46 protein-coding genes (1 of these 46 running past the window's edge) are annotated in these 57671 nt (G+C 70.8%); 25 read left to right on the forward strand and 21 right to left on the reverse strand.

The genetic code is table 11. The features are described from left to right. Positions 1 to 102: 102 nt before the first annotated feature. Both ACFWW9_RS17615 and ACFWW9_RS17620 read right to left on the reverse strand, forming a co-directional pair. Complete coding sequence (locus ACFWW9_RS17615; protein ID WP_390378236.1) at positions 103 to 1950, reverse strand: DNA/RNA non-specific endonuclease; 1848 nt, start codon at positions 1948 to 1950, stop codon at positions 103 to 105. Positions 1951 to 2020: 70 nt separating this feature from the next. Then, positions 2021 to 2695, reverse strand: coding sequence for a hypothetical protein (locus tag ACFWW9_RS17620; RefSeq protein ID WP_390378239.1), 675 nt, complete (start codon positions 2693 to 2695; stop codon positions 2021 to 2023). A gap of 350 nt (positions 2696 to 3045) precedes the next feature. On the opposite strand from ACFWW9_RS17620, the gene ACFWW9_RS17625 reads away from it, so the two are divergent. From ACFWW9_RS17625 to ACFWW9_RS17695, 15 genes are all read left to right on the forward strand, one after another. Continuing rightward, entirely contained in the window at positions 3046 to 4068 is a 1023-nt protein-coding gene (locus ACFWW9_RS17625; RefSeq protein WP_390378241.1) for an XRE family transcriptional regulator, read from the forward strand. After that, positions 4065 to 5162 (forward strand): hypothetical protein, encoded by a 1098-nt coding sequence (locus ACFWW9_RS17630; RefSeq protein WP_390378244.1) that lies wholly within the window; start codon positions 4065 to 4067, stop codon positions 5160 to 5162. Before ACFWW9_RS17625 ends, ACFWW9_RS17630 begins: the two co-directional genes overlap by 4 nt. Before the next feature lie 101 nt (positions 5163 to 5263). Continuing rightward, a complete protein-coding gene (locus ACFWW9_RS17635) occupies positions 5264 to 6391 on the forward strand; it encodes an acyl-CoA dehydrogenase family protein (protein ID WP_390378247.1) in 1128 nt (375 codons plus the stop codon). Next, complete coding sequence (locus ACFWW9_RS17640; protein WP_390378249.1) at positions 6391 to 7410, forward strand: s-methyl-5-thioribose-1-phosphate isomerase; 1020 nt, start codon at positions 6391 to 6393, stop codon at positions 7408 to 7410. The genes ACFWW9_RS17635 and ACFWW9_RS17640 overlap by 1 nt, the downstream gene beginning before the upstream one ends. Next, positions 7407 to 8090 (forward strand): acireductone synthase, encoded by a 684-nt coding sequence (gene mtnC / locus ACFWW9_RS17645; protein WP_390378252.1) that lies wholly within the window; start codon positions 7407 to 7409, stop codon positions 8088 to 8090. Before ACFWW9_RS17640 ends, mtnC begins: the two co-directional genes overlap by 4 nt. Continuing rightward, positions 8090 to 8692, forward strand: a complete 603-nt coding sequence (mtnB, locus tag ACFWW9_RS17650; protein WP_390378255.1) for a methylthioribulose 1-phosphate dehydratase — start codon at positions 8090 to 8092, stop codon at positions 8690 to 8692. The genes mtnC and mtnB overlap by 1 nt, the downstream gene beginning before the upstream one ends. Beyond that, the gene (locus ACFWW9_RS17655) at positions 8689 to 9270 is read left to right on the forward strand and encodes an acireductone dioxygenase (RefSeq protein ID WP_390378258.1); all 582 of its coding nucleotides are present in this window, start codon (positions 8689 to 8691) and stop codon (positions 9268 to 9270) included. Before mtnB ends, ACFWW9_RS17655 begins: the two co-directional genes overlap by 4 nt. Before the next feature lie 297 nt (positions 9271 to 9567). Then, positions 9568 to 11388 carry an amino acid adenylation domain-containing protein gene (locus ACFWW9_RS17660; protein ID WP_390378261.1) on the forward strand — a complete coding sequence of 607 codons (1821 nt, stop codon included), beginning with the start codon at positions 9568 to 9570 and terminating at the stop codon, positions 11386 to 11388. Between the two features lie 241 nt (positions 11389 to 11629). Continuing rightward, complete coding sequence (locus ACFWW9_RS17665) at positions 11630 to 13213, forward strand: asparagine synthetase B family protein (RefSeq protein ID WP_390378264.1); 1584 nt, start codon at positions 11630 to 11632, stop codon at positions 13211 to 13213. Between the two features lie 25 nt (positions 13214 to 13238). Further along, positions 13239 to 14747: an amino acid adenylation domain-containing protein gene (locus ACFWW9_RS17670; protein ID WP_390378267.1), complete on the forward strand. Its 1509-nt coding sequence runs from the start codon at positions 13239 to 13241 to the stop codon at positions 14745 to 14747. Next, positions 14744 to 16549, forward strand: coding sequence for an acyl-CoA dehydrogenase family protein (locus ACFWW9_RS17675; protein ID WP_390378270.1), 1806 nt, complete (start codon positions 14744 to 14746; stop codon positions 16547 to 16549). The genes ACFWW9_RS17670 and ACFWW9_RS17675 overlap by 4 nt, the downstream gene beginning before the upstream one ends. Further along, positions 16546 to 23097 (forward strand): amino acid adenylation domain-containing protein, encoded by a 6552-nt coding sequence (locus ACFWW9_RS17680; RefSeq protein ID WP_390378273.1) that lies wholly within the window; start codon positions 16546 to 16548, stop codon positions 23095 to 23097. The genes ACFWW9_RS17675 and ACFWW9_RS17680 overlap by 4 nt, the downstream gene beginning before the upstream one ends. After that, the gene (locus tag ACFWW9_RS17685; RefSeq protein ID WP_390378278.1) at positions 23094 to 24323 is read left to right on the forward strand and encodes an MFS transporter; all 1230 of its coding nucleotides are present in this window, start codon (positions 23094 to 23096) and stop codon (positions 24321 to 24323) included. The genes ACFWW9_RS17680 and ACFWW9_RS17685 overlap by 4 nt, the downstream gene beginning before the upstream one ends. Before the next feature lie 4 nt (positions 24324 to 24327). Continuing rightward, a complete protein-coding gene (locus tag ACFWW9_RS17690) occupies positions 24328 to 27306 on the forward strand; it encodes a type I polyketide synthase (RefSeq protein WP_390378280.1) in 2979 nt (992 codons plus the stop codon). Next, positions 27303 to 28046: a thioesterase II family protein gene (locus ACFWW9_RS17695; RefSeq protein WP_390378283.1), complete on the forward strand. Its 744-nt coding sequence runs from the start codon at positions 27303 to 27305 to the stop codon at positions 28044 to 28046. The genes ACFWW9_RS17690 and ACFWW9_RS17695 overlap by 4 nt, the downstream gene beginning before the upstream one ends. A 108-nt stretch (positions 28047 to 28154) precedes the next feature. Here ACFWW9_RS17695 and ACFWW9_RS17700 read toward each other — a convergent pair whose 3' ends face one another. The 7 genes from ACFWW9_RS17700 to ACFWW9_RS17730 form a co-directional block, all read right to left on the reverse strand. Continuing rightward, positions 28155 to 28652 (reverse strand): hypothetical protein, encoded by a 498-nt coding sequence (locus ACFWW9_RS17700; RefSeq protein WP_390378286.1) that lies wholly within the window; start codon positions 28650 to 28652, stop codon positions 28155 to 28157. A gap of 112 nt (positions 28653 to 28764) precedes the next feature. Next, a complete protein-coding gene (locus ACFWW9_RS17705) occupies positions 28765 to 30045 on the reverse strand; it encodes a sensor histidine kinase (RefSeq protein ID WP_390378290.1) in 1281 nt (426 codons plus the stop codon). 358 nt (positions 30046 to 30403) lie between these two features. Continuing rightward, positions 30404 to 31090: a response regulator gene (locus ACFWW9_RS17710; protein ID WP_390378293.1), complete on the reverse strand. Its 687-nt coding sequence runs from the start codon at positions 31088 to 31090 to the stop codon at positions 30404 to 30406. A gap of 14 nt (positions 31091 to 31104) precedes the next feature. Then, a complete protein-coding gene (locus ACFWW9_RS17715) occupies positions 31105 to 31260 on the reverse strand; it encodes a hypothetical protein (RefSeq protein WP_390378296.1) in 156 nt (51 codons plus the stop codon). Then, positions 31257 to 31661: a hypothetical protein gene (locus ACFWW9_RS17720; protein ID WP_390378298.1), complete on the reverse strand. Its 405-nt coding sequence runs from the start codon at positions 31659 to 31661 to the stop codon at positions 31257 to 31259. The genes ACFWW9_RS17715 and ACFWW9_RS17720 overlap by 4 nt, the downstream gene beginning before the upstream one ends. Before the next feature lie 67 nt (positions 31662 to 31728). Beyond that, positions 31729 to 32526, reverse strand: coding sequence for a phosphotransferase family protein (locus ACFWW9_RS17725; protein ID WP_390378301.1), 798 nt, complete (start codon positions 32524 to 32526; stop codon positions 31729 to 31731). Next, positions 32519 to 32968 (reverse strand): MarR family winged helix-turn-helix transcriptional regulator, encoded by a 450-nt coding sequence (locus ACFWW9_RS17730; protein WP_390378304.1) that lies wholly within the window; start codon positions 32966 to 32968, stop codon positions 32519 to 32521. Before ACFWW9_RS17730 ends, ACFWW9_RS17725 begins: the two co-directional genes overlap by 8 nt. Positions 32969 to 33094: 126 nt before the next feature. Here ACFWW9_RS17730 and ACFWW9_RS17735 point away from each other — a divergent pair, with 126 nt between their 5' ends. Beyond that, the gene (locus tag ACFWW9_RS17735; protein ID WP_390378307.1) at positions 33095 to 33814 is read left to right on the forward strand and encodes an alpha/beta fold hydrolase; all 720 of its coding nucleotides are present in this window, start codon (positions 33095 to 33097) and stop codon (positions 33812 to 33814) included. A 43-nt stretch (positions 33815 to 33857) separates the two neighbouring features. Here ACFWW9_RS17735 and ACFWW9_RS17740 read toward each other — a convergent pair whose 3' ends face one another. Both ACFWW9_RS17740 and ACFWW9_RS17745 read right to left on the reverse strand, forming a co-directional pair. Continuing rightward, a complete protein-coding gene (locus tag ACFWW9_RS17740) occupies positions 33858 to 34364 on the reverse strand; it encodes a DUF305 domain-containing protein (RefSeq protein ID WP_390378310.1) in 507 nt (168 codons plus the stop codon). A gap of 50 nt (positions 34365 to 34414) precedes the next feature. After that, on the reverse strand, positions 34415 to 34741 hold the full coding sequence (locus ACFWW9_RS17745; RefSeq protein WP_390378313.1) for a DUF6153 family protein: 327 nt from the start codon (positions 34739 to 34741) through the stop codon (positions 34415 to 34417). Between the two features lie 192 nt (positions 34742 to 34933). Between ACFWW9_RS17745 and ctaD the strand changes: the two genes are divergently transcribed. The 4 genes from ctaD to ACFWW9_RS17765 all read left to right on the forward strand — a co-directional run bounded on the left by ctaD (position 34934) and on the right by ACFWW9_RS17765 (position 40159). After that, complete coding sequence (ctaD, locus tag ACFWW9_RS17750) at positions 34934 to 36721, forward strand: cytochrome c oxidase subunit I (RefSeq protein WP_390378316.1); 1788 nt, start codon at positions 34934 to 34936, stop codon at positions 36719 to 36721. Between the two features lie 81 nt (positions 36722 to 36802). Then, positions 36803 to 38023: a phosphoserine phosphatase SerB gene (gene serB, locus ACFWW9_RS17755; RefSeq protein WP_390378319.1), complete on the forward strand. Its 1221-nt coding sequence runs from the start codon at positions 36803 to 36805 to the stop codon at positions 38021 to 38023. Further along, positions 38020 to 38724: a peptidyl-tRNA hydrolase gene (locus ACFWW9_RS17760; RefSeq protein WP_390378322.1), complete on the forward strand. Its 705-nt coding sequence runs from the start codon at positions 38020 to 38022 to the stop codon at positions 38722 to 38724. The genes serB and ACFWW9_RS17760 overlap by 4 nt, the downstream gene beginning before the upstream one ends. Before the next feature lie 28 nt (positions 38725 to 38752). Continuing rightward, on the forward strand, positions 38753 to 40159 hold the full coding sequence (locus tag ACFWW9_RS17765) for a phosphatidylserine/phosphatidylglycerophosphate/cardiolipin synthase family protein (protein WP_390378324.1): 1407 nt from the start codon (positions 38753 to 38755) through the stop codon (positions 40157 to 40159). On the opposite strand, the gene ACFWW9_RS17770 is transcribed toward ACFWW9_RS17765, so the two are convergent. The 4 genes from ACFWW9_RS17770 to ACFWW9_RS17785 all read right to left on the reverse strand — a co-directional run bounded on the left by ACFWW9_RS17770 (position 40156) and on the right by ACFWW9_RS17785 (position 44917). Next, on the reverse strand, positions 40156 to 42186 hold the full coding sequence (locus tag ACFWW9_RS17770; protein ID WP_390378327.1) for an ATP-dependent DNA helicase: 2031 nt from the start codon (positions 42184 to 42186) through the stop codon (positions 40156 to 40158). The genes ACFWW9_RS17765 and ACFWW9_RS17770 overlap by 4 nt on opposite strands. A gap of 461 nt (positions 42187 to 42647) precedes the next feature. Further along, positions 42648 to 43556 carry an NmrA/HSCARG family protein gene (locus ACFWW9_RS17775; RefSeq protein ID WP_390378330.1) on the reverse strand — a complete coding sequence of 303 codons (909 nt, stop codon included), beginning with the start codon at positions 43554 to 43556 and terminating at the stop codon, positions 42648 to 42650. 70 nt (positions 43557 to 43626) lie between these two features. Next, complete coding sequence (locus tag ACFWW9_RS17780) at positions 43627 to 44331, reverse strand: hypothetical protein (RefSeq protein ID WP_390378333.1); 705 nt, start codon at positions 44329 to 44331, stop codon at positions 43627 to 43629. 10 nt (positions 44332 to 44341) lie between these two features. After that, positions 44342 to 44917, reverse strand: a complete 576-nt coding sequence (locus ACFWW9_RS17785; protein WP_390378336.1) for a biotin transporter BioY — start codon at positions 44915 to 44917, stop codon at positions 44342 to 44344. A gap of 237 nt (positions 44918 to 45154) precedes the next feature. Between ACFWW9_RS17785 and ACFWW9_RS17790 the strand changes: the two genes are divergently transcribed. Continuing rightward, positions 45155 to 47014, forward strand: a complete 1860-nt coding sequence (locus ACFWW9_RS17790) for a GTP-binding protein (protein WP_390378339.1) — start codon at positions 45155 to 45157, stop codon at positions 47012 to 47014. Here ACFWW9_RS17790 and ACFWW9_RS17795 read toward each other — a convergent pair. From ACFWW9_RS17795 to xrtP, 3 genes are read right to left on the reverse strand one after another with little or no spacing between them, the layout of a single operon-like run. Beyond that, positions 47011 to 50130 (reverse strand): NACHT domain-containing protein, encoded by a 3120-nt coding sequence (locus tag ACFWW9_RS17795; RefSeq protein ID WP_390378342.1) that lies wholly within the window; start codon positions 50128 to 50130, stop codon positions 47011 to 47013. The genes ACFWW9_RS17790 and ACFWW9_RS17795 overlap by 4 nt on opposite strands. Positions 50131 to 50161: 31 nt before the next feature. Further along, positions 50162 to 51508 (reverse strand): glycosyltransferase family 2 protein, encoded by a 1347-nt coding sequence (locus tag ACFWW9_RS17800; protein ID WP_390378345.1) that lies wholly within the window; start codon positions 51506 to 51508, stop codon positions 50162 to 50164. Then, entirely contained in the window at positions 51505 to 52035 is a 531-nt protein-coding gene (gene xrtP, locus ACFWW9_RS17805; protein ID WP_390378348.1) for an exosortase P, read from the reverse strand. The genes ACFWW9_RS17800 and xrtP overlap by 4 nt, the downstream gene beginning before the upstream one ends. 316 nt (positions 52036 to 52351) lie before the next feature. Between xrtP and ACFWW9_RS17810 the strand changes: the two genes are divergently transcribed. The 4 genes from ACFWW9_RS17810 to ACFWW9_RS17825 all read left to right on the forward strand — a co-directional run bounded on the left by ACFWW9_RS17810 (position 52352) and on the right by ACFWW9_RS17825 (position 55472). Next, positions 52352 to 53149, forward strand: a complete 798-nt coding sequence (locus ACFWW9_RS17810; protein WP_390378351.1) for a choice-of-anchor P family protein — start codon at positions 52352 to 52354, stop codon at positions 53147 to 53149. Between the two features lie 19 nt (positions 53150 to 53168). After that, entirely contained in the window at positions 53169 to 53333 is a 165-nt protein-coding gene (locus ACFWW9_RS17815; protein ID WP_390378354.1) for a peptidase, read from the forward strand. 59 nt (positions 53334 to 53392) lie between these two features. Further along, positions 53393 to 54565 carry a non-hydrolyzing UDP-N-acetylglucosamine 2-epimerase gene (gene wecB, locus ACFWW9_RS17820; RefSeq protein WP_390378357.1) on the forward strand — a complete coding sequence of 391 codons (1173 nt, stop codon included), beginning with the start codon at positions 53393 to 53395 and terminating at the stop codon, positions 54563 to 54565. Between the two features lie 247 nt (positions 54566 to 54812). Next, complete coding sequence (locus ACFWW9_RS17825) at positions 54813 to 55472, forward strand: hypothetical protein (RefSeq protein WP_390378360.1); 660 nt, start codon at positions 54813 to 54815, stop codon at positions 55470 to 55472. A gap of 1 nt (position 55473) precedes the next feature. On the opposite strand, the gene ACFWW9_RS17830 is transcribed toward ACFWW9_RS17825, so the two are convergent. The 3 genes in view from ACFWW9_RS17830 to ACFWW9_RS17840 are tightly spaced (at most 13 nt apart) and all read right to left on the reverse strand, a layout consistent with a single transcriptional unit that may run on beyond the window. Continuing rightward, the gene (locus ACFWW9_RS17830; RefSeq protein ID WP_390378363.1) at positions 55474 to 56043 is read right to left on the reverse strand and encodes an isochorismatase family protein; all 570 of its coding nucleotides are present in this window, start codon (positions 56041 to 56043) and stop codon (positions 55474 to 55476) included. Positions 56044 to 56056: 13 nt separating this feature from the next. Then, positions 56057 to 57331 carry a nicotinate phosphoribosyltransferase gene (locus tag ACFWW9_RS17835; protein WP_390378366.1) on the reverse strand — a complete coding sequence of 425 codons (1275 nt, stop codon included), beginning with the start codon at positions 57329 to 57331 and terminating at the stop codon, positions 56057 to 56059. 2 nt (positions 57332 to 57333) lie between these two features. Then, a protein-coding gene (locus ACFWW9_RS17840; RefSeq protein ID WP_390378369.1) for a hypothetical protein crosses the window boundary here: on the reverse strand, positions 57334 to 57671 show its end. The gene runs 346 nt beyond the window's last position; the window shows 338 of its 684 coding nt (coding positions 347-684); its start codon lies beyond the right edge, outside the window; it ends in the stop codon at positions 57334 to 57336.

Here is a 57671-nt window from a genome sequence, read left to right on the forward strand (position 1 = left end):
CCGCCGCCGGCGCCAACCGCCGCGCGGGGGGGGTGGGTCCCGCTGCCACCGCTCGCCGGCCCGTTCGGGCGGGGGCGGCCCCGAAGACCTCCTCCCGGCCGCTCACGACCAGCGGATCTCCTCGGTGCTCGACAGCGGTTCGCGCTCGGCCGCTTCGAGCACCTCGGGAGCCGTGGTGTCGGCGTCGCGCACCGCCGCGGGGAACTCGAGCCCGGTGCGCTGCTCCAGTTCGGCGATCGTCACCTGGTAGACCCGGAACTCGTCCAGGTCCAGCGCTTCGAGCTGGTCCAGGTTCTGCGTGAGCAGGAACGCCTTGGTCTTGAGCACGCCGCCCTCGGCGAACGTGATCACCTTCCAGAACTCCCGCGGCAACGGCACCTCGCGGAACACCCGGTCGTCGGCGGCGAACACCGGCCCGCCGCTCACGGACACCCGGAGCCGGTCGACCTCGACGTCGGCGAACAGCGCGTTCTCCAGCTCGCCCCAGAGCCCGGCCTTCGCGCTCTGGTTGAAGTCGTCCATCTGCGGCGTGATGTTGGTGAAGTAGAAGGAATCCGTGTTCGCCCGGTCCGCCACGGCGTCGCTGCCCCAGACCAGGTCGGCCCGCCGGGCGATGTGCCCGCGGTCGAGCCGGTTGTTCTTGTACAGCTCGTCGCCGACCTGGAACTCGGCGGGCACGCGCGGGTCCTTGACGAACGGGATGCCCGCGCGGTCGAGCTTCTTGAGCGCGCCGCCGTCGATGTTCCACGCCACCCACAGCGCGAACCTGCGCGACTTGCTCATGGCCAGCGAGAAGTGCGTGTAGTCGATCCGCTCGGTGCCGCCCACGAGCACGGCGTCGTCCTTCGTGGACGCGGTCAACGCGGGCGTCCTCACCCGCGTGCCCAGGAAGTCCACGTCGAAGCCGGTCGGCGCGGCCTGCACGGCGACGGTCGGCGGGTCGAGGGTGATCTCCAGCTTCTCGAACACCGACTTCGGCAGGCAGGCCAGCGAGTGCTCGTCCGGGTCGCCACCGCCCTCGCCCGCGAAGTGCAGGCCAGCCAACACCTTGCTCGGCCTGCCGTTGCCCATCTTGAAGATCCAGGCCGCTCCCGAGTCGCCGCCGGAGCTGATCTCGCCGTCGGCGGGCGCGTTCCGCTCGTCCACGCCGATCTCGAACCCGCCGATCTCGCACACCCCGGCCGTGCCGCCGTAGTCGATCTTCACCAGCGTGTCCACGCGCCGCACGACCCCGTGCGTGACCCCGGTCGTCCGACCGCTCTTGACGACCTTGTCGCCGAGTTCCGGCTCGCCGATCTGGGTCACGGCGACGCCGAGTTCCATCGCGGTGACGTCGAACGCCCGGTCCTCGATGGACGCGATGGCGCAGTCGCCCGCCTTGCCCAGGTAGGAGCGCACCAGCCTGCCGAGGCGGTTGCGGTCGACCCGGTTGTCGTCGTGCGCGCCGGGCTGGACGACGTCCTCGCCGAGCGCGCCCTTCGCGCCGTGCAGCACGTGCCAGTTGCTGAGCACGTAAGGGGTTCCGTCGGCCTTGTCGTAGACGATGCAGCCGATCGTGCCCGCGCTGACCTTGACGTGACCGACGCTCGCGCCCGGTGCGATCGGGTCGATCCGGATCTTGCGCTCGACGGCCGCGGCCTCGGCCACCACCTTGAAGTCCGGCTTGTAGTCCCGTTGCAGCACGTCCGTCGGCACCTCGACGCCGTCCACCAGGATCGACTTCGGCAGCGCCACGGTGTCCAACGCCTCCAGTTCCTCCGGCTGCGCCTTCTGCCGCACGGTGAACTGGACCGAGATCTCCTTGGTGGGCTTGCCGTCGCGCTGCTTGTAGCCCACGCCGATGGAGGACACGTTGTCGTCGCGCAGGAAGTCCGAGCCCTTGGCGCGGATGAACCGCCGCAGCGAGACCAGCAGCTCGTCACGGCCCTTGGCGGGCTTCTTCGCGGCCATCGGGCACTTCCTCTCGGATCACCTTGCTGTCGCCAGGTGTCCGAGGGGTGTTAGCCGAGGTGGGAGCCGCTCACCCGAACAGCCCAAGCCGCACGGCGACCAGCGGCCGGTCCTCGACCGGGGACGACTCGGCGCTGTTGACGCTCCACCGGTACCGGCTGAACCCGCCCGTGGCGTCCGAGGCGTAGAACATCATGTGCCCGTAGCCCGCGCCGGTGTGCTGCGTGGTCTCGTCGACGATCCGGCTGTCCGGGAACGAGGCGTACTCGCCGACACCGAACATCCCGTGCGGCTCCGACGTGCAGTCGACGATCTCCACCGCGTACTGCGTCTCGCCGTCCACGGCCCCACGCCCGTGCAGGACCTCCTTGACCTCGCGCACCATCACGATGTGCCCCGTGTGGGTGCCCTGGTCCTTGCGGAAGTCGATCGCGATCAGATCACCGGGCCGCAGGTCGGCGACCTGATCGACCAGGGTCATCCGCGGCACGGTCCCGCTCGCGAACGCCTTCAGGTAGTCCCGCGCATAGGGGCTCTGGGACCCGAAGTGCTTGGCGAAGAACCACCGCGTGGCCCACTTCGGATAGGCCCGCCGCAACACCGCCGTGATGAACGAGGCGCACTGGCTCTGGTTCGTCCAGGTCTCCGGCTGCCCAGGCCGACCCCACCGCACCACGTTCCGCTGCGCCGGATCCTTGTAGACGTTCCGCGTGACCGGGCAGTTGTCGACCAAGCGCTCAGCCACGACCAGGTGAGCAGGCCGCCCACCAGCGGACCGGCCCACGGCACTGTGGAGAGTCGCCCGAGTGCTTCCCATGGTGGACAACGATAGGTAAGGCCCATCGGGGACCCGGCGTCCGGGGGTTGTTCACGCTGCCCGGAGGGCATGAAGGGCGTTGATCCAACTGCTGGGGTTCAGTGAATGCTCAGCAACGGGATTGTATGTCCCGTGTCGATCGTTGACAACGCAAAATATGTGACAAAAGGTGGTTCTGTTCCGCTTAGTCACAGGTGAACGAGGTTCATCGGTCGAGTTTCGTCATGTACTCTGGTGGCTCTTCAGGGGTTCAGTAAACTTCACTGAAGGGTCGCGGCATGACCGTTGATCGCTCGTCCTCCGCTCTCGCGCGTCGCCTGAAGGCGTTGCGTCCAGGGGGCCGGAACGGTGTGCCCATCACTCAGGGGCAGTTGGCGGCGGTCTTTGGCGCGAGCACTGCTCTGCTCTCGTCGTGGGAGAGCGGCAAGGCGATCCCACCTCCGGCGAGGCTTGACGCCTATGCCACCTTCTTCGCCTCGAAACGCTCGATCGAGGGCGGGCCGTACCGGCTCCTCAGTGAGGCAGGTCTTACCGACGACGAGGTCAGGTCTCGCGACCAGTTGCTCGCCGAGATGGAGCGGCTGGTCGAGTCCGGTAGCGCTGACCACGGCTTCTGGTATTTTCGCGACGCATTCGACATCACCGTCGTCGTGGCGAAGTTGCCCGACGACCAGATTTCCCCGACGCCGTTCACCGATCCGGCAAGCCCGGACTACGTCGAGCTGTACACCTACGCCGACCTGGACTCGCTGATCGAGTTGCACGGCCACATCCGCTCGGTGAACCCCCGCAGCGTGGTCCACTTCCGCACGGCCGACTCGCTCACGCCGGACGACTACACGACTCACCTGGTGCTGCTCGGCGGCGTGGACTGGAACATCGTCACGAAGGACGTCGTCGACCGGGTCGACCTCCCGGTGAACCAGGCGGAGCGCGAGACCGTATCCGATGTAGGTGGGTTCGCCGTTCGGGAAGGCGACGAGGACCGGGTGTTCGCCCCGATCCTCGCCAATGGTGAACTGGTCGAGGACGTGGCGCAGTTCTACCGGGGCCTCAACCCGTACAACAAGAAGCGCACCGTCACCATCTGCAATGGAATGTTCGGTCGAGGCACCCTCGGGGCGGTCAGGGCCTTGACCGACGCGAAGTTCCGGGACCGGAACGAGGACTACCTCAGGGGCAGATTCGACGGGCAGGTTTCCTACAGCATGATCACCCGTGTGACCATCGCCAACAGGCAAGTGGTGACTCCCGATTGGACCGAGTCCGACAACCGGCTGTTCGAGTGGCCGCAGGGATGAGGCACCACGGTGACCACAACTCGCTACTGGCCAAGGTGGACGGATCGCCCGCTGAGGTGGACGCGCTGATCGTGCCGACCAACCGCACGTGGCCCTACCTGCGGTCCGTCATGGAGTTGGCCCGCGATCTCGAATGCCACCTGCTGGTCTTGTGCAGCGGGCGAGCGGACACCGGCAAGACCGTCGAACTCGCCGAGCAGCACGGGGTGGATGTCGTCGCGATCGATGTCGGCCAGGTGAGCGCCGGCCTCCTACCGCAGTTCCGAACCACCCAACTGCTGGCCAAGACGCGCTTCGACCGCAAAACCGACACGAGCTTCAAGCGCAACCTGGGCCTGCTGTTCGCCACCTCGGCGGGGTGGAGCCGTGTGGTTTTCCTCGACGACGACATCAAGGTCCCCGACCCGCGTGACCTGGCCAAAGCCGCCGGGTTGGTGGGTTCCTACGCGGGCGTGGGCTTGCGGATCGGTGGCTACCCGGACAACTCTGTGGTGTGCCACGCCTACCGCGAGGTCGGAGGCTTCCAGACGACCTTCATCGGTGGCGGAGCCCTCGCCGTGGGCACGCGGTCGATGGCGTCGTTCTTCCCGGACGTCTACAACGAGGACTGGTTCTTCCTGCTCGACGACCGAGGTCTGCGGCTCACGGCGGTGACCGGGTACGCGGAGCAGAAGCCGTACGACCCGTTCGCGAACGACAACCGAGCACGTGTCGAGGAGTTCGGCGACTGCCTCGCCGAAGGCGTGTTCGCGTTGTTGGACGACGGCAAGTCGATCGACGCGGCGGACGAGGCCTACTGGAAGGCGTTTCTCGCCGGCCGTGAAGAGATGATCACCGGCATCATCAAGGCTGCGGAGCAGAGCCCTGCCGGCACCCCGCTCATGGTCTCCGCGTTGAAGGCCGCACGCGGACGCTGCCAGACCATCCCCCCGGCACTGTGCGTCGAGTACCTGGCGGCGTTGCGGCACGACCGGAAGGTGTGGCGGAAGTTCGTCGAGCGGCACCCCGCGCGGAACGCGGGCAGTCCCGAGAAGGCCTTGGCGAGCCTCGGCCTGACTCACGCCGCCAGGGTGAGGCAGCCCCTCCCCGTCTGAGTGTTCATGTGGCGAGACGCTCATCCACGTGTCGTGACCGGCCATTAGGCTCGAACTGCGCTCGGCTGACCGGGCGCGTCGCGGAGTCTGGAGGCAGTTGCATGACGTTCACCGAGGGTCGGCAGAAGTGGCTGACCGTCGCCGAGGAGTTGGCCACGGCGTTGCGGGTTGATGCCGCTGAGCGGGATCGGCTTGGCGGGTCGCCTGTGCGGGAGCTTGAGTTGCTCAAGCAGTCCGGGTTGCTGACGATCTCGGAGTGGGGGACGCAGCAGGCGGTCACCAGGGTCGTCGGGGCGGCGGACGCGAACATCGGGCACCTGCTCGGCTACCACTACCTCCAGATCTGGCGCAGTGGGCTGTTCGACGTGCCGTACGAGGTCGGCGACAACCTGTTCTGGGCCGGGGTCAGCAATCCGTTGGACGCGGCGTTGAAGCTCACGCCGGTGGACGGTGGGTTCGTCGTGGACGGGCGCAAGACGTTTGCCACGGGGGCCGCGTTGGCGGATCGGCTGGTGGTCAGCGCCACGCGGACGGACAACGGCGAGAAGCTGACGTTCCTGCTCGACGGCGGGACCGAGGGGCTCTCGTTCGCGGGTGACTGGGACAACATGGGGCAGCGCCTCACGGCCAGTGGTGGCGTGGTGTTCGCCGGGGTGTTCGTGCCCGCGGCGAACGTGCTCGGCGTGCAGCCCGACGAGGACGCGTCGCCGCGGCTGTCGTTGGCGGCTCTGGGGTTTCAGCTCGTGCTCGCGCAGCTCTACGTCGCCATCGCGGAGGGCGCGCTCGCCGAAGCCGCCCGCTACACGCGCTCGACGACCCGGCCGTGGTTCCTCAGCGGGGTCGACACGGCCACCGCCGACCCGTACGTCCTGGCCACCTACGGTGAGCTGGTCGCCCAGGTCGAGGCCGCCGGGCTGCTGGCCGACCACGCGTCCGAGGCGCTGCTGGCCGCGTCCGACGCTGGCGCGGCGCTGACCGCCGAGCAGCGCGCCGCGACGGCCGCCACGATCTCGTCGGCCAAGGTGTTCTCGACGCGGGTCGTCAACGACACGACGTCCAAGGTGTTCGAGCTGTGCGGGGCCCGCGCGACGGCCTCCGGCTACGGCTTCGACCGCTTCTGGCGCAACTCCCGCACGCTGACCCTGCACGACCCGGTGAGCTACAAGGCCCGCGAGGTGGGGGAGTACTTCCTGACCGGCGGACGGGCGCCGTTCACCGGGTACAGCTGATGGAGCCGGTGCTCGCGAACAGCGTCCGGCTGGCCGACGACGGCGTGCACGTCCTCGACCGCCGGAACTTCCCGTTCGAGCGCACCTGGGTGCGGTGCACGACGGTCGAGGACGTCGCCAAGGCCATCGAGGACATGGTCACCCAGTCGTCCGGCCCGTACTTCGCGGTGCTGTGGGGCCTGGTCCTCGCGGCCCGCGAGGCGGCGGGGCTGGACGCCGCCGACGCCCGCGCGCACCTCGGCCGCGCCGCCGAACGCCTGGAGAGCACCCGCCGCACCAACAACCACCTGCGCAAGGCCGTGGCCGCCGTGTTGACGGCCGTGGACGCGGCGGGTCCGACGACCGGCGCGGCGCTCGAAGCCGCCGCGCTGGCCGGGGCGAAGGCGGGCGACGAGCGCTACCGGTCCCGCAGCCGCGCGCTCGGCACGTCCACCGCGGCGCTGCTGGCCGACGACGCCTGCGTGATGACCCACTGCTGGGCCGACCTGTACCTGACGGAGACCGTGCACGCCGCCCACCGGGCGGGCAAGCGCTTGCGGTTCATCTGCACGGAGACCCGCCCGTACCTGCAAGGCGCGCGCCTCACCGCCGAGACGCTCGCCGAGATGGGCGTCGACACCACCCTCATCACCGACGGCATGGGCGCGGCCGTGCTCAGCTCCGGCGAGGTGGACGCCCTGATCACCGCGGGCGACCGCGTCACCATGGACGGCCACGTCGTGAACAAGATCGGCACCCTCGGCCTGGCCGTCGCGGCGACGGCGTTCGACGTCCCGTTCCACGCCCTGGTGCAGGCCCCGGACCGGCTCGCCCCGACCGCCGCCGACGTCCCCATCGAATACCGCCCCGGCGACGAGGTGCTGTCCACCCTGGGCAGGCGCACGGCCAGCGACCGCGTCCGCGGTCTCTACCCGGCGTTCGACATCACCCCGCCGAGGTTCGTCACGTCGGTCGTCACCGATCGCGGCGTCTTCGCCCCGACCGCGCTGGCCGACTACTACCGAGGAGAACAGCAGTGAGCACCCCGACGTGGGTCGTCCTGGACATCGAGGGCACCCTCAGCTCGACCGACCAGGTCCTCGTGGTCCTCTACGACTACGCCCGCCCCCGCTTGGGCCCGTGGATCGACGAGCACCCGGAGGACCCGGCCGTGGTCGAGGCCGTGGCGCAGGTCAAGGCGCTCGCCGACCTCCCGTCGGACGCCACGACGGCCGACCTGGTGACCGTGCTGCACGACTGGATGGACCGCGACCAGAAGATCGCGCCGCTGAAGGCGTTGCAGGGCCTCATCTGGCAGCAGGGGTACACGAACGGCGACTTGGTCGCGGAACTGTTTCCCGACGTGGTCCCCGCGCTGAAGGCGTGGCACGACGGCGGTTCCCGCCTGGCCGTGTTCTCCTCCGGCTCGGTGCCCGGCCAGATCGCGTTCTTCGCCCACACCACGACCGGCGACCTGACCCCGCTGTTCGAGCACCACTTCGACACCGTCAACGCGGGCCCCAAGCGCGAGGAGCAGTCGTACAAGACGATCGCCGCCGCCCTGGGAGCCCAGCCGGAGGAGATCGTCTTCTACTCCGACGTCCCCGCCGAACTCCACGCCGCGGCCGCGGCGGGATGGGGAACCGTTGGCGTGGCCCGAATCGGCGAGCCGTACGGCGACGCCGACTTCGGTCCACACCGGACCGTGCGGGCCCTGTGATGGACCTGCTGGAGGCAGGCGAGGCCCTCGCCGCCGAGTGCGCCCGGTACACCGCGATGGGGTGGATGCGCGGCACGTCCGGCAACCTGTCGGTGGTCCTCGACCGCGACCCGCTGCGCCTGGCGGTCACGGTCAGCGGCAAGGACAAGGGCGAGTTGACCGCGGACGACGTCGTGATCATCGACGCGGAGGGCGCGACCACCGACCCGGTGAAGATCCCGTCCGCAGAGGCGGGCCTGCACGGCCGCATCGCGCAGGTGTCCGGGGCGGGCGCGGTCATCCACGTCCACGCCATGGCTCCCGTCGTGGCGGGGGAGTACTGGCCGCGGGGCGTGCCGCTGCGCGACCTGGAGATGCTCAAGGGCTTCGGTCGCTCGGCGCACGACGACGACGTGCTGATCCCGGTCGTCCCCAACTCGCAGGACATGCGGGTGCTGGGCGACGCTTTCGAGGTCGGCTACCGCAAGGACACCCCGGCCTTGATCGTGGCCCGGCACGGGGTGTACGTGTGGGGAGACGACCTGCACCAGGCACGACACCGCGCGGAGTGCCTCGACTGGCTGCTCCGCTTCACCGTCGAGACGAGGAGGGACAACCGATGACCCTGCTGACCGTGTGGCCCGATTCGGATCCGGGAACCGTGCTGACCAGGACGGACGTGCCGAGCGAGATCGCCGTGGAGTTGAAGCGGCTGGGCGTTCGGTACGAGAACTGGCCCGTCGTGGAGGGCTTGTCCGCCACGCCTACGTCGGAGGAGGTGTTGGCGGCGTACCGGGCGCAGGTGGACCGGGTCGTGGAGACCGAGGGGTACATCCTCGTGGACGCGATGCACATGACGCCGTCGGACGACCCCGAGTGGGTGGAGGGGGCTGCTGCTGCCCGCAAGAAGTTCCTTGCGGAGCACACGCACGATGATGACGAGGACCGGTTCTTCGCGCGCGGGGCGGGGGTGTTCTACCTGCACGTGGAGGGGAAGGTTTTCGGGATCCTGTGCGAGGCGGGCGACCTGCTCAGCGTGCCCGCGAACACCACGCACTGGTTCGACATGGGCACGACGCCGGATTACGTCTCCATCCGGTTCTTCCACGATGACGACGGGTGGGTCGGGAACTTCACCGGCAGCGCGATCGCTTTGTCGTTTCCGACCTTCGACACCTTGATGGCCGGGCGGCACTCCTAGGGGTTCCAGGTGGTCACCCCGTCACCGGAGCGGCGGGGGCGGGGTGCCGCGAGCGGCGGCGGGCCGGCCGCCCGCCCCGCCCGCGCTTCCCCACGCCTCTCCGGTTCCGTGTTACGACAAAATGCAAAACTTCTTAACCGTCTCTTATGCAATTCGATTTGAGACGTGTTTTCCGGTGTACTTTCGTGCACTGCACTTGCTCGAAAATCGCATTCGCTTGTGTTCGTTTTCCCGCCTGCCTACGGTTTCCGGACGAACGACGTGATCGGCCGTCCCGAATCCGTGAGTGGTGTTTTGATGTCGATCGACCACTGTGTGCCACGCGCTGTCGCCCACCGCGCCGCCGAAGCGGCGGGAGCGGTCGCGGTCGAACTCGACGGCGTGGGGATCACCTATGCGGAGCTCGAACTGAGGTCCGCGGCGGCGGCCGAGCAACTGCTCTCCGCCGGGGTGCGGCCCGGCGACGTCGTGGGCGTCCTGACGGGGGGTGGCCTCGACATGGTGCCCGCGCTGCTCGGAGTGCTGCGAACGGGCGCCGCCTACCTCCCCCTGGACGCCCGCCACTCCCGAGCCCAGATCGCCGAACTGCTGCGACTGGCTCGCAGCGAGTTCGTGATCGCCACCTCGGACGTGGACGACGACCTCGCCCCGGCGAACGCGACGACGGTTCGACCGGTCTGGGACGGGCCGACCTCGCAGGGGAGCCCGGTCGCCGTGGTCGCGCCGGAGGACCTCGCGTACGCGATCTTCACCTCGGGATCGACCGGTGAGCCCAAGTGCGTGGCGGTGCCGCACCGCGCATTGGCCAACCACGCGTCCGCCATGTCCAAGAGGTACTCCCTCGGCCCCGCCGACCGGGTTCTCCAGTTCGCGAACATCGGATTCGACGTCGCGGCGGAGGAGATCTTCCCCACGCTGGTGTCCGGTGGCTGCGTCGTGCTCTGCCCGACCCCGCCGCCGCCGGAGAAGCTGGCGGAGGCGCTCGACCGCGCCGGGGTGACCGTCGTGAACCTGCCTTCCGGCTACTGGCAGCGGTGGGTCGCGACACTCGCGACCGCGGATCGCGTGGAGGTGCCCGCCCTGCGCTTGGTCGTGATCGGCAGCGAAGGCGTCGACCCGGCGGCGGTGACCGCTTGGCGGAGGACCGTCGGCCTTCCGCTCGTGAACGCGTACGGGCTGACCGAGACGACGATCACCTCGATGGCCTACGCCGTCGAAGACGCGGACCTCGACGGCGGGGTCGTGCCCGTCGGCCTGCCGATCGACGGCGTCACAGCGCATGTCCTGGACCCGGAGGGCCGTCCGGTGCCGGTGGGCGTGGAGGGCGAACTCCACATCGGTGGCGCCTGTGTCGCACTCGGCTACCTGCACCGGCCCGACCTGACCGCCGAGCGCTTCCTCCCCGACCCCTTCTCCGACGTGGTCGGCGCGGTCGTCCACCGCACCGGCGATCGAGCACGCGTGCGCGCCGACGGCAACGTCGAGGTGCTGGGCCGTTTGGACGACCAGTTCAAGGTCAACGGGTACCGCGTGGAACCGGCCCACGTCCAGTCCGCCCTGTCGACCCATCCACTGGTCGTCGAGTCGGTCGTTCGGCCGCGAACGGGGCCGGGTGGAACGGTGCGGCTGGTCGGCTACGTGGTGCTGCGCGGTGGCGTGCTCGACGTTCCGTCCGGGTTGAGGTCCCACCTGGTCGACCGGCTGCCCGTCCACCTGGTGCCGGACGTCTTCGTCGCACTGCCGCGCATGCCGGTGACCGCGAACGGGAAACTGGACCACGCGGCCCTGCCCGAGCCCCCCGCCGTTCAGCGACGCGCAACCGTGGGGGCGGCTCGCACCGCCGTGGAGTCGAGGCTGCTGGAGATCTGGCGCGAGGTGCTGGGCTCCGACGAGTTCGGTGTGCACGACAACTTCTTCGACGTCGGCGGCGACTCGGCGAAGTTGTTGGTGGTCATGTCCCGGCTCGGTGAGGTGAACGCGCACGGTGTCGGTCTCGTGGCCCTGTTCGAGCACCCGACGATCGCGTCCCTGGCCACGCGCTTGACGCGATCGTCGAGTGCCCCGTCGTCGGACCGTCGACCGGGTGCGACCCCCCGCAGGCGCCGGGTCACACGCTGAACTACCCCTCCGCCGCACGCCGTGAGCACGTGCGGGTCGGCAGGTTCCCGAGCGGCTGAGTGGATGGAGGAAGCGGTTGTCGACGGTGTTCGGATGGTGGAGCGGAGAGCGCGGTCTGCCGCTGACGGCGCCGAGCGTCGTCGAGACGATGGCGGGGCGGAGCAGCCGCGGACCCGGACCGCACAGCACGTGGACGGGGAGTCACGCCGTTCTCTCCCAAGGCGGGGGCCGTGGTCCCGCGGTGCTCCGGCAGGACTCCGCGCACGTCGTGGTCGCGTTCGACGGCTACCTCCACGGCGTGGCGAGCGGTTCGGAGGCGGACGTGGTCCTCCGGGACCACCTCCGGTGGGGCGAGGCCGCCGCGGAGCGGTGGGAAGGGGCCTTCGCCTTCGCGATCTGGGACGGCCGGACCGGAGAACTCGTCCTGGGCCGGGACCGCATGGGCGTCAAGCCGCTCAGTTTCGCCGTGCTCGACGAAGGGGTCGTCTTCGCGTCGGAGTTGGCCGTCCTCGCCGTCCACCCCTCGGTCGTCCCGGAACTCGACGGCAGGGGCCTGAACGCGTTGATCACCCAGGTGCGCGGTCCGGGGCTGGGCGTGCTGCGGGGAGTGCGCGAGGTGAGGCCGGGAACGACGGTCCGCTTCTCGCGCACCGGCGAGCGTCATCGCCGCTACTGGTCGTTGGAGGCGCACCCGCACGACAAGTCCACCGCGGACACGGTCGCCTGCGTTCGCGAACTGCTCGTCCGGATCGTCGCGGACAACCTCGACGACGCCGATCCGGCGGTGCTGCTCTCGGGTGGCACCGATTCCAGCGTGCTGACCGGGCTCGTCGCGGGCGCCCTCGGCAGGTCCCCGCACACGTTCACCGTCACCTTCGGCAAGGGCGCGGCGGCGGTGGTGGACCTCCCGCACGCCGAGGAGGTGGCGCGGTTCTGGGGAACGGCTCACCGAACCGTCGTCGTCGAACCCGTGGAACTGTCCGATCCCGGCACCCTGAACAGCGCGCTGCTGGCGAAGGACCACCCGACTCCGTTCGGGGACAAGAACATCACCCCCTACCTCTTCAGCCGCGTGGTGGCGGCGCGGACGTCGGACGCGCTCAGCGGAGAAGGCGCGGACGCGCTGTTCGGAGGGCTGGGTCCCTCTCCCGCACCCGATCGGGTGCTGACGACGTTCCCCTGGATCGAGAGAGCACGGTCGTTCGACGCGCGGTACGGCCTCGGCGGTGGCCTTTTCCGCCAGGACCTCTTGCGGGACACGGACATCGCCGGATACCTGGCGGACCGGTTCGACGACGCGATGGCCGAGGTGCCCCGCCTCGCGGGCGAGTCGCCGGTCGACCGCCTGGGCCGGGAAGTGGACTACCTGACCGTCACCCGGCTGCTGGAGCAGACCGTGCACCACTCCGAGCGGCTGAGCACCGCGGCGGGCCTGCGGCTGCGGTTCCCGTTCGCGGACCACCGGTTGTTCTCGTTCCTCTACGACGTCCCCCCGCGGGTCAAGGCCTTCGACGGCCGGGAGAAGAGCCTGCTGCGGGCCGCGGGGCGGGACCTGGTGCCCCCGTCGGTGCTGCGGAGGCCCAAGGTGCCGTACCCGATCACCTACGACAAGGGCTACAAGGCAGGGCTGGTCGTCCGGTTGCGCGCCCTGCTCGACGACTCGTCCGCCGCGGTCCACGACCTGCTCGACCTGTCGTCGGTCGTCCGGTACGTGGAGAACCCCCGGCTGCTCGACCGGGGCGGGTGGCTGGGCCGCGCCGACGTCGAGATGGCGTTGCAGCTCAACGACTGGATCCAGTGCCTGGGTGTTCGTGTTCGTCTCTGACGCACGACGACGATCGGATGTTTCGATGTACGAGTTGTTCACCGCTCGGGTGGAGCGGTCGCCGGAACGCGTCGCGGTTCGCGACCAGAGCGGCTCGCTGTCCTACTCGCAACTCTCGCGGCGGGTCGCGGCCCTGGCGGACTTGATCACGGCCAGGGTGCGCGCGCCGGGCGCGCGCGTCGGCCTGCACCTCGACCGCACCGCGGACGTGGTGACCGCGGTGCTGGCCGTTGTGTCCGCCGGGCACGCCTACGTCCCGCTGGATCCGCACTACCCGGCCGATCGGCTCGAGTTCATGGCCGAGGACAGCCGACTGGCGTTGATCGTGTCCGACCGCGACCTGCCGGACAACCTCGCGGACGTGCCGGTGGTGCGGTGGAGCCGGGACACAGCGGACGTGGGGAACGCCTCCGTGCCCGCCACCACCGGCGAACCGGACCCCGAATCGGTCGCGTACGTCATCTACACCTCCGGGTCGACCGGCAGGCCCAAGGGCGTGCAGGTGAGTCGGCGGAGCGTCAAGGCCATGGTGACGGCGGTCCGCGCCAGGTACGACTTCACGGCCGACGACGTGTGGACGTTGTTCCACTCGTACTCGTTCGACTTCTCGGTGTGGGAGATGTGGGGGGCCCTGGCGACCGGCGCGTGCTTGGTGGTGGTCCCCGCCTCGACGGCGGCGTCACCACGCGCGACGGCAGAACTGCTGGTCCGCGAACGCGTGACGGTGCTGAGCGTCGTGCCGTCCGTCTTCCGGTACCTGACCGCGCTGGTGTCCACGACGGACGTCCGCCCGGCGGAGGTGCGGCGCGTGATCTTCGGCGGTGAGTCGATCGACGTCGCGGACGTCCGGTCCTGGCGCGAGTCGGTCAACGCCGACTGCCAGTTCGTGAACACCTACGGCATCACCGAGACGACGGTTTTCGTCAGCACGCGGACGTTGCTGCCCGCCGAGATCGACCAGTCCGCCGATCGCGGGTTCGCGACGGACCTCGGGCAGCCGCTGGACGGCTGGGAGATCGCGGTGCTGGGCGCCGACGACCGTCCGGTCGACCGCGGTGAGACGGGCGAGATCTGCGTCGCGGGCGCGGGCGTCGCGCTGGGCTACCTGCACCGGCGGGACCTGACCGAGGAGCGGTTCACCGTGCTGGACCTGCCGGGCGGCGGTCCCAGGCGGTTCTACCGGAGCGGCGACCTCGCCACCCGCACCCGCACCGACGTCCTCCGCTACGCGGGCCGGACCGACGAGCAGGTGAAGGTCAACGGCTTCCGCATCGAACTCGGCGAGGTGGAGGCCGTCTTGCGCGGAGTGCCCGGTGTCGGCGACGTCGCCGTCCTCTGTGGACGGAGCAGGATCGGTGAGCCGATGCTGACCGCCTACTACGCCGCCGGAACCGACCTGCGCACCGCGCTCGTCGACCGCGTGACGTCCGTGCTGCCGAAGCACATGGCGCCCAGCCGCTTCGTCCGGCTCGACGAGTTCCCCCTGAACCCGTCCGGGAAGACCGATCGGCGCGCACTCGGGAGGCTGTCGTGAAGGGCGGGTCCGAGGAGCCGAAGCGCGTGCGCAACGCCACCAGCGACCCCGATCGGGTCAGCTTCCTGGAAGAGCTGTACCAGGGGCGGTTCCGCTGGGACGTCATCCGCGACTTCCCCGTCCAGTCCCCGGAGGATCGCCGTGCGGGCGACGTCTTCGTCAGCGAGGTGACCGCGCTGGTGCGCGACCGCGTCGACCCCGACGAGGTCGACGCGAAGAGCCTGGTGCCCGCCGACGTCCTGACCGAACTCGCCGACCGCGGCTACTTCAGGTTGCAGGCGGACGACGGCGTGGGCGGCCACGGGCTCTCCCACTTCAACGTGTTCCGGATCGTGCGGGCGGCGGCCGGCTGGTGCGTCCCGGTCGCGATGTCCATCGCGCTGGAGAACACCCTGGGCGCCGGGGCGTTCGCGACCATGCTGCCGCACGGGCCGCTCCGCGACCTCATCCGCGACCACGTGGCGCACGGGCGTTTCAGCGCCAGCGCCGACACCGAGCCGGAGGGCGCGGGGAACCTCGGGCGCGCCACGACGGCCACCGTCGTCGAGGACGGGCGCGCCTACCTGCTCCACGGCACCAAGGTGTTCGTGGGCCACGCCCCGATCGCCGGCTTGGTGGGGGTGTCCGCGACCGTCCGGGAGAACGGCTCGGCACGCGTCCGCGAGTTCTTCGTGCGCGTCGACGCCCCCGGCGTCGTCGTGGGGGGCCGGCACGAATACCTGGGGATCAAGGGGTTCGCCAACGGATGGCTGCGGTTCGACGGCGTCCGCGTACCCGCCGAGCACGTGCTCGTGGAACCCGACGCCGAGCACCAGGTCCGCATGACCCAGACCACCGGCAGACTGGTCACCCGCGGTCGGATCCACCACATGGGCGCGCCCTCGCTCGCGGCCGCGAAGCTGTGCGTGGGGTGGATCAGGGACTTCGCCAAGCGCAGGACCATCGACGGCAGGCCGCTCGCGGACTACCAGGAGGTCCGCCACCAGCTCGCGGAGAGCCTGGCGGACACCTTCGTCATCGAGACGGTCAGCCAGTGGTCGTTGTTGCCCGAGGACCAGGATCGACCGCTGAACGTCCGCTTCGAGCAGAACGCCGCCAAGAACGTCACGTCCCTGCTCTGCTGGCGGGTCCTGGACCGCACCATGTCCCTCCTGGGTGGCGAGGGGTATGAGACCGCGACGAGCAAGGCCGGTCGCGGTGCGCCTGCCGAGCCGGTCGAACGGTTGCTGCGCGACCTGCGCCACGTGCGCGTCGCCGGGGGAGTCGACTTCCAGGTCGACAACTGGATCGCCCGGATGTCCATCCTGTCCTACTACTACCCGGAGCCCGCTCACGCCGCGGAGCTCACCAGCGGCGGGGTTCCGCTCGACCCGGACCCCCGGCTCGACGACCGGAACGCCGACCACCGGCGCTGGGTCGCCGTCGAGGTGCGCGAGTTCGGCGCCCGCTGCCTGGCCCTGGCACGCGCGCACCCGGACAAGGACTCGCTCCTGGTCCGCGAGCGCCTGCTCATCGACCTCGCTCGACTGGCCCGTGAGCTGATGACCGCTTCGCTGGTGCTGGCGCGCGCGGCCACGATGGCCGAGGCGGGGGACCACTCCGGCCTGGCGTTGGCCGACATCCACTGCGTCGGCGTCCGCCACGGCGTCGCCGACCTGCGGCGGCGCCTCGACCAGGAAGTGCCCGCGGCCGTCGCGGCCGTCAGCGCCGCGTGGCTGGCGGACAGCGGACCGGACCACCTGATCGCGGACACCGTTCCCGGCACCCCGCCCACCGCACGTCCCGATGAGGGGAAACCGTGATCGCGCACCCGCAGACCGTTCCGCTGTCCGTCGGCCAGGAAGCGATGTGGCTGGACTGGCGGCTCGATCCCGAGCAGTGGATCCACATCATCCCCACCCCGTACGCGGTGGCGGGCGAGGTCGACGTGACGCGCCTGCGCGCGGCGGTCCACGCGCTCGGCAGGGCGTACCCCCAGTTGCGCGGCCGGGTGGTGAGCGGGGAGGGCGGACCGGTGCTGTCGTGGGCCGACGCCCCGGAGATCCCCCTGACCGAGCACGAGACGTCGTTCGACCGCGACGCGGCCGTCCGCCTGGTCTGGCAGCGGCCGTTCGACCTGCGGCGGGGACCGCTGGCGCGGGTGGACCTGGTGCGCGGACGCGGGTGGACCGTCCTGGTGATCGCCGTCCACCACATCGTCCACGACGGGGCGTCCGCTCTGCTGACCATCGACGCCTTGGCGAGGGCGTACGCGGGTGAACCGCTCGAGCAGGGCGACGACGGCCCCGCACTGACCGGTTTCGCGCTCCGCTCCCGCGACCTCGCGGACACCGGAGCGGGCGCCGCGCACCGCGACCACTGGCGCGGCGTGCTCGGTGGCCGACCACCGTTCACCCTCCCCGCTCCCGTCGGCGAACCGGCGTACACCGCGCTGCGCGCGGACGTTCCGGAAGAGCTGGCCGCGGAGTTGAGGAGCAGGGCCGCGACGTCGGGCGTCTCGTACGTCACGGTGCTGCTCACGGCCTACTGCGCGGTGTTGCGCAGGCACACCGGTGCTGACGACGTCCTGGTCTTCCTGCCGTTCCACGGCCGGACCGCGGAGTCCGTCCGTGACACGGTCGGCTACTTCGTCAACACGCTGCCGGTGTCGGTGACGATCGCCGCCACCGACACGTACGCCGACCTCTTCCAGCAGGTGCGCACGCGGGTCAGGGCCGCTGTGGACAACGGGGACCTCCCCCTGCCCGCGATCCTGCGATCCGCGGGCCTGACGGGGCCGGAAGCACTGGCCCGCACCGCGCAGACCGTGTTCCAGCACTGGAACGCCGGTCTGCACGACACCGTCGACGTGCAGGACGTCCGGTTGCGCGCGGAGGGGTCCTCCGCACGGCTGAGCCTCCTGGACATGGAGAGCAGCGCGGGCTTCCCCCTCGCCGTCATGGTCCGCGAGGACAGCGCGGGCACCCACGTGCTGTGGAAGGACCCGAACGGCGCGGTGGGAGCCGAGCGGATCGCCGTGATGGCGGCCGATTACCTCCACGTGCTGCGCGAGATCGCGGCCGACCCGGACGCGGCGCTGGTGGCGGTGTCCGACGACGCGCGACGAGGTCGGGAAGCACCCGAGGGGCGACCGGCGCCGAACCCGGTCGCGAGCGGGGCGTGGGACGACATGGTCCAGGTGTGGGAGGAGGTCCTCGGTATCGACGACGTCACGCCGGAGGACTCCTTCTTCGAGCTGGGCGGACACTCGCTGCTGGCGGAGAGCCTGGTGAACGCCGTGTCCCGCCGGTTCGCGACCGACGTGTCGATCAGGACGCTGTTCGACCACCCGTTCCTCGCGGAGTTCGCCGACGAGGTGCTCGGCACGGCGGTCGCCGAGGTCCCGCCGGACCGGCGGGAAGGACCGGCGTCCGTTTTCCAGCAGGGGATCTGGCTGGCCGAGCAGCTCGAACCGGGTCTCGCCCTGCACAACGTGCCGATGGCGTGGCGCGTGCCGGGTGGCGGCCTGGATCCGCTGACCCTGCGCCGGGCGTTGGCGGGCGTCATCGCCGACCACGAGGTCCTGCGCACGTCGTTCCACAACCGGGAGGGCCGGATCCTCCAGGTCGTGGAAGCCGCCTGGGAGCCGGAGCCGCTCACCGTCCGGGTCGATGGCGAGGACGCGGTGCACGAGTGGCTGGACGCCGCCGCTCACCACGAGTTCGACCTGGAGTCCGGCCGACCCCTGACCGCCGCGCTCGTCGAGAGCGGCGGTGACCAGGTTTTCTTCGTGTGCGTCCACCACCTCGTGTGGGACGCCGCCTCCCAGGACGTCTTCCTCCGCGCGCTGAACGCCCACTACACCGGGCTCTCCGCCTCCTCGCCCGCGCTCGAAGCGCCTGTCCTGCCCGCTTGGCTGCCGGGGGCGTCCGACGCCTCTCCCGCGGAGGGCTCGTCGCCCTTCCTCCTGCCCGACGGCGTCGGACTCCACGCCCTCACCCGGAAGCTGGGCTGCACGGCGGCGGACGTCGCTCTGGCGGCGTTCGCCGCGCTGCTGGCCTGGTACACCGGCAAGCAGGAGCTGACCGTCGAGGTCGACGACTCCGTCCTGGGCATCGGGGCCGCCGCCGATCGGACCTTCACCGAACTGGTGGCCGACGTCGCGTCGCGGCGTCGCGGCACCGCTGTCGTCGGCGACGCGCGGTTCTCCTACGGGACGCCCGGAACTCCGCTGGGCCGGTCCGGCCTGCACCTCGCGGTGTCGCCCGCACAGGAAGGTCACGACGGACGGCTGGTCTTCGACGGTCGTCTCGGGCTCTCGCGGATGCGGCTGATGGCCGACCACTACACGAGGATCTTCGCGATCCTGACCGACGAGCCGGACACGGTGATCGGCGCGGTCGAGCCGCTGAGCGCTGACGAGCGCGAGACCCAACTCCGTCGGTGGAACGACACCGCCGCCGCCTACCCGCGCACGGCGGTGACCGAGTTGATCCGCGAGCACGCGGTGGCGAACCCGTTCGCGGTGGCGCTCACCGACGGCGACGTGAACCTCACCTACGGCGCGCTTCTCGCCACCGCCGAGGAGCGAGCGCGAGACCTGGTGCACAGGGGCGTGCAGCCCGGAGAGCTGGTCGCCCTGCTGCTGCCCAGGGGCCAGGAGCAGGTCACGGCGATTCTGGCGGTCCTCCTCGCGGGTGCCGCCTACCTGCCGCTCGACCCCGCGTACCCGCCACGGCGGATCGCCCACCTCCTGGCGGACTCCGGAAGTCGCTGGGTGCTCACCGACGGCGACGGGCTCCGGCACGGAGGCCTCCGCGAGTTCACCGGACAGGTGCTGGACCGGATCGGGGAGGGAGGGGATCGCACCGAGGTAGCCCTGCCCACGGTCTTCCTGGACTCACCCGCGTACTGCATCTACACGTCCGGGACCACCGGTCGCCCGAAGGGGGTGGTCATCACCCACCGCAACCTCGTCCGGCTGCTGCGACCCGAGGGCGCGCCGCTGTCGTTCTCGTCGTCCGACGTCTGGACGGCGTTCCACTCCTACACCTTCGACGTCTCCGTGTGGGAGGTGTTCGGGTGCCTGTCGCACGGCGGCAGGCTGGTGACCGTCTCCACCGACGAGGTGAACGACCCGTGGCTGTTCCTGGAACTGCTCCGCGGGGAAGGCGTCACCGTGGTCTGCCAGACCCCGAGCGCGTTCGGGCGCCTGACGTCGTCGGGCGGCAGCGCTCCCGGTGACCTGGACGGGCTGCGCTACGTGCTGCTCGCGGGTGAGGCGCTGCGACCGGCAGGCCTCCGCGACTGGGCCGAGCGGTTCCCCCACGTGCGGTTGGTCAACCTCTACGGGCCGACCGAGACCACGGTGTACGCCAGCTCCCACACGATCACCCCGGCCGACATCGCGACCGGCACGAGCACCATCGGCACACCGCTCCCCACCACGACCTTGTTCGTCCTGGACCAGCACACGGGAGCCCGGTTCCTGCCCGTCGGCGCCGTCGGGGAGCTGTACATCGGCGGAGAGGGGGTGGCGGCCGGGTACCTGAACCGCGCGGAGTCGACCGCCGAGAAGTTCGTCCCGTCCCCGTTCGACGGCCGCGTGCTCTTCCGGACCGGGGACCTCGTGCGCCACGCGACGGACGGCGGCCTGGAGTTCCTGGGGCGCGCCGACCGCCAGGTGAAGGTCCGCGGCTACCGCGTCGAGCCGGGCGAGGTCGAAACCGCTCTGCGGGCCGTCCCCGGCGTGGCCGACGCGGTCGTGGTCGTCGAGGACGACCACCTGGTCGCCGTCGTGCGCGGGGCGCGCGACCTCACCAGCGACGCGCTGCGCGCGCACCTCGCCGAGGAACTCCCCGCGTACCTGGTGCCGCACAAGCTCAAACGCGTCGACAGCATGCCGTTGACCTCGCACGGCAAGCTCGACCTCGACCTCCTGATGGCGACGGCCGTGCCCTTGGCGGTCTCCGACCGCCCGCGACCGGAGACGTCGACCGAGATCCGGTTGGCGCGCTTGTGGACCACGGTGCTCGGCGTCGACGACCCGGGGGTCGACGACGAGTTCTTCGCGCTGGGAGGCCACTCGTTGCTGGCCTTCCGCCTCGTCGGACTGGTCGGCGAGCACTTCGGGGTTCGGCTGGGGGTGCGAGACCTGTACGAGCGGTCCCGGCTGCGCGAACTCGCCCGTCTGCTCGACGAGCGCGGCGACGCGTCCGACGCCCCCGCGCCCTCGACAGCGGTCGACGGCGCCACCGAGCCCGTCTCCCCCTTCCACGAGGGGGTGCTGCTGGCGGAACTCCTGTCCGAGAGCGTGCGGCACAACGTGTTCCTCGCGTGGACGACGCCGGATCCGGTGGACCTCGACCTGCTGGAGGCGGCGTTCACCGGGCTCGTCGCCGGGCACGAGATCCTGCGCACCGGCTACCTGCTCGACGCGGGGACGCCGCGCCAGTCGATCCACGCCCCGTGGACACCGAAGATCGAGACCTTGGACCTGCGGACCTCGCGGGACGCGCCCGCCGAGCTGACCGGGTGGCTGGACGACGCCGCGGGCACGCGCTTCCAGCTGGCGACCGGCCAGCTGCTGCGGGTCGCGCTCGCCGACCTCGGCGAACGCGGGCACGCGCTGCTCCTGTGCCTGCACCACGTGCTGGTCGACGACAGCGCGATCCCCGTCCTGCTGGCCGAACTCCAGCGCTACTTCCAGGCCGCGCGCGACGGGCGTCCCGCCGCGCCGCCGGTTCAGCAGTACGGCGACTTCGTCCGGGTCCACCAGGCACGGCTCGACAGCGGGCGCCGTCGAGCGGATCTCGCGCACTGGCGTGGGCGCCTGTCCTCCGCGCCGCCCTACCTGGACTTCCCCGCACCTCGGGTGGCGGCTCCCGACGGTGCCGTGCGCCTGTCGCTTCCGCCGAGCACCACGCGACGGCTCCGCGAGTTCCAGAGCGAGCAGAACGTCAGCTGGTTCATGGCGTTCGGCGGCGCCCTGTGCCTGGCGCTGCACCGCTGGAGCGGGCAGGCCGACCTGACGGTGGGCGTGCCCGTCACGAGCCGCGCGCCGGGGGACGGGCACGACCTGCTGGGACCCGCGCTCAACACCGTGGTCCTGCGGTCGAACCTCGGCGGGGGGAACGCCACCGCCGCGGACGTCGTCCGAATGATCCGCGCCGAACTGCTGACCGCGATGGAACACGCGGGAACGCCGTTCGAGGACGTGGTGCGCGACCTCGCCCCGGAACGCCGAGCGGGACGCACCCCGTACGTCGACGTGCTGCTGAACATGAACCTGCGCGGTGGTCGTCGAGCCGTGCTCGGCGACGCGGTGCTGGAGCCGTTCTTCGCCGACGAGTTGTGGGCGCGCGACACCAAGTTCGGAGCGACCCTCACGGTCGCGGAACAGGACGACGACCTGACCGCGATCCTCTCCTACCAGGGCGCGCTGGTCTCGGCTGAGGCGGCACGGGATCTCGCCAACGGCGTCGTGACCGCGTTGGCCGAACTCGTCGACGGGGAGGACGGGGTCACGGCCGCCCCGCGGCAGGCGTCCGGCCGCGCGCAGTACCTCGACCTCGCGATCGCTCGGGAGTCGGACCGGGACAGCACGCGCTACCGCGACCAGGTCGAGCACTGGGCGTCCGCGCTGAGCGGGGCGCCCGCCTACCTCGACCTGCGGGCTCCTGCTCGGGTCGAGCCCAACGGTGTGGTGCCGATCCCCTTGCCCGACGGGTTGTCGAGCTCCTACGGGGCCCTGCAAGCCGAGCACCGCGTCTCGCCCTACATGATCGTGTGCACCGCGCTGGCGGTGCTGCTGCACCGCCGAACCGGCCGTCGCGACGTGACGTTCACCAGCGGGATGACGAGCCGGGTCTCCGCCGACCTGGCCGACGTCATCGGGCCCGCGCTGAACACCGTGGTCCTGCGCTCGCGACTCGACCCCGCCGACACGGTGCTGCACGGCCTGCTGACGATGCGCGAAACCGTCCTGGACGCGATGGCCAACGCCGAAGTCGGCTTCGCGGACGTCGTCACCCGCCTGCGCCCACCACGCCTGCCCGGTCGCACTCCCTGGGGTGACGTGGCCCTGGAGTTCGAGGTGGTCGCCGAGCGGCCCCCGACGCTCGGCGGGCACCCGTTGCACCCGGTGGACATCAGCCGCCGGGACGCCGAATACCTGGGCAAGACCTCGCTGACCGTCGCCTTCGTCCTGGAGGGGTCGCGGCTGCGCGGTCGGGTCGCGCACCGCGGCGACCGCGTCGGCCGGGCCGACGCCGAGCGGTTCGCGGCGGAGCTGGGACGGTTGGTCGCCTCGGTTCCCGACCTGGTGCGCGAAGCCGTCGCACCGGCCGTCACCCTGCGGGACCCGACGTGAGCGTCGGAGCGGTCGCCGAGGTGCCGCTGCGCTCGCACCCGGTGGTTCGGGGGCTCGTCGCCGCGGAGATCACCTCGGTCCTGGGCACCCAGCTCAGCGTCGTCGCCATCCCGTGGCTGGTGTTGAACCTGACCGGTTCGCCGCGGTACATGGGCCTCGTGGTGGCCGCCCAGTTCGCGGGCATGGCCGTGATGGGCGCGACCAGCGCGGCCTGGGTGGGGCGGTTCAGCCCTCGGCGCGTGATGCTCGCCGCCGACCTGCTGTGCGCCCCGTTGATCGCGGCGCTGCTGGTGCTGCACCTGTTCGGCGCACTGCACATCGCGGTGTTCGCCGCGGTGATGTTCGTCGTCGGCGGCTGTGCGGCCCCGTTCCTGGCGGGCCAGCAGGCAGTCCTGGTCGGCGTCACCTCCGACGAGACGCGGTTGAGCCGCGTGAGCGCGATCCTGCAGAGCGCGGGCAGGGCGGGCATGCTCGTCGGTCCCGTGCTCGCGGGTTTGCTGATCTCGTTGGTCGACGCGCCGCTGGTGCTGCTGGTGGACGCGACGAGCTACGCGATCTCGGCGCTCATCCACTGGAGGTGCCTGCCGAGGACGCCCGCGCCCGCTCCGGGACGCCAGGGCTCGCTGACCGCGGGACTCCGAGCCCTGCTGGCGAACCGGCTCACGGCGGGGTGGTCGGCGGGGCTGGTGCTCGCGGAGGTGGCGTGGCAGGGCCTCTTCGCCCTCCTGCCCGTGTTCGCCGTGGTCCGGTACGCCGGGTCGCCGACCGTGGCGGGGGTCTTGTTGAGCGCGTTCGGATGCGGTGCGCTGGTGGGCGCCCTGCTGGTCGGTGTGGTGCTGCGGCGGACGTCCGCCCGCACCCTCGCGCTGGTGGGGCGGGTCGTGCTCTGCGCGGCGTTTGCCGTCCTGCTCCTCCCGTTGACCCTGCCGTCGCTGATCGGGTGCCTCGTGGTCGTCGGGCTGCTCAACGGGCAGAGCAACTCCTCCCTCTCCACCGTGCGGATGTTGAGCATCCCGGAGAACGCGAGACCCGCCGCCCTGACCGTCGCCACCGCGATCGCGCTGGGCGGCGGCACGGCGGGCTGGGCCCTGGCGGGCGTGGTCGCCGAATCCGCCGGTCTCCACGCGGCGGTGCTGTGCGCGGTTTCGGCACAGGTCGCGGCGACCGCGCTCTTCGTCTTCGGCGTGACCGGAACCGGTCGTGATCCACTACCCGCGAAAGGCTGACGACGTGCCCACTGGAACCGACGAAAGCGGATTCGTCGCCGTCATCGGCATGGCCGGGCGTTTTCCCGGCGCGTCCACGATCGAGCGGTTCTGGGAGAACCTGCGCGCGGGCCGCGAGTCCACCACGCGCTTGCCCGAGCACGGGGATCCCGCGCACCCGGACTACACGCCCGCCTTCGGCGTCCTGGACGGCGCGGCCGACTTCGACGCGGGTTTCTTCGACTACTCGCCCCAGGGCGCGCTGGTCGTCGACCCCCAGCAGCGGGTGCTCCTGGAGTGCGCGCACGAGGCGCTGGAACGCGCGGGGCACGGCGGGCCGGGGCGGCCGAGGACCGGGGTGTTCGCAGGCGGCTCCAGCACCCGCTACGGCGAACACCTGCGGCTGAGGGTGGACGAACTGCCCTTCGTCGACGAGTGGCAGATCGGCCAGGGCAACGACCTGGACTTCCTGACCACGCGGATCGCCTACCACCTCGGGCTCACCGGCCCCGCCGTCTCGGTGCAGTCCGCCTGCTCCACGTCGCTGGTCGCCGTGCACGTCGCCGTCTCCGCCCTGCTCGCGGGTGACTGCGACCTGGCCGTGGCGGGAGGGGCGAGCGTGGTCGCCTCGGTTCCTCGATCGCGCTACACGCCGGGCGGAGTGATCTCGCCGGACGGGCGCTGCCGGGCCTTCGACGCGAGTGCCGCCGGAACCGTGAACGCCAGTGCGGCAGGCGTCGTGGTGTTGCGGCCCTTGGCCGACGCGCTCGCCGACGGGGACCACGTCCACGCGGTGATCCGGGGCTCGGCGGTGAACAACGACGGTCGCGGCAAGGTCGGGTTCACGGCGCCGAGCGTGACCGGCCAAGCCGAAGCCGTCCGAGCGGCACACCTGGTCGCGGGCGTCCGGGCGGACGAGATCGGGTACGTCGAGGCGCACGGCACGGCGACCCCGCTCGGCGATCCGGTCGAGGTGGCCGCGCTGACCACGGCCTTCCGGGACAGCACGGACCGGCGCGGTTTCTGCCGGATCGGCTCGGTGAAGACGAACATCGGCCACGCCGACGCGGCGGCGGGGGTCGTCGGCCTGATCAAGGCGGTGCTCGCGGTGGAACACGGCGAGGTGCCCGCCAGCCTCCACTACCGCCGCCCGAACCCGGCGATCGACTTCACCTCCTCCCCGTTCGTGGTCAACGACACCCTGACGACGTGGTCCGATGCGGGTGGACCGCGCGTCGCCGGGGTCAACTCGCTCGGGTTGGGCGGCACCAACGCGCACGTCGTCGTGGCCCAGGCGCCCGCGCGTCCACCAACCCCCACCGAGCGGACCCACCAGCTGGTCCCCCTGTCGGCGAAGACGGCGGACGCGGCCGACACCGCGGTCCGGGAACTGGCGGGATGGCTGCGCGAACGACCGGACCAGGACCTGGCCGACGTCTCGTGGACGTTGCGCGACGGCCGCGATCACCACCCGCATCGCCGATTCGTGGTGGCCGGGAACCCCGCCGAGGCGATCACCGGTCTGAGCGCGGGCGCCGCTCACACCGGCGCCACCGATCGCGTCGGTCGGGACGCGGTCTTCCTGTTCGCGGGCCAGGGAGCGCAGCACGTGGGCATGGCGAAGGGCCTGTACGACCAAGAGCCCGTGTTCCGCCACCACCTCGACGAGGTCGCCGAAGTCGCCGCTGGACCGTTGGGCCTGGATCTGCGGGAGGTCCTGTTCCCGGAGGACGAGAGGGCAGAGGCCGTCGCGGCCGAGCGCTTGGCCCTGATCGCCGTCGGGCAGCCCGCCGTGTTCGCGGTGCAGCACGCCCTGACCCGCCTTCTGCTGTCCTGGGGGCTGTCGCCCGCCGAGGTGACCGGCCACAGCCTGGGCGCCTACGCCGCCGCCTGCGCCGCGAAGGTCTTCTCACCCGCTGACGCGATCCGCGCGGTGGTCGAGCGCGGTCGACTGCTCACCACCATCCCGGCGGGCGCCATGGCCGCGGTGGGCCTGCCGGAGCCGGAGGTGACCCCGATGCTGCCCGAAGGCCTCAGCGTGGGGGCGGTCAACGGTCCGGGTCAGTGCACCGTCACCGGGCCCGTGGGCCTGGTCGCCGCGTTCGTCGCCGAACAGGGTCTACGGGGGGTCGAGGTGCGTCGACTGCGCATCTCCACCGCAGGTCACTCGCCCTTGGTGGACCCGGTCCTGCCCGCTTTCGGCGAGTTCCTGGGCGGCATCGACCTGCACGAGCCCGAGGTGCCGATCCTCTCGGACGTCACCGGCGACCGGATCGAGCCGGACGTGATCGCCACCCGTGCGTACTGGGTCGACCACCTGCGCCGCCCGGTGCGGTTCGACGGGGTCCTGGCGACCCTGCTCGCGGACCGGGGCCACGTGCTCGTCGACCTGGGGCCGGGCAGGACCTTGTCGTCCCTCGTCCGCCGTCACCCGTCCTTCGGCGACGGCGACGACCACCCGGTGTTCGCCATGACGCCCCACCCGGCCGAGGAGACCTCCGATCCGGCCGCGCTGCTCACCGGTGTGGGGCGGGTGTGGGCGGCGGGAGGGCGCGTCGACCTGTCGGCGCTGCACCGGGATGAGAGGCGCGGCCGGGTGCTCCTGCCCACCTACCCGTTCCAGCGGCGCCGTTACTTCGTCGAGCCTGTCGAGCGGACGACGGGAACCGCGCAGGGCGTCGCCACGCGGATCCACGAGTCCGCGCAGGCCGGTCCGGGGCCCGAAGACCACGGCCCGGTCGAATCCCGGTCCGCGGTCCTGTCCGGGGTGCTGGCCGCGTTCGCCCGCGCGCTGGGCGTGCCGGACGTCGAGGCCGACGACGGTTTCTTCGACCTGGGCGGGGATTCGCTGGTGGCGGCCAAGATAGCCGCTTGGGGCCGATCCGAGTTCTCCGTCGACCTGTCCGTCGCCGACATCATCAGGAGCGGTACGGCCGAAGCGCTGGCCGACGTGATCGAGGAGCGCGTCGCGACCTCGACCGGCGCCCGGCGGGTCGCACCGTGACGGAGCGCCGGGCGAGTTGGACCGTCGGCAAGCGGATCAAGGACCGGCCGAGGGTGAACCTGTACTGCTTCCCCCACTCCGGTGGACTCGCGGGCGAGTACGTGCGGTGGGGTGGGCACCTGCCGGGAGTCCAGGTGCGCGGGATGAGCCTGCCGGGCAGGGGGCCGCGGCTGGCGGAACCCGCACTCACCGACCTCGGCCCGCTGGTCGGCTCGCTGGTGGACGACACCGAGTTCGAACCCCCGTTCGTCCTCTTCGGGCACAGCTTGGGCGCGTTGTTGGCCTTCGAGACGGCCCGTGAACTACGAGAACGCGGTCGTCCGCAGCCGGAGAGGCTGATCGTGTCCGCCCACTCGGCGCCGAGCGTGCCTCGCGGTCGGTCGGACTGGCACACCCTGCCGGACGGTGAACTGCTCGAGGTGCTCACCGATTCCTACGACGGGATCCCCTCGGAGATCGCGGCCGATTCGGACGTCATCGCCCTCGTGCTGCCCGCGCTCCGCGCGGATCTCGCGTTGCTCGAGGGGTATGACTACCGGCCGGGAGAACCCCTGGGGATGCCGGTCGACGCGTTCGTCGCCGACGGCGACGTGGTGACCGTCGGCCAAGTCGAACCGTGGGGGGACCTCACGACGGGGGAGTTCACGATCCACCACTTTCCGGGGCGGCACTTCTACTTCCGGGAATTCCCGATCCACTCCGCGCTCGAGGCCCTGCTCGGGAGGGACGACCTCGCTTGAGGCCGGGAACGAGGTGGTCCCCCCGTCGGTCGTGTTCTCGGCGCGGGCATGGCTCCCGATGTCGCCGCGCGGTCCGACGGGGAGCAAGCAGAGCCGAAATCGCGCGGCTCACACGAGGGAAGCCAACTCGGCGGCCAAGTTCCGCCGAGCCTTTCCGGACCACTGCCGCCGAGCCTGCTCCGTCAGGTACAGCGACGGGCGGCCGACCAACGAGCGCAACACGGCGGTCCGCCCCACCTTCCAGACGTCCTCCGGCACGTGCGAGTACTCCAACCGCACCGCCACGCGGTACCGCTCGTAACCGATCGGGTCCGATCCCAGCACCGCCAGGTCCGCGTCGAGCAGCACCGCGGCCAGCAAATCCTCGGCGGGAGCCTCGTGCGCCATCGTGGCCAGCACCAGCTCCTCGACCCGCGCCACGTCCCCCTCCGCGACCCCGGCCGCCGTCAGCTGATCGCGAGCCCACTCCGCCGAGCGCCGTTCGTCATCGCCGGGCTTCCCGTCGTACACGACGTCGTGCGCCAGCGCGGCCAGCGTCACCACCGCCAGTTCCCGTTCGCCGACCCCGTCGCACAGCAGGGCGGCGTCGCGGGCCACCTGTCGCACGTGGTCGGCGTTGTGGTAGCCGCGGTGCGGCTCCGTGTACCGCTCGCACAGGTCCGTTGGCCTCGGTACCCCACCGAGTACCCGAACCGCGTTGTCCCACAGCGCTTCCAACTCACACCCCACTCGGCAACGTGATCGTGAAACAAGCCCCGCCCTCGTCGGCGGGTCCGGCGGTGATCGTGCCGCCGAGTCTCGTCACCAAGCCGTGCACCAGCGCCAACCCGACCCCGGTTCCCACCGGTCGGGTCGTCGAGTACTTGGCGTGCAACGCTCCCCGGTCGAACGCGATCGCGTAGTCCTCTTCGGACAGTCCCGGCCCTCCGTCGCGCACCTGGAGCACCGACCCGAGCGACAGCACCACCACTCGACCGGCGGGTGTCACGCGGACCGCGTTCTCCAGCAGTCCGTCCAGCACCTGGCGGATCCTCCGGGCGTCCGTCGAGACCACGACGGGAGCCTCGGGGACCTCCAGCGTGAACACCACCCCCTTCGCCGCGCACCGGGCGTGCCAGACGTCGGCGGCCGACCGCACCACCGGCACCAGGTCCACCGACGCGATGTCCAACCGGAAATCATCCGCTCCCAAGCGGGCCAGGTCCAGCAGGTCGGACACGAGGCGGTCCAGGCGGCGCGACTCCTCCTGGATGGTCCGGCCGACGTCCACCACGTCCGAGCCGGTCACGACCCCGTCCGCCAGCGATTCGGAGAACCCGATCACCGCCGTGAGAGGGGTTCGGAGTTCGTGCGAGACCGACAGCAGGAACTCGCGCTGGCGGGACTCGCTGCGCTGCAACGCGTCCGCCAGGCCGTTCACCGCCTCCGCCACCTCGGCGACCTCGACCGGCCCGTGCTCGGGCGCGCGCAGGTCACGTCTGCCGGAACTCATCGCCAACGCCACCCCGGCCGTCCGGCGCAACGGCCGGGACAGCAGGTGCCCCAGCAGCAGCCCGGCCACCGCGGCGACCAGCAGCCCGAACCCGAGTGCCAAGGCGATGTTGCGAATCAGCTTGGTCGTGGTCTCGGCCCCGTAATCGGCCTTCTGGACCAGAGCGAACCGGTCGCGCGCCTCCACGATCCAGCCGCCCGCGACCCCGCTCTTGCGCCCCGTGTCGCGCACCGCCTGCACGGCGACCGCGTCCCCGCGCAGACCACCGCCGACACCGATCCGCACCACGGAGATCCCCTGCCCCTGCAACACGTCGATGACCCGCCCACGCGGGACCTCCCCGAGCTGGTCCGCCGCCGTGTCGGCCTGGTGGGCCAACGCCGTACGACTGACCTCCCGCGCGGTGTTCACCACCAACCGCACCGACACCGACCCGGCGACGAGCACCGCGATCCCCGTGACGAGCAGGCACATCGCGGTGATCCGCCCCGCCAGGCTCGTCTTCACAGGCCCACCACCGAGTAGCCGAGCCCACGAACCGGTTCGAGTTCCACCCGTGGTCGGGCCGTGAGCGGGACGGCCACACGGGCATCTGGGCTGGGTGCTGCGGCGTTGGGCGGTGCCGCGAGTCCGGAGGCCGGGAGGTGTGGTGCGGTGGTCGGGCCTGGCTGCTTGGTCTCCACGGTGCCTCCGCCGGGTGGTCGACCCCGTGAACCGGTCCGACTTCTACTCGTGGTCGGGCCGGGTGCGGGGCGGCCATGCGGGTGCCTGGGCTGGGCACTGCGTATCCCCGTATGTCGGAGTGCTGGCCCAGTGGCAGGCAGCCGGAGGCGAGGGGCGGTGGTCGGACCCGGCTGCCTGGTGTTCACGGGGCCTCCACCGAGTAGCCGACGCCGCGCACGGTGCGGATCGGGCTGTGCGCGCCGAGCTTCGCCCGCAGTTGGGCGACGTGCACGTCGACCGTGCGGGTGCCCGCGACCGCCGCGTAGCCCCACACCGCGCTGAGCAGCTGTTCGCGCTCGAACACCCGACCCGGATGCCGCATCAGGTGTGCGAGCAGTTCGAACTCGGTGGACGTCAGTGGCACCTCGTCGCCGCCCGCCCACACCCGGCGGCGTTCGGCGTCCAGCCGGATCGCGCCCACCACCTGTTCGGGCGTGCTCGCGTGCGCGCCGCGCCGGAGCACGGTGCGCACGCGAGCGGCCAACTCGCGCGGGCTGAACGGCTTCGTCACGTAGTCGTCGGCCCCCAGTTCCAGACCCAGCACGCGGTCCACCTCGTCGTCCCGCGCCGTCACGAACAGCACCGGTGTCCAGTCGCCCGCGGTCCGCATTGTGCGGCACACCTCGACCCCGTCCATGCCCGGCAGCCCCACGTCCAGCAGCACGGCCACGGGCTTGAGCCTGCGCACGGCGGCCAGCGCCGCCACCCCGTCGGTTTCGACGTGCACGCCGAAACCGTCCCGGCGCAGGTAGAGCGAGATCAGGTCGGAGATCGCGCGCTCATCCTCGACCACGAGCACGAGGCCGCGGGCAGACTGGTCCGGTTGCACGGTGGGCCATGCTGTCACGGTTGGTCGAGATCGGCCTCGATGCCGTTCAGCGTCGACTCGATGCTGCTCAGCTCACCGTCCGGGTTGCCGGTCTGCGGCGTCGCCTCGTCCTGGCACCCGGCCAGCCCCACCGCGGCCATCAGCGTGAAGACGACGGCCAGCGCTCTCACTTCGTGCCACCGGGGTAGTTGCAGTGCTCGGACTGGAAGGTGTCGATCCGCTTCTGCGCGTCGGACAGCTTGGTCAGCTTCTCCCCGCGCAGGTCCTTGCGCGCGTCGAACAGCTTCGCCTTGGCCTCCTTGCCCGCGTCCCGAGCCGCCTTGGCCTGCGCCTCCAGCCACTTCGTGGAACCGCGCGTGTTCGCGTCCCCGTTGATCCGGTCGGTCGCGGCCTTGATCTGCGACTCGATCTTCGGCACCCGCTCCTCGCAGCGCTTCTTCACCTGGTCGGCGCTGATCGTCATGGGCGCGGGGCCCGTCGGGGTCTCGTCGGCGCTGGCGATGCCGGTCAGCGCGAGTCCCAGTACCGCGGAGCTGCCCGCGACGGCGATGATTCGAGTCCATGTGGTCATGGGGAGAACTGTGACCTGTGCCGATGAGCGCACCGTGCGGCGAATGTTCGGGTTGTGCAAAGGTCGGTCAGAGCAGGGCCGCGTCCGCGGCTTCCCGGTACCGGTCGAAGCGGCGTTCCAGCACCGTCAGCCACCCCGCCACGTGCAGCTTCCGCAGTCGCAGCCAGAAGGTCGGGTCGTTCACCAGCGGGTATTCGCGTGCCGCGGCTACTCCGTCCAAGCGGCTCGTCAGAGCGAGGCACGCCAGGTCCCACTCGACCGGGCCGCTCCAGGTGTCCTCGAAGTCGTTCCACACCGGGCCCCGTGGGGTCAGCAGCAGGTTGCCGGGGTGGGCGTCGCCGTGCAGCGGTTGGACGTCCAGGGCAGGCCAGGAAGCCACGAGTGCGTCCCGTTCGGTGGTGAACGCGGCCAACTCCGACGCCGGGCGGGTCCAGCGGTCGATGATCCGGTCGAGGTCGGTCAGCGGGAGGCGTTCCGGCAGGGGGCCGGGGTAAGAAAGCAGTTCGGCGTGGAGGTCGGCCAACCGGTGAGCGAAGTCGGTCGGGACCCACGTCGGGTCGTGGACCACGTGCTCGGCGAAGCTCACCACCACGCCGTCACGGGTGAACGGGCCCGCGGGGAGTTCGGGCGATGGTCCGACCACCGGCACGCCCCGACCCGCCAGGTGTTCCGTCACCGCCACGGCCCGGCGGAAGTGCTCGACCACGTCCGGGCGGGCCGCGGCGGTGGCCGTGGCGATTCGGGCCACGACCGGTGCGGGCCGGAGGTGGACGAGCAGGTTGCTCGCGTCACGGAGCACCACCGGGTTGGTCGAGCGGACGCCGAACGACGCCGCCAGCGCTACCGCTGCCCGCACCTCATCCACGGCTGGTGACGTTGGCGGTGAGGTGGCGCAGCGAGCCGCGCAGCCGGTCGACCTCCGCCTGCGGGAGGCCCATCGCCTCGCCGATCGCGGTGGTGATGCCGCTGCTCGCGGTGCGCATCGCCGAGCCTTCTGCCGTCAGGCCGATCTGGACCGAGCGCTCGTCGTCGGCGCGGCGCTGGCGGGTGATCAGGCCCGCCGCCTCCAGGCGCTTGAGCAGCGGCGTCAGGGTGCCGTAGTCGAGCTGGAGGGTGTCGCCCAGGTCCTTCACGGGCAGGGAGTCGCGTTCCCAGAGGGCCACCATCACCAGGTACTGCGGGTAGGTCAGGCCCAACTCCTGGAGCAGCGGCCGGTAGGCGGCGGTGACCGCCCTGGACGCCGCGTAGAGCGCGAAGCAGAGCAGGTCGTCCACGGCGGACGTGCGGTCTTCCGGTGTCGTGGTCATGGGGCACCCCTTCCAGGTCCTCCCATAATGCCACGTACGCCAGTAGTTGGAGCAAAAGTAACTTGCACACAAGTTAAACGTCCGCTAGGTTCGGTTCCAGCAGCACCGACCCGAAGGAGAGCGAAGATGAGCACCAACCCCACCGTCGTCCTGGTCCACGGCGCGTTCGCGGACGGCTCCAGCTGGGCTCCGGTCGTCGAGCGCCTCCGGGCGCAGGGGATCGAGTCGCTCGCCGTGAGCAACCCGCTCCGCGGCCTCACCTACGACGGCGACTACGTGGCGAGCGTCGTCAACCAGATCGACGGCCCCGTCGTCCTCGTCGGCCACTCCTACGGCGGCCCGGTCATCACGCACGCCGGCTCCAAGGCGGAGAACGTGAAGGGCCTCGTGTTCGTGGCCTCGTTCGGCGTCGACCAGGGCGTCAGCGCGCTCGGCTCCGTGGAGGGCTTCCCGGAGGTCGAGCTGGGCACCTCGCTCGTGCCGCACCAGTTCCCGACCGCCGAGGGCACGGACACCGAGTTCACGATCCGCCTCGACGCCTTCTCCAGCGTGTTCGGCGCGGACCTGCCCGCCGAGTTCAACGCCACGGCCGCCGTCAGCCAGCGCCCGGTGGCGCAGGGCGCGCTCGGCGAGCCGCTGGGCGTCGAGCCGGCGTGGAAGAAGCTGCCGTCGTGGTTCGCCGTCGCGACCGCCGACCACGCCATCGACCCGGACTCCCAGCGCGCCGCCGCGAAGCGCCTCGGCGCCACGACCATCGAGGTCGAGGGCGGGTCGCACTCCATCGCCGTGTCCCGGCCGGAGGAGGTCACCGCGCTGATCGTCGCCGCCGTGACCGCTGTCGCCTAAGAAGCGGAAAGGGGGCCCGCCGAGTCTGGCGGGCCCCCTTCGCTCAGCTCTTGGCCAGCAGAGCCGTCATCTTGTCGATCTCGGCCGTCTGAGCGGCGAACACGTGCGCCGCGAACTCCTTGACGTCACCGTCGGAGCCCGCCGCGAGCTGCTGGTTCGCCATCTCCAGGGCACCCTTGTGGTGCTCGATCATCCCGGTCAGCCAGGCGCGGTCGAAGTCCGCGCCCTTCAGACCGGTCAACGCGGCCGTGTCGACCATCCCGGCCATGTCGTGCCCGGCGTGGCCCGCCTCGACGGGCTCGCCCCACGCCTTGAGCCACCCGGTGAGGGTGTCGATCTCGGGCTGCTGGGCCTTCTCGATGTCCGCCGCCAAGGCCACGACCTCGGGGTTCGTGGTGCGGCCGTCGACCATCCCCGCCATCTCCACGGCCTGGGCGTGGTGCGGGATCATCTTCTGGGCGAACGCGACGTCGGCGGCGTTGGTCGAGCCGCAGGCGGTCAGGGTGAGGAGCGCGGCCGTGATGGCCGCGCCGAGGAACGCGGTGCGCATGGATCCGTCCTGTTCGGAGTAGGTGCTGAGGGGCTGGGAGCGGGTGGCTCCTATAGCCGCAGCACGCACAACCGGGACAGGTCCGGAGGCCGTCGCGGACACTCGCGGGACCAGGTGACGACCGGTGTCGGGGCGGCGGGCGTGCCCGTCGGGACACCGCCGCGGGCCAGGCGCAGCGCCAGCAGGCCCAGCGCCGTGACCACCAGTCCGACGCACAGGTGCAGGTCGCCGTCGTGCTCCTGGTGCTCCGGCGGCATCGGATCCACGGTGGACATCTCCACAGTGGAGGCCGCGTGGGCGGGCTCGGGGCTCACGAGCTGGTGCATGGACAGCACGCCGAAGAGCAGCGCGAGCACCACCAAGCCCCGTGTGAGCACGAGTGGACCTTACCCGCCGAGCAGGTGTGACCTGGGCTACGCGCGTGCCGGGTGGTCATCCCCCGACATGTCCCCGCCGATAGCGCGGTCTACGATCCGGTGAGCCACTGGGCGGTCCACGCCGTTCGATGGCGCCCGAACGACGTTGGTCCCACCAAGGCCACCATGTAGGTGAACAGTGCAGGAGGCACCGTGACGGCCGTAGCCCCGCAGCCGATCGCTACGCGTCCTTTCCCGGCGCGCGAAGCGGTCAAGGGTTCGTTCCTGCTGCGGATGTTCCGCACCACGGACCACAAGCAGATCGGCATTCTCTACCTCGTCACCTCGTTCGCCTTCTTCATGGTGGGCGGCGCGATGGCCATGCTGATCCGCACCGAGCTGGCTCAGCCTGGAATGCAGTTCTTGTCCAGCGAGCAGTACAACCAGCTGTTCACCATGCACGGCACGGTGATGCTGCTGCTCTACGCGACCCCGATCGTGTTCGGGTTCGCCAACTTCATCCTGCCGTTGCAGATCGGGTCGCCCGACGTGGCGTTCCCGCGGCTCAACGCCTTCTCGTACTGGCTGTACCTGTTCGGCGGCCTGATCGTGATGTCGGGCTTCGTGACGCCCGGCGGCGCCGCCGACTTCGGCTGGTTCGCGTACACCCCGCTGAGCAACGCCATCCACTCGCCCGGCGTCGGCGCCGACCTGTGGATCGCGGGCCTGGTCATCGGTGGTCTGGGCACGATCCTCGGCGCGGTGAACATGATCACCACGGTGGTCTGCCTGCGCGCGCCCGGCATGACGATGTTCCGCATGCCGATCTTCACCTGGAACATCCTGGTGACGAGCATCCTCGTGCTGCTGGCGTTCCCGATCCTGACCGCGGCCCTGCTGGGCCTGCTGGCCGACAGGCACCTCGGCGCGCACGTGTTCGACCCGGCCAACGGCGGCGTGATCCTCTGGCAGCACCTCTTCTGGTTCTTCGGCCACCCGGAGGTCTACATCGTCGCCTTGCCGTTCTTCGGCATCGTGTCGGAGATCTTCCCGGTGTTCAGCCGGAAGCCGGTGTTCGGCTACAACGGCCTCGTCTACGCGACGCTGGGCATCGCGGCGCTGTCCGTGGCCGTGTGGGCGCACCACATGTACGCCACCGGCGCGGTCCTGCTGCCGTTCTTCGCGTTCATGACGTTCCTCATCGCGGTCCCGACCGGCGTGAAGTTCTTCAACTGGATCGGCACGATGTGGAAGGGGCAGTTGACCTTCGAGACCCCGATGCTGTTCAGCATCGGCTTCATCGTGACGTTCCTCTTCGGTGGTCTGTCCGGCGTCCTGCTGGCCGCCCCGGCGATCGACTTCCACGTCTCGGACACGTACTTCGTCGTCGCGCACTTCCACTACGTGCTCTACGGCACCATCGTGTTCGCCACGTTCGCGGGCATCTACTTCTGGTTCCCGAAGATCACCGGCCGGATGCTCGACGAGCCGCTCGGCAAGCTGCACTTCTGGACCACGTTCCTCGGCTTCCACGCGACGTTCCTCGTCCAGCACTGGCTGGGCAACGAGGGCATGCCGCGCCGGTACGCCGACTACCTGGCCAGCGACGGCTTCACCACGCTGAACACGATCTCCACGATCGGCGCGTACATCCTCGGCGCCTCGACGCTCCCGTTCATCTGGAACGTCTTCAAGAGCTACCGGTACGGCGAGGTCGTGACCGTGGACGACCCGTGGGGCTTCGGCAACTCGCTGGAGTGGGCGACCTCCTGCCCGCCGCCGCGGCACAACTTCACCGAGCTGCCCCGGATCCGCTCCGAGCGCCCGGCGTTCGAGCTGCACTACCCGCACATGATCGAGCGCATCCACAACGAGGCGCACGTGACGTTCACCGGCAAGACCATCCCGCACGACAAGGCCACCCCGGCTCTGTCCGAGATGGCGACGAACGTCGTGGAATCCGGTACGGCGGCGGGCGCTGCCGAGCCCGACCACAAGTAACCTGAACGCAGGTTCACCGTCGAGCCCCGACAGCCAATCCGGCTGTCGGGGCTCTTCGCATTCCGGAGGAGTTCAGTGACCATGGCCAAGGCCACGCCAGTGCTGATCACGGTGACGGGACCGGACAAACCGGGGGTGTCCTCGGTGCTGTTCGCGGTGTTGACGCGCCACGGCGTCGACGTGCTCGACGTGGAGCAGGTCGTCATCCGCGGTCGGCTGGTGCTCGGGGTGCTCGTCGAGGCCGACCACGACCCCGAGGGCCTCCAGGAGGCCGTCGAGCAGGCCATGGCGACGGTGTCCATGCAGGTGGAGATCGAGCTGGGCGCGGACTCGCGGCGGACCGCGCGGCTGGAGTCCAGCCACGTGCTGATCGTGCTGGGCCGCCCGGTGACCGCGCGGGCGTTCACCGAGGTCGCGCGCAGGCTGGCGTCGCTCGGCGTGAACATCGACGCGATCCGCGGCGTGGCGGACTACCCGGTGACGGGTCTCGAGCTGCGCGTCTCGGTCGCCGAGGACACCGAGGAGAGCGACGCCCAGCTGAGGTCCGCGCTCGCCGACGTGTCGGTGCGGGTGGGCTTGGACGTGGCCGTGGAGCGCGCGGGTCTGGCCCGGCGGGCGAAGCGGCTGGTCGTGTTCGACGTCGACTCCACGCTCATCCAGGGCGAGGTGATCGAGATGCTGGCCGCGCACGTCGGGTGCGAGGACAAGGTCCGCGACATCACCGAGGCCGCCATGCGCGGCGAGCTGGACTTCACCGAGTCGCTGCGCCGCCGCGTGGCCCTGCTGGAGGGGCTGCGGGAGGAGGTGCTGGACGAGGTCGGCGCGAACCTGGAGCTGACGCCCGGCGCGCGCACGACGGTCCGCACGCTCAAGCGCCTCGGCTTCCGCTGCGGCGTGGTGTCCGGCGGGTTCACCAGGGTCATCAAGGGCCTGGTCGAGGACCTGGACCTGGACTTCTGCGCGGCGAACGAGCTGGAGATCGTGGACGGGAAGCTGACCGGCCGGGTCGTCGGCGAGGTGGTCGACCGGGCGGGCAAGGCCGTGGCGCTGCGCCGGTTCGCCGAGGAGGTCGACGTGCCGCTCGCGCAGTGCGTGGCGGTCGGCGACGGCGCGAACGACATCGACATGCTCGGCACGGCGGGCCTCGGGGTGGCGTTCAACGCCAAGCCCGCGCTGCGCGAGGTCGCCGACACGGCGCTGTCGCACCCGTTCCTGGACGCCGTGCTGTTCGTGCTGGGCGTGACCAGGGGCGAGGTGGAGGCCGCCGACGCGGCCGACGGCCTGGAACTGGTCCGGCCGTGAACGAGGTGCTGGACCTGCTGGTCGGCCGCAGCTACTCGACCGACGAGGAAGACCCCGCGCTGGTGCGCGCGATGCCCGTGGTGCTGCGCATCGAACGGGCCGAGCCGCCGAGTCGGACGGCGATCCTGGAGGCCGCCGCGGCGGCGGCCATCGCGGTCTGCCTCGACCCGAGGGCCGAGCCCGAGGGGGAGTGGCACGACGAGGTCGTGACGTGGATCCACGGCCGGATCCGCAAGGTGTCGCGGCGGGCCCGTGGCGCGCACTGGGAGGCCGTGCAGGCGTTGCCCGGCGTGACGATCTCGGTGGACGGCGCTGAGGCCCGTGCGCTCGTGCCGGGGCTGGTCGTGGCGGCGCCGAAGGAGTTGACGCGGTTGCAGATCTCCGGCAGCGAACTGCCGAACGACGAGCCGGGGCCGGTGCCCGCGGACACGCCGGTGCTGTGGCTGAACCCGAAGGTGCCGATGACGGCGGGCAAGGCCGCGGCGCAGGTCGGCCACGGCACGATGCTGCTCGCGCCGACGCTGTCCGAGGAGCGACTGAAGTCCTGGGCCGCCAACGACTTCCGGACCGCCGTGCGCACGCCGTCGGTGGAGAAGTGGCAGGCGCTGCTGGACGCGGGCGCGGTGGCGGTGCGGGACGCCGGGTTCACCGAGGTCGAGCCGGGCACGACGACGGTCGTCGCGGAGTGGCCGGGGGTTTGACCGGTCCGGATCGGGGTAAAGACGAGGTGTGGGCCTCTTCGACACGCTCGACGACCGCTTGGGTGACCGGCTGGAGAGCGTGCTGAGCGCTCACCACGACCGGCGGCTGACGAAGCTCGGCTGGGGCGAGGTGCTCGGATCGGGCGCGACGGGGTGGTTCTCGCCTCGCGCCCCCGTCCGGCACGGCAACCGCATCCGGGTGCTCCTGGACGGCTCGGAGGCCCTCCCGGTCATCGCCAAGGCGATCGAGGGGGCCAAGTCCCACGTCCACATCGCGAGCTGGCACGCGAGCCCGCACTTCAAGCTGAGCCGGGAGCCGGGCGAGCCGACGTTCAGCGAACTCCTCACGACCGTGGCGGACCGGGTGCCGGTCCGGCTGCTGCTGTGGGCGGGTCCGCCGGTGCCGATGTTCGAGCCGACCCGCAAACGCGTGCTGGGCAACCAGAAGGCGTTCACCGAGAACAGCGCGGTGCAGTGCGTGCTGGACTCCCGTGAACGGTCGATGCACTGCCACCACGAGAAGATCGTGATCATCGACGACGAGATCGCGTTCGTCGGCGGCATCGACTTCACCGACCTGGAGGGCGACCGGCACGACAGCCACGAGCACCCGGCGGAGCGGCCGATCGGCTGGCACGACCACAGCTCGCGGCTGGAGGGCCCGGTCGTGGCGGACGTGGCCGAGCACTTCCGCAGCCGGTGGACCGAGGTGGCCGGGCAGTCGCTGCCGGAACCCGTGGTGCGGGAGCCGGTCGGGACGTCGTCGGTGCAGGTGGTGCGGACGGTGCCGGAGCGGAACTACGACTTCGCCCCGCGCGGCGAGTTCAGCATCCTCGACGCGTACCTGCGGGCGCTGCGCAGCGCGGAACGCCTGGTGTACCTGGAGAACCAGTTCTTCTGGTCGCCGGAGGTCGCCGAGGTCCTGATCGACAAGCTGAAGAACCCGCCGAACGACGACTTCCGCGTGGTGCTGGTGCTGCCGCGCAAACCGAGCAACGGCTCGGACACCACCAGGGGCCAGCTGGGGCGGTTGCTCGACGCCGACGACGGCGGCCGACGGCTGGTCGCGTCCACGATCCACACGCACGACGGCGACCGCACCACGCAGGTGTACGTGCACGCCAAGCTGGGGATCGTCGACGACCGCTGGCTCACCGTGGGGTCGGCGAACCTCAACGAGCACTCGCTGTTCAACGACACCGAGGTCAACGTCGTGACCGACGACCCGGCGGTGGCGCGGGAGACGCGGCTGCGGCTGTGGTCGGAGCACCTGCAACTGCCGGTGCGGGAGATCGACGGGAACCCGGCCGAGGTGGTCGACCGGATCTGGCGGCCCGCCATGGACGGGCCGGGGCGGTTGACCGAGCTGCCCAGCGTGTCCCGCCGGGCGGCTCGGTTGCAGGGACCGTTGCGCGGCCTGCTGGTCGACGGTTAGGCGTCCGCCGCCGCGTCGAGCCGCTTGAGGGCCGCCCGGACGACCTCGGGGTCGTAGGTGGTCCAGTACGGGGGCAGGGACGCCCGGAGGAAGCCGCCGTAGCGGGCGGTCGCGAGCCTCGGGTCGAGGATGGCGACGACGCCCTTGTCGTTCATCGAGCGGAGCAGACGGCCCGCGCCCTGCGCGAGCAACAGGGCGGCGTGCGTCGCCGCGACCGTGAGGAAGCCGTTGCCGCCGCGTTCGGAGACGGCCTTCTGGCGGGCGGAGGCCAGCGGGTCGTCGGGGCGGGGGAACGGGATCCGGTCCATGATCACGAGTTGCAGCGACGGGCCGGGGACGTCCACGCCTTGCCACAGCGAGAGCGTGCCGAAGAGGCAGCTGCGCGGGTCGTCGGAGAACTTCTTCACCAGCTGGCCGGTGGCGTCGTCGCCCTGGCAGAAGATCGGGTACTCCACCTTGTCCCGCAACGCTTCCGCGGCGTTCTTCGCGGCGCGCATGGACGAGAACAGGCCCAGGGTGCGGCCGCCCGCCGCGTTGACGAGGCCCTCGATCTCGTCCAGGTAGGACGGTGGCAGGCCGTCGCGGCCCGGAGGCGGCAGATGCCTTGCCACGTACAAGATTCCGCTGCTGCCGTGCTGGAACGGTGAGCCGACGTCCAGACCCGTCCAGCGGATGGGGGCCGAGTCAGACGGGGGTTCCTTGTCGGTGGCCGTGCCCTCGGCCTTGCGGTTCTGCGACGACGCGGGAAGGCCCCACTGGCGGGCCAGGGTGTCGAACGTGCCGCCCAGGGTGAGGGTCGCCGACGTCAGCACGGTGGTGCGCTTGCCGAACAGCTTCTCGCGCAGGAGACCGCCGACGCCGAGGGGAGCCACCCGGAGGGTCGGCGCGCGGCCCCGGTCGGCGAAGTCGCCGGACACCCAGACGACGTCGCGCTCCTCGTCGAACGCGTCCAGGATGCGCACCGCGCCGTCGTGCACCTCTTCGAGGAGGGACAGGGCGAGCTTGCGGTTGGTGCTGCCCTCGACGTCCTCCTTGCGCTCCGGGCCCAGCGAGGAGATGCACGCGTGCGAGGCGTCGCGGATCGCCGCGAGGGTACCCGCGAGAGGGCGCGGCAGGGCGTCCATGCGGCCGACGGGGAGGTCTTCGAGGAGCATCGCGAGACCGTCGCTGGCCTCGGCCATGCGGTCGGCGACGTCCTGGTCGATCAGCCTGCCGCACCGCCGGGCGGCGGCGGCGATGGCGGCCGCGCTCAACTCCTCGGTCGCCACGGAGGTCACCCGGTCCACCAGGTCGTGGGCCTCGTCGATCACGACGACGTCGTGCTCGGGGAGGACCTGGAAGCCCTCGATGGCGTCGATCGCGAGCATCGCGTGGTTGGTGACGACGACGTCGGCCTTGCCCGCCTCCGCGCGGGCCCGTTCGGCGAAGCAGTCGACACCGATGGGGCACTTGGCGACACCCAGGCACTCGCGGGCCGTGACGGAGACCTGCTTCCAGGCCTGCTCGGTGACGCCGGGGACGAGTTCGTCGCGGTCGCCGGTCTCGGTTTCCGACGACCACTCGTGGAGGCGCTTGACCTCGCGGCCTAGGCGGGAGACGGCGAACGGGTCGAAGAGAGCACCGTCGTCGGGTTCCTCGGGGGCGCCGGAGTGCAGGCGGTGCATGCACAGGTAGTTGCGGCGGCCCTTGAGGATCGCGAAGTTCGGTTCGCGGCCGAGTTCCTGCTTGAGGGCCTTGGCGAGGCGGGGGAGGTCGCGGTCCACGAGCTGGCGCTGGAGGGCGATGGTGGCCGTGGAGATGACGACGGTCGCTTCCTCGGCCACGGCGTGGCGGAGGGAAGGGACCAGGTAGGCCAACGACTTCCCGGTGCCGGTGCCCGCCTGGACGGCGAGGTGCTCGCCGGTGCGGATCGAGTGGTCGACAGCCTCGGCCATCTCCACCTGACCCGAGCGCTCGGCTCCGCCCACCGAAGTGACGGCGGTGGCTAGGAGAGTGCGGGTGTCGGGGATGGCGGTCTTGGCGGGCACACCGGAGAAGGTACCCGGAGGGACCGACGGTTTTGTGGGAGTGGTCGGGTTGGGGGGTGGGCCGCTGGTTGGTGGTTGCCTGGCCTGCCCGCATGCCGTCGCTGCCCGTTTGCCGTCGTCTAGCCATGGGTTGCCTGTCGCGGCCGTTGCCCGCTCTGTTGGCCGCTGATTGCAGCCATCGCCCGTCGGTACCGCTGGTCACTGCTGGCTGGCTGCCTGTGCTGGCGTGGTTGGGTCAGCGGCTGCCGGTGTCAGCGTGGTCTTTCAGCGGCTGCGATTTCCAGCGTGCTGTGGCCGATTTGACATGGGGATCCCTCATTTCGGCCTTGGTCGGGCTCAAAAGGCGGTCCATAAAGAGTCCCGCCCGACAACCAGTTTAAGGCCGAAATCCCCATGTCAAATCGGCCACGTTCCGTGGCGTGCGGCTGCTGGTTCCAGCGTGGTCGCCGGTCTTGCTCGGTTTAGGTGGTGAGGTGTTGTTTTGCCCAGGTGGCGAAGGTGGTGATGGGGATGCCCAGGTCTGTTGCGTAGTGCGGGCGGCCTGGTTGGCCTGCGACGTTCAGGCGGTCCAGTGCGGTGCCCATGGGGGGCATGCCGGCTGCTAGGGCCTCTTCTGTGGTCATGTTGGGGGCTGTTAGTGGGATGTTCAGGGTGGTGGAGAGTGTTTTGGCGATTTCTGTCATGGAGAGGTAGTCGCCTGCTAGCTCTAGTTCTAGCTGGTGGAATTTTTCTGGGTTGGTGATTGCTGCTGTTGCTGCTGTGCCGATGTCGTGTACGGCGATTAGGGACAGTCGTGTTTCTGGCTTGAGGACGGTGATCAGGCCGGCCTTGATTCCTTTGGGGAAGAGGTATTTTGTGGTGGGGAGGAAGTTTTCCATGAACATGCCTGGCTTGAGCAGGGTCCAGCGGGGGAAGTTGGCTTTGCGCAGGTGGTCTTGGATCTTCGTCTTCGCGGTCATGGAGGGTTCTGCTGTGGGCCAGCGGCCTTCGGACCAGCCTGGGGTTTCGGTGTGTTGGCCCGCGCCCGTGACCGAGGTGTGGACGAACTGGGGTACGCCCGCTGCTTTCGCGGCCTCGATGAGGTTGATTCCTTGGGTTACCTCGCCTTCGAAGTCGAAGTCCTTGCCGGTGAAGGCGGGCATCTGGACGGAGAAGACCGCGCGGGCTCCTTGGGCTGCTTTGGTCACCGAGTCGCGGTCGTTGAGGTTGCCGGTGACCAGTTCCGCGCCTTGGGCCTCCACTGCTTTGGCGCGGGTGGTGGTGGGGTCGCGGACCAGGGCGCGGACGGGGATGCCTGCTGCCAAGAGGGCTCTGGCGGTTGCGCCGCCCTGTTGGCCGGTGGCTCCGGTGACCAGTACTGGTGCGGGCATGGTGCTCCTCGGGAAACTAAGTGGCGGGGGTCGCCGTTTGTTTCCCGGACGATACGGCGGGGTCCGCCACTTAGCAAGTGAGGATGCGTTTGCCCAGCTCCACGGCTGCGGTGGCGTGGTCGGAGGTGAGTGGGGAGCCGGTGCGGCGGGCTTCCGCGATGTCGTGCAGGGGGCGTGCCAGGTCTGGCCAGTGGGTGGCTGCGTGGGCCAAGGCCTGGCTCTTGCCGACGATGTCGCCGGTGCGGATCGTGTGCCAGAGGCGGGCTGGGCCCGTGCCTACCCAGAGGATGGCTTCCGTGGGTGCGGTGGGGGCGGCGCTCAGCTGGTCGATCAGGGGCTGCCAGTACGTGACCAGGTTGGTGCGGCAGTAGTCCGCTACTTCTTCCCTGGTCACGGGGGTGTGTGGGCGTGGGCCGCGCACGGTGAGGGAGTAGCGGTTCAGCTGGTCCCACAGGACCGGGGTGATGTAGGCCGGGTCCGTGGTGTTCAGGGTGCCGTCCCTGCCCCACGGGCGGGGCAGGTCCGTGGCGGGGCGGGTCAGGTCGTCCTGCTGGAGGTAGACGGCGTCGACGTCCGGCTCGGTGTGGGCAGCCGCCAGTGCGGTCAGGTCGGCCGGGGTTGGGGTGCGGGAGAGGACGCCTACCAGGTCGAGGTCCGAGACGCCGGGGACGTGGTCGTCCAGCAGGGGGCTGCCGGTCACGTGGAGTGCGGTCAGGAGACCTGGGGCGTGGGTGTCGATGCGGGTGGCGTGGGCCAGGGCTCGTCGGGTGATCACCCGACGAGTACTACCGGATCCGGCGCACCAGTGCCCACGTCGCAGGCAGGAGGCCTGCGGCCAGGGCGACCTTGAGGGCGTCGCCCAGGAGGAACGGGAAGACGCCTGCCTGGAGGGCCTTGGACAGGCTGAGGTTGGCCGCTGCCATCAGCCACGGGACGCCGAAGGCGTAGATGGTGAGGCTGCCGAGGGCCATCGTGCCGACGGTGCGCAACGGGGTGCGGTCGCCGCCGCGGCCCGCGAGGGTGCCGACCAGCGCGCCCGCGAAGACGAAGCCGACGACGTAGCCGAGTGACGCCGGGGCGCCGGACGCGCCGCCCTGGAACCACGGCACGCCCGCCACGCCCGCGATCAAGTAGAGGAGCATCGACGTCGCGCCGCGCTGCCAGCCGAACGACGCGCCGACCAGCAGGGCCGCGAAGGTCTGGCCGGTGATCGGCACGGGGCTGCCGGGGACCGGGAACGCGATCTGGGCCGCCAGGCCGGTGAACACCGCGCCGCCGATGACGAGGGCGACGTCCTTGGCGATCGAGCCGGGCACGAAGTCGGCCAGCACCGCACGGCGGGGGATGGCGAGCACGGACACGGTGACCTCCTGGGATCGCGGCAACTCCAGGCAGGCTAACCGGGGCGTGGTGGATCCTGACCTTGTCCAGGTCGACAAGTTGCGAACCTCACGTCCCGTCGAGGCTGGTAAATCGCTTGCCCCCGGTTGCTACCTTCGAATTTTGGCCGCCGATTCGAGGAAGTGACGGCATGTCCCGAAAGACCTGTGTTGCGCCGGTTCCGCACCCGAAGACCGAACACAGGGGACACGCACGCCATGAAGACCGTGAACATCGGGATCCTCGCCCATGTTGACGCCGGGAAGACCAGCCTGACCGAACGGCTGCTGCACGCCACGGGCGTCATCGACCACGTGGGCAGCGTCGACCGCGGCGACACCCAGACCGACACGAACGACCTCGAGCGCAAGCGCGGCATCACCATCCGCTCGGCGGTGGTGACCTTCACCGTCGGCGACGTCAAGGTCAACCTCATCGACACCCCCGGCCACCCGGACTTCATCTCCGAGGTGGAACGGGCCCTCGCCGTGCTCGACGGCGTCGTCCTCGTCGTCTCGGCGGTCGAGGGCGTCCAGGCCCACACCAGGCTGCTCATGCGCACGCTGGTGCGCCTCGGCCTGCCCGTGCTCCTGTTCGTGAACAAGGTCGACCGGCGTGGCGCCCGCTACCCGGACCTCCGCCCGTTGACCTCGGCGCTCGTGCCGATGAACACCGTGTCGGACCTCGGCACGCCCTCGGCGAGCCCGGTGCCGCGCGGCTTCGCCGCCGACCTGGCCGAGCACGACGACACCTTCCTCGCGCGGTACCTGGACACCGCGTTGACGTACGCGGACTGCCAGGCGGAACTGGCACGGCAGTCGTTCCGGGGCCGACTGCACCCGGTGTTCCACGGTTCCGCCGTGACGGGCGCGGGCGTGGCGGAGCTGGTAGACGGCATCACCCGCTACTTCCCGGCGGCCACCGCGGGCACCGGACTGCGCGCGACCGTGTTCAAGATCGACCGCGACGGCACCGCGTACGTGCGGATGCACTCCGGGTCGTTGAAGGCCCGCAGCACCGTCGACTACCACCGGGGCGCTTCGGTCTTCACCGGTCGCACGACCTCCGTTTCGGTGTTCCAGCACGGCACCCGCACGCGGGAGGGTGTCGCTCGTGCCGGTGACATCGCCAAGGTGCGGGGGTTGCGCGGGATTCGCATCGGTGACCAGGTGGGGGTTCCGCGGACTCTTGGCGACCGGCAGCTGTTCGCGCCACCGACGTTGGAGACCGTGGTCCGCTCGTCGTCGCCGGGCCTGTACGAGGCGCTGGTGCGGCTGTCCGAACAGGACCCGTTCATCAACGTGCGGCGCGGGGCGGACATCGTCGTGTCGCTGTACGGGGAGGTGCAGAAGGAGGTCATCCGCGACACCCTCCTCGTGGAGGACGGCATCGACGTCGACTTCGCGCCGACCAGCGTCGTGTGCGTCGAGCACGTGGTGGGAGCGGGCAAGGCCCTGCACGAAATGGGGCCGGGCAACGCTTTCGTCGCCACGATCGGGTTGCGGGTGGAGCGTTCTCCTGGCCGTTCCTACCGCCTCGAAGTCGAACTCGGCTCGCTGCCGCTGGCGTTCCACAAGGCGATCGAGGAGACGGTGATGTCCTTCCTGGACCAGGGCTTGCACGGCTGGGCGGTCCACGACGTCCGCGTGACCCTGTTCCAGGTCGCGTACTCCAGCCCGGTGTCGGTGGCCGCGGACTTCCGCAACCTGACGCCGTTGGTGCTGATGGAAGCGTTGAAACGCGCCGGGACCACGGTGATGGAGCCGGTCGCGCACTTCGACGTCGAGGTGCCCGAGGACACCGCCGGGCCGGTGCTGGCGGCGCTGTCGGCGTGGGGAGGGGTGCCGGACACGGTGGCGTTCCAGGACGTCACGTGCCTGATCGACGGCACCATTCCGGTGCGAACGGTGCGCGAGTTCACCCAGGCGTTGCCGGGGGTGAGTCACGGGGACGGCGTGCTGGTGAGCCGGTTCGACAACTACCGGGAGGTGGTGGGCGTGCCGCCGGAGAGGGCACGGACGGACGGGAACCCGTTGGACAGCAAGGAATACCTGCTGCACGTGGTCCGACGGGTCTAGGGCCAGGTGACGTCGTCGAACCAGCCCTGTTCCTGGGCGGCGTAGCGGGCGCGTTTGACGAGGTCGGGGCGGGTGGCGGCGAGGGCGTGCAGGTCGGCTTCGAGCAGTTCGGTACGCACGTCGAGCCGCTCGTCGCCCTGCTCGTGCAGACGAAGGGCGGCATCGATGGCAGCGATGTTGAGGCCTTCGCTGGGCAGGTCGACCGTGGCCATGAGGGCCAAGAGTTCATCGTCGTTGCCGCCTCGGCCCAAGCGGTCGAAGAAGAGGTCGGTCATGTCGAAGGAGGGGAAGGACCGCACCATCACGGGCAGCACCCGATCAAGGTCGATCGCGGATCGCAGCAGCGTGACCACCAGCCCCGACAGGTCGGGGATGTGCCTCATGGACCGCAACGCCTCCCACATCTGGTCGTGGGCCGTGTTTTCGTAGGCGCCTCGGAGCAGCAGGTGCAGAATCACGCGCGCGGCGGTCGTGCTGACCCCGTCGAGTCTGACGATCACCTGCCAAAGGGGGTTGTCGAACGGTTCGAGGGAGTCGGTGTCGAGGTTGAGCTGGAAGTCGCACAGGAAGTTCGACTCGCGGTGCCGCTTGAACGGGAAGACGTCGGGCGCGCTGAACGGGAGCATGTGCCAGGACAGGTCGGGTTCGGGGTCCGTGCGGCCGAGTCTGCCGACACGCAGCACGAGGTCCCGGTCGGCGCCCTGCCCGACCCTGGTCACCTCGATGGTGTCGATCAGGCCCACCCAGGCGGGCTGGGGGAGTTGCGACCTCCAGAACAGGGCCTGACTCGCCCAGTCGCCGATCCCCACCAGACGACTGGCCGCCAGTTCGCCGTGCACGACCACCGCGAGGACCATGATGTTCACGCTGTACATCGCGTAGCGGGTCGGCGTGCTCAACGGAGCGGGCTCGTAGTCCGATTTGGGCCGGTGCCGGTGAGCCTCGTGGAACACGCGGACGAGCAACGGGGAAAGCTCGTCACGCAGCGACGGATCGGCCGCGGCCATCTCCTCCAGGAACCGCACCACCGGCTGCCGAGCCGTCAACGGGGCGAACGACAGGAGACTGTGCAACTCGTTGTCGTCCAGCGCGCGGGTGCGGGCCAACCGGGAGGTCGACCGCTCCGCGTGGAGCAGGTCCCGCAGTGTGCGCCAGGTCAGCCTGGCCACCAGGTACTCGCTGAAGGTGGCGTGCAGGAACTCGTAGGTGCGCAACGTCTTCTCGTCCCGCACCGCCTCCGCCCGCTGGACGAAGAAGAACCTGCCGAGCACGGCTTCGCCCGCGCCCAGCGGTTCGCGCACCCCGTCGCGCTGCGGTTCGGCGCCCAGGAGCGAGGTGAGGTCGCGGTCCAGTTCGTGTTCCCTGATCCACTGGACGCCGCGGTTGAACATCGCCAGCGCCACGATCGACAACCGTTCGAGTTCCTCCTCGACCTCCTCGGCGAGGTTCCCGTCCGACCGCTCCTCCCGGTCCTTCGTGATCTCGCGGCGAGCGAACCGGATGAGGAGTCGTTCGTACAGTTCGGCCTTGCCGATCGTGCCCGTGTTGCGCTGCAACGCGTTGCCGTCGGCGTCGTACAGGGCGAGCATCAGGAGGAGCAGGGGCTGCTCGGCAAGGGACGCGTGCTCCAGCACGACGTCCACGGGGAGAGGGGACAGGCCTGCCGAGAAGTAGCGGGCGTTGGTGGTGTTCCACGCCCGCAGCCACCGCTCCGCCTGGTCCCCGTCGAACGGCGACAGCCGCAGGATCGTCGTTTCCTCGGGGATCACGGCCCGGTCCGCCACGCCGATCCGGCTGGTCACGATGATCGCGACCGGTCTGCCCATGTCGGCGTTCTCGCGCTGGAACCGCTCGACCTTCTTCAGGTACCGGGTCTGGCTCACCCCGGTGGCCTGGAGCAGTTCGTCGAACCCGTCGAGGAACACGACCGGCAGCGCGCCGTCGGCCGACCTGGCGAACTCGGCCCAGCCGACCTTCTCGTGCAGCGCGGCGTGGAGGCCGTGCTCGATCTGCTGGAGGAGGTCCGCCTCGGTGGGGGCGGTGCGGAGTTCGATCCGCAGGGGCGTGAAATCCGTTGCGGGCAGGCGGGCCGCCAGCACCTTGGTCAGTGCCGACTTCCCCGATCCGGGGTCGCCGAGGACGAGCAGGGGGGACTGCGTCGCGCCAGGGGATGTCAGGTGGCCGATGAAGAAGTCGTGGATGTCGGTGCGGACGTCGAAGACCTGCCAGGAGAGCACCTGAGCCGGGAACGCAGGTCTACCGACCTGGAACCTCGGGTCGATGTAGCAGTCGCGGAACAGCGGGATGCCCAGCCCGTCCGGCACCTGGTCGGGCTCGATGATCCGGTGGTCCAGCACCGACCGGTAGCGCGCCGCGAGTTCCGTCCGCCGCAGGGCCGACGGCCCGCCCACGGTCATCGTCGTGAGAAGGCGTTCGACCTCCTCCAACGCGGTCCTGACGACCGAACGGGTCGCCTGGTGGTCCTGCCGCGAGGACCAGAACGCGAACTCCGGGCAGTCGACCGCGAGTCTGCGGATGTTCTCCTCGTACCGGCGGAGGGCGGCGTCGGGGAGGCCGTCGAGCAGGTTCCGCTGTCGGTCGTCCATGGAGTCCCACACGGCGAGCCCGGTCAGGAACGACCGCGTTCCCGTGGTCAAGACCGAGTAGTAGGTCGCGAGCACCTGGAGGTTGTCCTCGTACGGGAGTTCGGGGGTCACCAACGGCACCGAGGTGTCGGCGAGGCCCACCAAGTCGATCGGCACCTTCGGGAGCACCCCGTCCGGCCGAAGGGCCAGGTCCTTCGTGACCGCTGGAACGCCCGACTCGTCGAAGGCCTCGAAGAACGACGCCAGCACGACCATGGTGTGTGCGGCGTGCAGGCGTTGGGTGCGGCTGTAGCGGGAGAGGCCGGTGTGCTTTTCCGAGAGCTTCACCGCGTACTCGTGGGAGAGCCTGATGAAGTCCGCTTTGGCGTCGAACCAGCCCAGCAGGCCGAACACGTCCAGCACCGAACCCGCCAGGAGGGCTCCGCCGAGCACCTTGTCGAGCGCCTTGACGAGTTTGTGCTCCGAAGCGCCCATGAGCTTGACCGCGTCGGCGTAGCTGAACGTGCTCATGCCCTGCAAGTCGACGGGCGGACCGTGACCGTTAGCGGGCGGGGGCTTCGGTGTTGCGGCGGGTTTTCGTCCACGTGTTGTCGCCGCGGAGCAGGCGGATCAGGGCGCGCCATGACGTGATGTAGAAGGTGTAGATGTACAGGGCGTAGCCGAAGCCGTAGGCGATGGAGCGGGGGAGGGAGACCGCCGGTTCGCAGCGGGCTCGGTAGACGGGGCCCCAGATGAGGAACGGGAGCAGGCCGAAGGCTCCGTAGACGGTGAAGAGGATCCAGGCGCCCTCGGTGAACCAGGTCCACACCTCGGTCGGGTTCACCGCCGCGCGGTGGGCCAAGAGGATCAGGGGGATGGGGTAGACGAGGGTGCCCAGTAGTTGCATCCACGGTTGGGCCAGGTAGTAGAGCATTTCGGCCGCGCCCAACGTGGAGAGGTGGTCGGAGGCCCAGATGTGGCGCAGGTAGCGCATGCACTGCATGGTGCCCTGGCCCCAACGGGTTCGTTGGGCCAGGAAGCGGCGGAGGCTGTAGAGGCCCTCCTGGTGGACGTGGGTGTCCCTGCTGAAGCCGGTGCGCCAGCCCGCGGTGAGGAGGTGGACGCCCAGTTCGAAGTCTTCGAGGAGGGAGCCGCGCCACGGTTGGGCTGTGGGGCCCGCGATGGAGTCCAACGCCGACAGCCTGGTGAACTGGCCGTTGCCGCCCATGGAGATGGTGCCGGTCACGCCCCTGGACATCTGGATCGCGGCGATGGCGGTGCGGAACTCCAGGTCCTGCATGCGGACGAGGGCAGCGCCGAACGTCTTGCGCCAGCGGGTGACACCGGGCTGGCGTACGCCGGTGTTGAGCATGCGGACGTCCACCTGGACCGCCCCCATCGTGGGGGTGCCGAAGAGGTGGTCGGCGGCGCAGACCTCGAGGCAGTTGGCAGCCGGCCTGCCGTCGGCGTCGACAACGACGGCGATGGCGCGGTCCGGGTCGGAGTGCCTGCCCATCCACAGCTTGAGCGTGCGGTAGGCGTCGTTGAGGGCGTCGCCCTTGCCGGTCCTGGCGTGCGGGAGGGCGCGCCGGACCAGGTGGACGTGGTTGTCGCCGCCGTCCAGCCACGCCTGGACGGCGGCCGCGGTGCCGTCGTCGGAGTCGTCGTCGACCACCCACACGTGCGCGATCGGAAAGGTCATCCGCAGGTAGGCGATGGTGTCGCCGATGACGGCCTCCTCGTCGCGGCACGGGACGAGGAAGTGCCACTCGAACGCGGTCGACGAGCCGACCGGGGCCGGTCGGTGGCGCAGGTACGGGACGACGATCAGCAGCACGTACGTCAGGAACGCCACGGACATGGTCAGCGCCAACGCCTGGGTGAAGCCCAGGAGCACGTCCAGGCTCATCGGCGGGTGGCCAGCCGGACGAACAGGACGAGCGCGGCCGCGCCGCCGAACACGCTGACCATCGAGCCCAGGAGGGTGTGGCCCCAGTAGTAGCCGGCGTCCGTGCCCAGCCACTCCACCAGTCCGACGAGGCTGAGGACGCGGAGCTGGTTGACGACGACCACCGCCACCGACGCGGCCGCCAGCGCGAGGAGCACTCGGCGGGTGATGCGGGGACGCAGCGCGACCATCACGGCCCCGATGACCAGCAGCGGCAGCACCAGGAACGCGGACGTGCACTCCGGGGTCATGCGCAGGCCGAGCGGGGTGTCCGAGCCGAGGCCGAAGTACACGGTCTGGCGGTCCGGCACCACGGCGACGCCGTCGGAGCCGACGACGCCGATCAGGAAGCCGGACAGGGTGATCTCGGCGTTGCGGTAGGCCTGGTTGGCGAGGACCAAGGCGGTGGCGGCGCCGAGGAGGGCGATCACGACCACCCGGCTCGGCAGGGCGGAGCGACGGACCGGCGGGGAACTGACGAGCGCCACCCCTGGTTCCTTTCAGCCATTGGAGAGTGCCCAGAAGAGCTACTGAATGGCCATCGGCCTGCCTGAAGGCGCTCAGCACCCCCGGATCGGGTGACCGAATCCCGCTGAGTCGGGCGACAAATCGACTTTGAGTGGTCCCGATTGGGCGAAGTGGGTGTAGGTCGTCACTCCTTACGGTCAGCAACCCTTAATCCGTCGGGGTGTCCGCCGATGGTGAGTTGTCCGGCCACACGACTTGTGGAGGGCGCTGCCCCGGTCGCGATTCGACTCGGGACCACCCGTGTCCGGGCTCACCGGAAGTGGGAAAGGAAGTTCGATGAGTGTTCGTCCTGACCGTGCGTCGACCCTGACGCGCCGAGGCGGCCTTGCCGTGCTGGCGGCCGTCGCCGCGCTGCTGCTCGGCGCGGCGCCCGCCTCGGCGGCGCCGGGGGACGCCTCGGCCACCGGCGTCAAGCTGGCGCTGTCGTTGCTGGGGAGCAAGGCCGCGTCGGCGGGGCCGTTCGCCGCCGCGGACGCGAACGGGCCGACCACCAACACCTTCGTCAGCGTCGAGCTGCCCGAGGTGCTCAAGACCGGGGCCGTCAACACCTCCGCCTCGCGCGACGACAAGACCGGCGGCGTGTACGCCAAGGCGAGCACCGCCGACGTCAAGCTCGACCTGCTCAAGTCCGTGACCGGCGGGATCTCCCTCGCCCTCGCCGAAGCCGACTGCGAGGCCACGCAGAAGGGCTTGTCCGGCAAGGCGAAGCTCGTCGGGGCCGACCTCGGCAAGCTTGGCGTCGTCACCACCGACCCCGCGCCGGACACCGAGGTCGACGTGGAACTGGTCGGGGTCGACATCGCCCGGATCACCTTCAACGAGCAGGTCCACAACGCCGACGGCAGCCTGACCGTCAACGCCGTGCACCTCCGGCTGGTCGGCGGTGTCCTCGGCTCGATCGGCACGGGCGACGTCGTGCTCTCGTCCGCCACCTGCGGTCCCGCTGGCCTGCCCATCCCGTTGGCGTCCGGCGCGGGCCTCTGGATCGGCCTCGGCCTGCTGGCGGTCAGCGCGGTCCCCGTCGGGGTCGTCGCGATCCGCAGGCACCGGTCCACCTCGCTGCTCGCGCACTGACCGGACCAGGGAGAACACCGTGTACAAGGTCCCCGGCAGCGGAGTGGCCGTCGGCACCGGCGTCGGGTCGCTCGCGGCGACCGGCGCGGGCCTCACCTGGTGGATCGCCGCCGCGCTGGTGCTGCTGGCGGCGGGCGTCCTGCTGCGGCACGCGGCCCGCAGGCGTCGGACCCAGCCCCGTTAGCCAGCGGACTCCTCCGGCCCGCCCCCGCCGGAGGAGTCCGCACCCCCGAGAGGAGAACGGTGACCAAGGAAATCCTGCTGCTGGCCGGTACGAGGCCCGAAGCGGTGAAGATCGCGCCCGTCGCGCTCGCGCTGGCGGACCACCCGGTGCTCCGGCCGACGATCGTCCACAGCGGACAGCACGCCGAGATGGTCGGCCAGGCGCTGGCGGCGTTCGGGCTCGCGCCGGACGTGGTGCTGGACGTGCCGCGCGCGAGCGGCGGGCAGGCGGAGCTGATCGCGGGGCTGCTGCCCGCGTTCGACCGGGTGCTGGCCGAACGCGCGCCCGCCGCCGTCGTGGTGCAGGGCGACACGTCGACCGCGTTGGCGGGCGCGCTCGCCGCGTTCTGGCGCGGGACGCCCGTGGCGCACCTGGAGGCCGGGCTGCGGACCGGTGACCTGGCCGGGCCGTTCCCCGAGGAGGGGAACCGGCAGATGATCTCCCGGATCGCCTCCCTGCACCTCGCGCCCACGGACGAGGCGGCCAGCGCGTTGAGCGCGGAACGCCCGCCGGGCAGCGACATCGTGGTCACCGGCAACACCGTCGTCGACGCCGTGCTGCGGGTCGCCGCCGCCGGGCTGCCCGCGAAGGACCCGGACCTCGCCGCGATGGAGGAGGAGCTGGACGCGACCGGCGGCAGGCTCGTGCTGGTCACCGTGCACCGCCGCGAGTCGTGGGGCGCGCCGCTGCACCGCGTGCTCACGGCCGTGCGCTCCATCGCCGACCGGCACCCCGACGTGCTGGTCCTGCTGCCCGCGCACCCGAACCCGGTGGTCCGCGCGCAGGTCCGCGAGGTGCTCGGCGGCCACCGCCGGATCGTCATCACCGAGCCGCTGGACTACTCCGACCTGGTCCGCGCGCTGGTGCGCGCCGCGCTCGTGCTGACCGACTCCGGCGGCATCCAGGAGGAGGCCCCGTCGTTCGGCGTCCCGGTGCTGGTGCTGCGCGACTCGACCGAGCGGATGGCCGCCGTCGACGCCGGCAGCGCGTGGGTGGTCGGCACCGACCCGACCCGCATCCTGGCCGAGGCGGGCTGGGTGCTCGGCTCGCGGCTGCGGCTCCCGCTGGGCCGCAACCCCTTCGGCGACGGCCTCGCGGCGGGCCGGGTGCGGACCGCGCTGGAGCGCCTGCTGGGGCTCGTCCCCGTCACCAAGCCGATCCGCTGGCGCGACCAGCTCGTCGTCAGCGGATGAGGAAGCCCGTGCGGCACGACCGGAAGGCGGGGTGATCATCCACGGCGCACTCGGACGCGAATCGTGACCACCAGCTCGCTGTGAACTCGGTTGGGTAGTGCAGTTCCTCCAACGAGTGACATGGGGTGCCGAGCTGGTACCGGCGGGCCCATCCCGATCGATCATGCGACAGGGGTGGGAGCCGCCGGTGCTCGGCGTTCGGGACCGGAGCGGCACTTCGGGGGAAACTGTGGAAGGGGAACACCAGATGAACAGCACCACCGCACGCCGTGCGGGAGTGGTGGCCGCGGGGATCGTCACCGGACTGGTCGTGTCGGCCGCGCCCGCGCTGGCCGCGAGCCCGGCGGGGACCGCGTCCCTGGGCTTCGTCGAGTTCACGAAGGACGGCAGGACCAACTCGGTGCCGACGCAGGCGTCGTGCTCCGTCGAGGGCCCGACGTCGAGCTCCGCGCCCGCGGTGACCGACCAGCCGGACGTCCAGTTCGGCGGCGGCACGTCGTCGTGCACGACGAAGCCCGTCGCGGACGACCGCACCGAGACGACGTCCGAGGCGAACGGCCAGGGCTTCGAGCTGTCCGCGCTCGTCTCCGACGGCGGACCGCGGCTCAAGATCGGGTCCTGGAAGGCCTTGTGCGTCGGCACGGAGAAGGGGACGAACGCGGGCTGGCAGCTCGGCGGGCTCTCCGGCTTCACCGACCTGCCGACGCAGATCCCGACGAACTACGTGCACCAGGTCAAGTCGAAGAAGGGCGTCGTGCTCGCGAACGTGACGTTCAGCGAGGTCGTCCTGCCCGAGCCGAACGACGGCGGGCTCGCCATCAACGCCGTGCACTTCCGCTTCACGCCGGAGGCGAGCGTGAGCGGTGAGGTCGTGCTCGGCTCGGCCGCCTGCTCGCCGACCCCGTAGGTCAGCCGACGCGGGGGTCTCCGCGCAGGACGACCCCCGCGTCGCGCAGCTTCGCCAGAGCGCCCTCCACGGTGGCCGCGGAGACGCCTGCCGTGAGGTCCAGCAGCACGGTCGTCGCGAACCCGGCCTGGGCCGCGTCGATCGCGGTCGCCCGCACGCAGTGGTCGGTCGCGATGCCGACCACGTCGACCTGGTCCACGTCCCGCACCCGCAGCCAGTCCGTGAGCTGCTCGCCGGTGCCGCTGCTGCCCTCGAACCCGGAGTAGGCGGCCTCGTACGCGCCCTTGGAGAACACCGCCTGCACGGCCGTGACGTCCAACTCGGGGTGGAACGACGCGCCCGGCGTGCCCGCGACGCAGTGCACCGGCCACGAGTCGACGTAGTCCGGCGTCTCGCTGAAGTGCCCGCCGGGGTCCACGTGGTAGTCCCTGGTGGCCACGACGTGGTCGTACCCGCCCGCCGCGATGTGCGCGGACACCGCCGCCGCCACGGCGGCCCCGCCGGTCACGGCGAGCGAACCGCCCTCGCAGAAGTCGTTCTGCACGTCCACGACGATCAGTGCCTTGGTCACCGGGTGCGCTCCTCTAGAGGAAGGTGGTCGGGATGGCGGGCTCGCCGCGGGACAGCTTCAGGCCTTCCCACGGCACGCTGACGAGCGCCGCGCGCAAGCGTTCGCGGCTCCGGGCCAGCGTGGGCACCTCGGCGGTGGGCTGTCCATCGCGCAACAGGGGGATCTGCAGCAGGCGGTCGTGCTCGTCGGCCTCGGGCTGCTCGCCGAACGGGTACACGACCTCCTCCAGCGCGGTCCCCGTGTCCTTGTGCTTGCGCAACGCGCCCTTGCGGCCACCGCGCGACTCCTTGTGCGAGCTGCGCTTCGCGACCGGGCGGCCGTCGACCTCGACGAGCTTGTAGACCATGCCCGCGGTCGGCGCGCCGGACCCGGTCACCAGCGACGTGCCCACGCCGTAGGCGTCCACCGGCTCGGCCCGCAGCGCGGCGATCGAGTACTCGTCCAGGTCGCCGGACACGACGATCCGGGTGTTCTTGGCCCCCAGCGAGTCCAGCTGCTCGCGGGCCTGGCGGGCGAGCACGCCCAGGTCGCCGGAGTCGATCCGCACGGCGCCCAGCTCGGGGCCCGCGGCCTGGACCGCGAGCGCGATGCCGTTGGTGATGTCGTAGGTGTCGACCAGCAGGGTGGTGTCCGCGCCGAGGGCCTCGACCTGGCTGCGGAACGCCTCCTCCTCGGTGTCGTGCAGCAGCGTGAAGGCGTGCGCGCACGTGCCCGCGGTCGGGATCCCGTGCCTGCGCCCGGCCTCCAGGTTCGAGGTGGCGGTGAACCCGGCCAGGTAGGCGGCCCGCGCGGAGGACACGGCGGCCTCCTCGTGCGTCCGGCGGGACCCCATCTCGATCATCCGGCGGCCGTTGGCGGCGCCGACCATGCGGGCCGCGGCCGACGCGATGGCGCTGTCGTGGTTGAGGATCGACAGCGCCAGCGTCTCCAGCACCACGCCCTCGCCGAACGACGCCCGCACCGACAGGATCGGCGAGCCGGGGAAGTACAGCTCGCCCTCGGGGTAGCCGTCGACCTCGCCGGTGAACCGGTAGTCCGCGAGCCACGCCAGCGTCCGCTCGTCCACGACGTTCGCCTCGGCCAGCCGCGTCAGCTCCGCCTCGCCGAACCGGAAGTCGCGGATCGCGTCGAGCAGCCGACCCGTCCCGGCGACCACGCCGTAGCGCCTGCCCTCCGGCAGCCTGCGGGCGAACACCTCGAAGACGCACGGCCGGTCCGCCGTGCCGTCGCGCAACGCGGCGGCCAGCATCGTCAGCTCGTAGTGGTCGGTGAGCAGCGCTGTCGACATGGTCAGGAGCCTAGGCTGGCCCCGCGCGACCTCGCAGGAGATGGGCCTATGGGGTGCGCCACTGGCCCCGGTCGGCTCGCGGCGACCCGGATCCGGAGCAGGACGCCGTGGTCCAGCGACTCGGGGTCGTGGGCGTAGTTCGGGATCGCCCGCAGCACCTCGACGCCCGGAACGGCCTCCGCGCACCGCCTGACCTGCCAGTCGAGGTGCCTGCCCGCCGGGGTGGTCATCCAGAGGTACTTGTCCGCGTCGACGTCGGGGTTCGCGGCGTGGTAGCTCGCGTAGCCCGGCATCCGGCCGCCCCACACGAGCGCGGTCGCGCCCTCGGTGGCGGCGAACC

It is taken from the genome of Umezawaea sp. NPDC059074 (assembly GCF_042738955.1).
Taxonomy (GTDB): Bacteria; Actinomycetota; Actinomycetes; order Mycobacteriales; family Pseudonocardiaceae; genus Umezawaea.

What these genes read in the sequence shown, in the direction of transcription:
- ACFWW9_RS17615 (WP_390378236.1), bottom strand. Translation starts at nt 1,950, where the DNA reads ATGGCCGCGAAGAAGCCCGCCAAGGGCCGTGACGAGCTGCTGGTCTCG.
- ACFWW9_RS17625 (WP_390378241.1), top strand. Translation starts at nt 3,046, where the DNA reads ATGACCGTTGATCGCTCGTCCTCCGCTCTCGCGCGTCGCCTGAAGGCG.
- ACFWW9_RS17630 (WP_390378244.1), top strand. Translation starts at nt 4,065, where the DNA reads ATGAGGCACCACGGTGACCACAACTCGCTACTGGCCAAGGTGGACGGA.
- ACFWW9_RS17635 (WP_390378247.1), top strand. Translation starts at nt 5,264, where the DNA reads ATGACGTTCACCGAGGGTCGGCAGAAGTGGCTGACCGTCGCCGAGGAG.
- ACFWW9_RS17640 (WP_390378249.1), top strand. Translation starts at nt 6,391, where the DNA reads ATGGAGCCGGTGCTCGCGAACAGCGTCCGGCTGGCCGACGACGGCGTG.
- mtnB (WP_390378255.1), top strand. Translation starts at nt 8,090, where the DNA reads ATGGACCTGCTGGAGGCAGGCGAGGCCCTCGCCGCCGAGTGCGCCCGG.
- ACFWW9_RS17655 (WP_390378258.1), top strand. Translation starts at nt 8,689, where the DNA reads ATGACCCTGCTGACCGTGTGGCCCGATTCGGATCCGGGAACCGTGCTG.
- ACFWW9_RS17660 (WP_390378261.1), top strand. Translation starts at nt 9,568, where the DNA reads ATGTCGATCGACCACTGTGTGCCACGCGCTGTCGCCCACCGCGCCGCC.
- ACFWW9_RS17670 (WP_390378267.1), top strand. Translation starts at nt 13,239, where the DNA reads ATGTACGAGTTGTTCACCGCTCGGGTGGAGCGGTCGCCGGAACGCGTC.
- ACFWW9_RS17720 (WP_390378298.1), bottom strand. Translation starts at nt 31,661, where the DNA reads ATGACCACATGGACTCGAATCATCGCCGTCGCGGGCAGCTCCGCGGTA.
- ACFWW9_RS17730 (WP_390378304.1), bottom strand. Translation starts at nt 32,968, where the DNA reads ATGACCACGACACCGGAAGACCGCACGTCCGCCGTGGACGACCTGCTC.
- ACFWW9_RS17735 (WP_390378307.1), top strand. Translation starts at nt 33,095, where the DNA reads ATGAGCACCAACCCCACCGTCGTCCTGGTCCACGGCGCGTTCGCGGAC.
- ACFWW9_RS17740 (WP_390378310.1), bottom strand. Translation starts at nt 34,364, where the DNA reads ATGCGCACCGCGTTCCTCGGCGCGGCCATCACGGCCGCGCTCCTCACC.
- serB (WP_390378319.1), top strand. Translation starts at nt 36,803, where the DNA reads ATGGCCAAGGCCACGCCAGTGCTGATCACGGTGACGGGACCGGACAAA.
- ACFWW9_RS17775 (WP_390378330.1), bottom strand. Translation starts at nt 43,556, where the DNA reads ATGCCCGCACCAGTACTGGTCACCGGAGCCACCGGCCAACAGGGCGGC.
- ACFWW9_RS17790 (WP_390378339.1), top strand. Translation starts at nt 45,155, where the DNA reads ATGAAGACCGTGAACATCGGGATCCTCGCCCATGTTGACGCCGGGAAG.
- ACFWW9_RS17795 (WP_390378342.1), bottom strand. Translation starts at nt 50,130, where the DNA reads ATGAGCACGTTCAGCTACGCCGACGCGGTCAAGCTCATGGGCGCTTCG.
- ACFWW9_RS17800 (WP_390378345.1), bottom strand. Translation starts at nt 51,508, where the DNA reads ATGAGCCTGGACGTGCTCCTGGGCTTCACCCAGGCGTTGGCGCTGACC.
- ACFWW9_RS17810 (WP_390378351.1), top strand. Translation starts at nt 52,352, where the DNA reads ATGAGTGTTCGTCCTGACCGTGCGTCGACCCTGACGCGCCGAGGCGGC.
- ACFWW9_RS17825 (WP_390378360.1), top strand. Translation starts at nt 54,813, where the DNA reads ATGAACAGCACCACCGCACGCCGTGCGGGAGTGGTGGCCGCGGGGATC.
- ACFWW9_RS17835 (WP_390378366.1), bottom strand. Translation starts at nt 57,331, where the DNA reads ATGTCGACAGCGCTGCTCACCGACCACTACGAGCTGACGATGCTGGCC.